Source organism: Streptomyces eurythermus, from assembly GCF_014649115.1.
GTDB classification, from domain to species: Bacteria; Actinomycetota; Actinomycetes; order Streptomycetales; family Streptomycetaceae; genus Streptomyces; species Streptomyces eurythermus.
Genome location: NZ_BMSK01000032.1, coordinates 1 through 55,155, shown reverse-complemented (window position 1 = coordinate 55,155; position 55,155 = coordinate 1). Strand labels below are relative to the sequence as shown.

The 55,155-nt window shown below is 71.7% G+C and carries 56 protein-coding genes (1 of these 56 only partly in view); 23 read left to right on the top strand and 33 right to left on the bottom strand.

The features are described from left to right. On the bottom strand, positions 1–697 hold the 5' portion of the coding sequence (map, locus tag IE251_RS38235; RefSeq protein WP_189757549.1) for a type I methionyl aminopeptidase. It extends 161 nt beyond the left edge of the window; 697 of the gene's 858 nt are visible here — the first part of the coding sequence; the start codon lies at positions 695–697; its stop codon lies off the left edge, out of view. A 58-nt stretch (positions 698–755) separates the two neighbouring features. On the opposite strand from map, the gene IE251_RS38230 reads away from it, so the two are divergent. Continuing rightward, a complete protein-coding gene (locus IE251_RS38230) occupies positions 756–989 on the top strand; it encodes a hypothetical protein (protein WP_189757548.1) in 234 nt (77 codons plus the stop codon). A 10-nt stretch (positions 990–999) separates the two neighbouring features. On the opposite strand, the gene IE251_RS38225 is transcribed toward IE251_RS38230, so the two are convergent. Together IE251_RS38225 and IE251_RS38220 are read right to left on the bottom strand one after the other, a co-directional pair. Next, positions 1,000–2,265, bottom strand: coding sequence for an MFS transporter (locus IE251_RS38225; protein WP_189757547.1), 1,266 nt, complete (start codon positions 2,263–2,265; stop codon positions 1,000–1,002). 58 nt (positions 2,266–2,323) lie between these two features. Continuing rightward, positions 2,324–2,923, bottom strand: a complete 600-nt coding sequence (locus IE251_RS38220; RefSeq protein WP_189757546.1) for a hypothetical protein — start codon at positions 2,921–2,923, stop codon at positions 2,324–2,326. Positions 2,924–3,226: 303 nt separating this feature from the next. On the opposite strand from IE251_RS38220, the gene IE251_RS38215 reads away from it, so the two are divergent. From IE251_RS38215 to IE251_RS38205, 3 genes are read left to right on the top strand one after another with little or no spacing between them, the layout of a single operon-like run. Then, complete coding sequence (locus tag IE251_RS38215; RefSeq protein WP_229897123.1) at positions 3,227–4,294, top strand: sialidase family protein; 1,068 nt, start codon at positions 3,227–3,229, stop codon at positions 4,292–4,294. Positions 4,295–4,331: 37 nt separating this feature from the next. Continuing rightward, positions 4,332–5,036, top strand: coding sequence for an NADPH-dependent F420 reductase (npdG, locus tag IE251_RS38210; protein ID WP_189757545.1), 705 nt, complete (start codon positions 4,332–4,334; stop codon positions 5,034–5,036). A 13-nt stretch (positions 5,037–5,049) separates the two neighbouring features. Beyond that, on the top strand, positions 5,050–5,301 hold the full coding sequence (locus IE251_RS38205) for a hypothetical protein (RefSeq protein WP_189757544.1): 252 nt from the start codon (positions 5,050–5,052) through the stop codon (positions 5,299–5,301). A 9-nt stretch (positions 5,302–5,310) separates the two neighbouring features. On the opposite strand, the gene IE251_RS38200 is transcribed toward IE251_RS38205, so the two are convergent. Further along, on the bottom strand, positions 5,311–6,111 hold the full coding sequence (locus tag IE251_RS38200) for a site-2 protease family protein (RefSeq protein ID WP_189757543.1): 801 nt from the start codon (positions 6,109–6,111) through the stop codon (positions 5,311–5,313). Positions 6,112–6,219: 108 nt separating this feature from the next. Here IE251_RS38200 and IE251_RS38195 point away from each other — a divergent pair, with 108 nt between their 5' ends. Then, on the top strand, positions 6,220–6,666 hold the full coding sequence (locus IE251_RS38195; protein ID WP_189757542.1) for a DUF6578 domain-containing protein: 447 nt from the start codon (positions 6,220–6,222) through the stop codon (positions 6,664–6,666). A 557-nt stretch (positions 6,667–7,223) separates the two neighbouring features. After that, entirely contained in the window at positions 7,224–10,478 is a 3,255-nt protein-coding gene (locus IE251_RS38190) for an AfsR/SARP family transcriptional regulator (RefSeq protein ID WP_189757541.1), read from the top strand. Between the two features lie 13 nt (positions 10,479–10,491). Here IE251_RS38190 and IE251_RS38185 read toward each other — a convergent pair whose 3' ends face one another. The 6 genes from IE251_RS38185 to panB form a co-directional block, all read right to left on the bottom strand. Continuing rightward, positions 10,492–11,313, bottom strand: coding sequence for an ABC transporter permease (locus IE251_RS38185; RefSeq protein ID WP_030791306.1), 822 nt, complete (start codon positions 11,311–11,313; stop codon positions 10,492–10,494). Then, the gene (locus IE251_RS38180) at positions 11,310–12,329 is read right to left on the bottom strand and encodes an ATP-binding cassette domain-containing protein (protein WP_189757540.1); all 1,020 of its coding nucleotides are present in this window, start codon (positions 12,327–12,329) and stop codon (positions 11,310–11,312) included. The genes IE251_RS38185 and IE251_RS38180 overlap by 4 nt, the downstream gene beginning before the upstream one ends. A gap of 105 nt (positions 12,330–12,434) precedes the next feature. Continuing rightward, complete coding sequence (locus tag IE251_RS38175) at positions 12,435–13,118, bottom strand: zinc ribbon domain-containing protein (protein ID WP_189757539.1); 684 nt, start codon at positions 13,116–13,118, stop codon at positions 12,435–12,437. Between the two features lie 69 nt (positions 13,119–13,187). After that, positions 13,188–13,568, bottom strand: coding sequence for a hypothetical protein (locus IE251_RS38170; protein ID WP_189757538.1), 381 nt, complete (start codon positions 13,566–13,568; stop codon positions 13,188–13,190). 37 nt (positions 13,569–13,605) lie between these two features. After that, complete coding sequence (locus tag IE251_RS38165; protein ID WP_189757537.1) at positions 13,606–15,141, bottom strand: AbeC-like domain-containing protein; 1,536 nt, start codon at positions 15,139–15,141, stop codon at positions 13,606–13,608. Positions 15,142–15,371: 230 nt separating this feature from the next. Then, a complete protein-coding gene (gene panB, locus IE251_RS38160; protein WP_030791320.1) occupies positions 15,372–16,238 on the bottom strand; it encodes a 3-methyl-2-oxobutanoate hydroxymethyltransferase in 867 nt (288 codons plus the stop codon). A gap of 191 nt (positions 16,239–16,429) precedes the next feature. Here panB and IE251_RS38155 point away from each other — a divergent pair, with 191 nt between their 5' ends. From IE251_RS38155 to IE251_RS38140, 4 genes are all read left to right on the top strand, one after another. Continuing rightward, positions 16,430–18,016: an MFS transporter gene (locus IE251_RS38155; RefSeq protein ID WP_189757536.1), complete on the top strand. Its 1,587-nt coding sequence runs from the start codon at positions 16,430–16,432 to the stop codon at positions 18,014–18,016. 243 nt (positions 18,017–18,259) lie between these two features. Then, positions 18,260–18,889 (top strand): TetR/AcrR family transcriptional regulator, encoded by a 630-nt coding sequence (locus tag IE251_RS38150; RefSeq protein ID WP_030791326.1) that lies wholly within the window; start codon positions 18,260–18,262, stop codon positions 18,887–18,889. A gap of 186 nt (positions 18,890–19,075) precedes the next feature. After that, positions 19,076–20,125 carry an endonuclease/exonuclease/phosphatase family protein gene (locus IE251_RS38145; RefSeq protein ID WP_189757535.1) on the top strand — a complete coding sequence of 350 codons (1,050 nt, stop codon included), beginning with the start codon at positions 19,076–19,078 and terminating at the stop codon, positions 20,123–20,125. A 93-nt stretch (positions 20,126–20,218) separates the two neighbouring features. After that, on the top strand, positions 20,219–21,436 hold the full coding sequence (locus IE251_RS38140) for an MFS transporter (RefSeq protein ID WP_189757534.1): 1,218 nt from the start codon (positions 20,219–20,221) through the stop codon (positions 21,434–21,436). On the opposite strand, the gene IE251_RS38135 is transcribed toward IE251_RS38140, so the two are convergent. After that, entirely contained in the window at positions 21,423–21,728 is a 306-nt protein-coding gene (locus IE251_RS38135; RefSeq protein ID WP_189757533.1) for a hypothetical protein, read from the bottom strand. The two genes, IE251_RS38140 and IE251_RS38135, sit on opposite strands and share 14 nt — an antisense overlap. A gap of 588 nt (positions 21,729–22,316) precedes the next feature. On the opposite strand from IE251_RS38135, the gene IE251_RS38130 reads away from it, so the two are divergent. Next, positions 22,317–22,967 carry a nucleotidyltransferase domain-containing protein gene (locus IE251_RS38130; protein WP_189757532.1) on the top strand — a complete coding sequence of 217 codons (651 nt, stop codon included), beginning with the start codon at positions 22,317–22,319 and terminating at the stop codon, positions 22,965–22,967. A gap of 220 nt (positions 22,968–23,187) precedes the next feature. Here IE251_RS38130 and IE251_RS38125 read toward each other — a convergent pair whose 3' ends face one another. From IE251_RS38125 to IE251_RS38115, 3 genes are all read right to left on the bottom strand, one after another. Then, positions 23,188–23,727: an NUDIX domain-containing protein gene (locus IE251_RS38125; protein WP_189757531.1), complete on the bottom strand. Its 540-nt coding sequence runs from the start codon at positions 23,725–23,727 to the stop codon at positions 23,188–23,190. A gap of 454 nt (positions 23,728–24,181) precedes the next feature. Beyond that, positions 24,182–24,544: an ATP-binding protein gene (locus IE251_RS38120; protein ID WP_189757530.1), complete on the bottom strand. Its 363-nt coding sequence runs from the start codon at positions 24,542–24,544 to the stop codon at positions 24,182–24,184. Continuing rightward, a complete protein-coding gene (locus IE251_RS38115; RefSeq protein WP_189757529.1) occupies positions 24,541–24,756 on the bottom strand; it encodes a hypothetical protein in 216 nt (71 codons plus the stop codon). The genes IE251_RS38120 and IE251_RS38115 overlap by 4 nt, the downstream gene beginning before the upstream one ends. A gap of 121 nt (positions 24,757–24,877) precedes the next feature. On the opposite strand from IE251_RS38115, the gene IE251_RS38110 reads away from it, so the two are divergent. From IE251_RS38110 to IE251_RS38100, 3 genes are all read left to right on the top strand, one after another. After that, positions 24,878–25,729, top strand: a complete 852-nt coding sequence (locus tag IE251_RS38110; RefSeq protein WP_189757528.1) for a helix-turn-helix domain-containing protein — start codon at positions 24,878–24,880, stop codon at positions 25,727–25,729. After that, positions 25,701–25,982: a DUF397 domain-containing protein gene (locus tag IE251_RS38105; RefSeq protein WP_189757527.1), complete on the top strand. Its 282-nt coding sequence runs from the start codon at positions 25,701–25,703 to the stop codon at positions 25,980–25,982. Before IE251_RS38110 ends, IE251_RS38105 begins: the two co-directional genes overlap by 29 nt. Positions 25,983–26,280: 298 nt before the next feature. After that, complete coding sequence (locus IE251_RS38100; protein WP_189757526.1) at positions 26,281–26,832, top strand: hypothetical protein; 552 nt, start codon at positions 26,281–26,283, stop codon at positions 26,830–26,832. Positions 26,833–26,881: 49 nt separating this feature from the next. Here IE251_RS38100 and IE251_RS38095 read toward each other — a convergent pair whose 3' ends face one another. The 4 genes from IE251_RS38095 to IE251_RS38080 form a co-directional block, all read right to left on the bottom strand. Next, positions 26,882–27,064, bottom strand: coding sequence for a hypothetical protein (locus IE251_RS38095; protein WP_189757525.1), 183 nt, complete (start codon positions 27,062–27,064; stop codon positions 26,882–26,884). A gap of 231 nt (positions 27,065–27,295) precedes the next feature. Further along, a complete protein-coding gene (locus IE251_RS38090; RefSeq protein ID WP_189757524.1) occupies positions 27,296–29,239 on the bottom strand; it encodes a S53 family peptidase in 1,944 nt (647 codons plus the stop codon). Positions 29,240–29,376: 137 nt separating this feature from the next. Then, complete coding sequence (locus IE251_RS38085) at positions 29,377–30,009, bottom strand: DUF305 domain-containing protein (RefSeq protein WP_189757523.1); 633 nt, start codon at positions 30,007–30,009, stop codon at positions 29,377–29,379. Next, positions 30,006–30,683 carry a thioredoxin-like domain-containing protein gene (locus IE251_RS38080; protein WP_189757522.1) on the bottom strand — a complete coding sequence of 226 codons (678 nt, stop codon included), beginning with the start codon at positions 30,681–30,683 and terminating at the stop codon, positions 30,006–30,008. The genes IE251_RS38085 and IE251_RS38080 overlap by 4 nt, the downstream gene beginning before the upstream one ends. A gap of 139 nt (positions 30,684–30,822) precedes the next feature. Here IE251_RS38080 and IE251_RS38075 point away from each other — a divergent pair, with 139 nt between their 5' ends. Continuing rightward, positions 30,823–31,281 (top strand): RrF2 family transcriptional regulator, encoded by a 459-nt coding sequence (locus IE251_RS38075; RefSeq protein WP_189757521.1) that lies wholly within the window; start codon positions 30,823–30,825, stop codon positions 31,279–31,281. Here the strand turns inward: IE251_RS38075 and IE251_RS38070 are convergent. From IE251_RS38070 to IE251_RS38025, 10 genes are all read right to left on the bottom strand, one after another. After that, a complete protein-coding gene (locus IE251_RS38070) occupies positions 31,275–31,913 on the bottom strand; it encodes a hypothetical protein (protein ID WP_189757520.1) in 639 nt (212 codons plus the stop codon). The genes IE251_RS38075 and IE251_RS38070 overlap by 7 nt on opposite strands. Positions 31,914–32,050: 137 nt before the next feature. After that, positions 32,051–33,235, bottom strand: coding sequence for a globin domain-containing protein (locus IE251_RS38065; protein WP_189757519.1), 1,185 nt, complete (start codon positions 33,233–33,235; stop codon positions 32,051–32,053). Between the two features lie 112 nt (positions 33,236–33,347). Beyond that, entirely contained in the window at positions 33,348–33,626 is a 279-nt protein-coding gene (locus IE251_RS38060; protein WP_189757518.1) for a DUF6253 family protein, read from the bottom strand. After that, positions 33,623–34,432, bottom strand: a complete 810-nt coding sequence (locus IE251_RS38055; RefSeq protein WP_189757517.1) for a maleate cis-trans isomerase family protein — start codon at positions 34,430–34,432, stop codon at positions 33,623–33,625. The genes IE251_RS38060 and IE251_RS38055 overlap by 4 nt, the downstream gene beginning before the upstream one ends. Positions 34,433–34,460: 28 nt before the next feature. Beyond that, positions 34,461–35,147 carry a transglutaminase-like domain-containing protein gene (locus tag IE251_RS38050; protein ID WP_189757516.1) on the bottom strand — a complete coding sequence of 229 codons (687 nt, stop codon included), beginning with the start codon at positions 35,145–35,147 and terminating at the stop codon, positions 34,461–34,463. A gap of 25 nt (positions 35,148–35,172) precedes the next feature. Beyond that, positions 35,173–36,345, bottom strand: coding sequence for an acyl-CoA dehydrogenase family protein (locus tag IE251_RS38045; RefSeq protein ID WP_189757515.1), 1,173 nt, complete (start codon positions 36,343–36,345; stop codon positions 35,173–35,175). A gap of 86 nt (positions 36,346–36,431) precedes the next feature. After that, entirely contained in the window at positions 36,432–36,806 is a 375-nt protein-coding gene (locus tag IE251_RS38040; protein WP_189757514.1) for an ectoine synthase, read from the bottom strand. A 96-nt stretch (positions 36,807–36,902) separates the two neighbouring features. Continuing rightward, on the bottom strand, positions 36,903–37,160 hold the full coding sequence (locus IE251_RS38035) for an acyl carrier protein (RefSeq protein ID WP_030791393.1): 258 nt from the start codon (positions 37,158–37,160) through the stop codon (positions 36,903–36,905). Continuing rightward, complete coding sequence (locus IE251_RS38030; protein WP_189757513.1) at positions 37,157–38,635, bottom strand: AMP-binding protein; 1,479 nt, start codon at positions 38,633–38,635, stop codon at positions 37,157–37,159. The genes IE251_RS38035 and IE251_RS38030 overlap by 4 nt, the downstream gene beginning before the upstream one ends. A gap of 457 nt (positions 38,636–39,092) precedes the next feature. Next, positions 39,093–39,539: a MarR family winged helix-turn-helix transcriptional regulator gene (locus tag IE251_RS38025; RefSeq protein ID WP_189757512.1), complete on the bottom strand. Its 447-nt coding sequence runs from the start codon at positions 39,537–39,539 to the stop codon at positions 39,093–39,095. A 265-nt stretch (positions 39,540–39,804) separates the two neighbouring features. On the opposite strand from IE251_RS38025, the gene IE251_RS38020 reads away from it, so the two are divergent. The 4 genes from IE251_RS38020 to IE251_RS38005 all read left to right on the top strand — a co-directional run bounded on the left by IE251_RS38020 (position 39,805) and on the right by IE251_RS38005 (position 42,034). Then, positions 39,805–40,293, top strand: coding sequence for a nucleoside deaminase (locus tag IE251_RS38020; protein WP_189757511.1), 489 nt, complete (start codon positions 39,805–39,807; stop codon positions 40,291–40,293). A 59-nt stretch (positions 40,294–40,352) separates the two neighbouring features. Then, the gene (locus IE251_RS38015; protein ID WP_229897122.1) at positions 40,353–41,009 is read left to right on the top strand and encodes a DsbA family oxidoreductase; all 657 of its coding nucleotides are present in this window, start codon (positions 40,353–40,355) and stop codon (positions 41,007–41,009) included. Between the two features lie 226 nt (positions 41,010–41,235). Then, entirely contained in the window at positions 41,236–41,556 is a 321-nt protein-coding gene (locus IE251_RS38010) for a DMT family transporter (protein WP_030791407.1), read from the top strand. 46 nt (positions 41,557–41,602) lie between these two features. Continuing rightward, positions 41,603–42,034, top strand: a complete 432-nt coding sequence (locus IE251_RS38005; protein ID WP_189757510.1) for a DMT family transporter — start codon at positions 41,603–41,605, stop codon at positions 42,032–42,034. 279 nt (positions 42,035–42,313) lie between these two features. Here the strand turns inward: IE251_RS38005 and IE251_RS38000 are convergent, their stop codons facing one another. After that, entirely contained in the window at positions 42,314–42,748 is a 435-nt protein-coding gene (locus IE251_RS38000) for a hypothetical protein (protein WP_189757509.1), read from the bottom strand. Between the two features lie 558 nt (positions 42,749–43,306). Between IE251_RS38000 and IE251_RS37995 the strand changes: the two genes are divergently transcribed. The 3 genes from IE251_RS37995 (at position 43,307) to IE251_RS37985 (ending at position 48,161) form a co-directional block, all read left to right on the top strand. After that, positions 43,307–43,666 carry a MerR family transcriptional regulator gene (locus tag IE251_RS37995; RefSeq protein WP_189757508.1) on the top strand — a complete coding sequence of 120 codons (360 nt, stop codon included), beginning with the start codon at positions 43,307–43,309 and terminating at the stop codon, positions 43,664–43,666. 220 nt (positions 43,667–43,886) lie between these two features. After that, positions 43,887–45,248 carry a gamma-glutamylpolyamine synthetase GlnA2 gene (gene glnA2, locus IE251_RS37990; protein WP_030791417.1) on the top strand — a complete coding sequence of 454 codons (1,362 nt, stop codon included), beginning with the start codon at positions 43,887–43,889 and terminating at the stop codon, positions 45,246–45,248. Positions 45,249–45,398: 150 nt separating this feature from the next. Next, on the top strand, positions 45,399–48,161 hold the full coding sequence (locus IE251_RS37985; protein ID WP_189757507.1) for a P-loop NTPase fold protein: 2,763 nt from the start codon (positions 45,399–45,401) through the stop codon (positions 48,159–48,161). Positions 48,162–48,229: 68 nt separating this feature from the next. Here IE251_RS37985 and IE251_RS37980 read toward each other — a convergent pair whose 3' ends face one another. The 4 genes from IE251_RS37980 to IE251_RS37965 all read right to left on the bottom strand — a co-directional run bounded on the left by IE251_RS37980 (position 48,230) and on the right by IE251_RS37965 (position 53,887). Beyond that, positions 48,230–50,587, bottom strand: coding sequence for an Orn/Lys/Arg family decarboxylase (locus tag IE251_RS37980; RefSeq protein ID WP_189757506.1), 2,358 nt, complete (start codon positions 50,585–50,587; stop codon positions 48,230–48,232). Positions 50,588–50,728: 141 nt separating this feature from the next. After that, positions 50,729–51,748, bottom strand: coding sequence for a TolB family protein (locus tag IE251_RS37975; RefSeq protein ID WP_189757505.1), 1,020 nt, complete (start codon positions 51,746–51,748; stop codon positions 50,729–50,731). Continuing rightward, positions 51,745–52,998: an MFS transporter gene (locus IE251_RS37970; protein WP_189757504.1), complete on the bottom strand. Its 1,254-nt coding sequence runs from the start codon at positions 52,996–52,998 to the stop codon at positions 51,745–51,747. Before IE251_RS37970 ends, IE251_RS37975 begins: the two co-directional genes overlap by 4 nt. 1 nt (position 52,999) lies before the next feature. Then, positions 53,000–53,887 carry an alkaline phosphatase family protein gene (locus tag IE251_RS37965; RefSeq protein ID WP_189757503.1) on the bottom strand — a complete coding sequence of 296 codons (888 nt, stop codon included), beginning with the start codon at positions 53,885–53,887 and terminating at the stop codon, positions 53,000–53,002. A 128-nt stretch (positions 53,888–54,015) separates the two neighbouring features. Here IE251_RS37965 and IE251_RS37960 point away from each other — a divergent pair, with 128 nt between their 5' ends. Continuing rightward, on the top strand, positions 54,016–54,894 hold the full coding sequence (locus IE251_RS37960) for a DUF72 domain-containing protein (protein WP_189757502.1): 879 nt from the start codon (positions 54,016–54,018) through the stop codon (positions 54,892–54,894). Positions 54,895–55,155 lie beyond the last annotated feature (261 nt).

Below are 55,155 nucleotides of genomic sequence, written 5' to 3'. Positions count from 1 at the left end.
TCCCCGGCCGCATCACCGTCGTCGCGTGCGGGCTGTCGTAGTGCGGGATGATCAGCCCCGAGTGGAACGACGAGTTGATGCCGTGCCCGGTGAAGTCCCGCACGACGCCGTAGCCGAAGCGCTTGGCGTACGACTCGATGACCCGGCCGATGACATTGATCTGCCGGCCCGGCCGCACCGCCTTGATCGCCCGGTTGAGCGCCTCCCGGGTGCGCTCCACCAGCAGCCGCGACTCCTCGTCCACGTCGCCCACCAGATACGTGGCGTTGTTGTCGCCGTGCACCCCGCCGATGTACGCCGTCACGTCCAGGTTGACGATGTCGCCGTCCCTGAGGACCGTCGAGTCGGGGATCCCGTGGCAGATGACCTCGTTGACGGACGTGCACAGCGACTTCGGGAAACCGCGGTAGCCGAGCGTGGACGGGTAGGCCCCGTGGTCGCACATGTACTCGTGGGCGACCTTGTCCAGCTGGTCCGTGGTCACCCCCGGCGCGATGATCCTGGCGGCCTCCTCCATCGCCCGCGCGGCGATACGGCCGGCGATCCGCATCGCCTCGATGGTCTCGGGGGTCTGCACCTCCGGCCCGGTGTACGGCGCCGGCGCGGGCTTGCCGACGTACTCGGGGCGGCGGATGTTTCCGGGAACCGAACGGGTGGGAGACAGCTCCCCTGGTACGAGCAGCGACTGGCCAGACATGCCAGCGAGTCTAACCAGCGGACATGGGGGAACATGTCGGTGGCGAGAGGAGCTGTCCATGGCCCTGTTCAAGAAGCGCACGGCCGGCAAACCGGGCGAGTGGTACTACTGCCTGGAGCACGGGAAGGTCGAGGAGGGCCCCGACTGCCCGGGCAAGGACCGTTTCGGACCGTACGCCACCCCCGAGGCGGCCCGGCACGCGATGCAGACCGCCGCCGAGCGCAACCTGAAGTGGGAGAACGACCCGCGCTGGCACGACACGCCGTCCGGCGAGCGACCCGACGAGGACTGAGCGGGCCGGATCAGGCGACGGCGGCGCGCCGCTCCCGCATCCGTACCGCGTGCTCGTTCGTCCGCGCGTCGTACGTCATCAGCGCCGGCAGGCACAGCGCCAGCAGACCCACCGCGCCCGCGCACGCCAGACCGCCGGACCAGACCGAGGCCCGCACCCCCGCCCAGGCGGCCGTGCCACCGGCCCGGACCTGCCCGAGCTGCGGGCCGACCGAGTACGACAGCAGCTCGATCCCGGCGAGCCGGCCGCGCAGCTCGTCCGGGATCGTCTGGTTCCACATGGCCGACCGGAACACCCCGCTGACCATGTCGAAGCCGCCTCCGACGGTCAGGAACAGCAGCACCAGCCACACGTTCCCGCAGACCCCGGCCGCCGCGACCGCCAGGCCCCAGCCGGCCGCGGACAGCACCACCATCAGCCCGTGCCGGTGCACCCGCGAGGCCCAGCCGCTGGTCAGGCTCACCAGCAGCGCCCCCGCCGGCACCGCGGCGTACATCAGACCGAGCGCCCACTCGGCGTCCAGGTCGTCGGCGAGGAACGGCAGCACCGCCAGCGGCATGGCCAGGAACATCGCGGCGAGGTCGACGGCGTAGGTGCCGAGCAGCTCCTTGCGGCTCCACGCGTACCGGGCGCCCTGCGCGACGGCCCGCAGGTCCGGCTTCGCGGCCTCCTCGGCGGCGGGGGAGGGGGCGATGCGCAGGACGTACAGCAGCGAGACGGCGAAGGTCAGCAGGTCGGCGGCGTAGGCCCAGCCGAGGCCCGCGTAGGCGACGACCACGCCCGCGACCGCCGGGCCGGCGACCCCGCCGACGGTCCAGCGCAGCGAGTTCAGCGAGGCCGCGGCCGGCATGTCGTCGTGGGCGACGATCCGGGGCCACAGGGAGTCGAGGGCCGGGCGCTGTACGGAGACCAGGGCGGAGGAGAGGGCGGCGACGGCGTACAGCGGCCAGATCGCCGGGTGCGGGAGCAGGGCGTTCAGCAGCAGGGCGGCGCTGAGCAGGCCCTGGCCGGCCTCCGTCCACACGATCAGCCCGCGCTTGTCCAGGGCGTCGGCGAGAGCACCGCCGTAAAGGCCGCACACGATGAGCGGCAGCAGCTCCACGGCACCGATCGCGCCCACGGCCGCGGTGGACTCCGTCAGGTCCTTCAGCTGTACGGGCAGCGCCACGAACGTCAGAAAGCTGCCGAAGTTGCTGATCAGCCCGGACTTCCAGAGCCGCCGGAAGTCGGCGGAGGCTTTCCAGGGCGCGAGGTCGGGGAGGAGGGCGCGGGTCACCCAGGCATGCTGAGCCGCGGGCCGACGCGCGGCAACCGCTTTTGCGGGGGCGGGCGAGTCACCAGGGGGCCGGTGGTGGGGCGGTCAGGGCTTCCGTCAGGCGGGACAGGCGGTCGCGGAAGCCCCGCCGGGATCGCGGCGGTCCCGCGTTCTCGCCGGCCGCCGCGCTCACCAGGTGCTGCACGCTGTCCAGGTCCAGCTCCGCCCCCTCCGGCACGGCCAGCGTGTCGTGCGCCATCGCGGCCAGCTCGCCCCCGCCCGCGCCGCCCAGCGCCAGCACCGTCACCCCGGCCCGCCGGGCATCGTGCACCCGCTCCAGCAGCGACGCCGGTTCCTCCGGCGCCACCACCAGCAGGGTCTCCCCGCGCCGCGCCGCCGAGATCCGGCCCGGCCCGACCGCCAGATGCGCGGGGTCGGACGGGCGCGCGTGCTGCCGGACCAGCGTCGGCGCCAGCTCGGGCGTGCCCGACCAGGCCGCCTCGTCCACCAGGTGCGCGGCCAGGTGCCAGGGCTCGTACTCCGGCGTGCCCACCAGCAGCAGCCCGCCCCCGTGCGCCACCACCGACCCGCGCAGCACCCCCGCGAACCTCCGGGTGGCCCCCAGCCACTCCGTCCCGGTGAGCACTTCCCGCAGCAACGCGACCCGTACGGCGTCCATGTGGCCGAATCCTGCCGCAACGGGCCACTCGTGACCCGGAGTTCACCGGGAATTCGCCCGACTCGGGGAAAAGGCGCCCCGTACGGGTCGCGCACGAGACCCGTACGAGCCCCCATGCGGCCCGTGCGCGGCCCGTCTGTGTCCCTGCGTGTCCCGTCCGTGCCCCGTCCACGACCGAGGAGCCGCCCCGTGACCGACCCGACCGTTCCCCCGACCGACGTGACCCTTCCCCCGGCCGATGCGACCGTTTCCCCGGCCGACGTGACCGTTTCCCCGGCCGATGCGACCGTTTTCCCGGCCGACGTGACCGTTCCCTTCCGTGCGGGCCGCGAGGGGTACGCGAGCTTCCGCATACCCGCCGTCGTCGCCACCCGGGCCGGCACCCTGCTCGCCTTCTGCGAGGGCCGGGTCGGCTCCGCCGCCGACCACGGGCACATCGACATCGTGCTGAAGCGGTCCACCGACGGCGGCCGGACCTGGGGCCCGCTCCAGGTCGCCGCCAGTAACGGCACCGACCTCGCCGGCAATCCCGCCCCCGTCGTCCTCGACACCGGCCGGATCCTGCTCGTCCACGTCCGCGCCGCCGGCTGGGCCACCGAGGCCGCCATCGTGCGCGGGCAGGTCCCGGACGCCGACGGCCGGCGGGTGTGGGTGCAGCACAGCGACGACGACGGTGTGACATGGTCCGCGCCCCGGGAGATCACACAGCAGGTGAAGGCGCCGGGCTGGCGCTGGTACGCCACCACCCCCGGCCACGCCCTTCAATTGACCTCCGGCCGGATCCTGGTCCCGGCCAACCACACCGTGCCGCCCACCGGCACCGACACCGGTGCCGAGGCCAAGTACAACGGCGGGCACTGCCTGCTCAGCGACGACCGAGGCGAGAACTGGTACCTCGGCTACCTGGACGACAACACCGACGGCTACGTCAACGTCAACGAGACCACCGCCGCCGAACTCCCCGACGGCCGCGTCTACCTCAACGCCCGCAACGACTCGCCCTCCCCCGGCAACCGCGCCGACGCCCACTCCCCGGACGGCGGCAGGACGCTCCTCAAGCCCTTCCGCCCGCAGGCGGGCCTCACCGCACCCGTCTGCCAGGCCGCCGTCCTCCAGCTTCGCGGCCCCGGCCTGCTGCTGTTCTCCGCCCCCGCCGACCCGGGGAACACCCGCGCCCTGATGACGATCCGCGTCTCCCGCGACGGCGGCACCACCTGGCGCCCGGCGTACACCGCCGACGGACTGCCCGCCGCCTACTCCGACCTGGTCCGCGCCGACCCGCACACGGTGGGGCTGCTGTACGAGACGGGCGACTTCGGCCCCTACGAGACGATCACCTTCCGCCGGGTGCCGGTACGGCGGCTGACCTGAGCCGGTGCCCCGGCGGGACCGGACGTAGAGTCGGGCCATGACCTCTACCGACAGCGCACAGAAGGCCCCCGCCAAGGACCCCTGGGACCTGCCCGACGTCTCCGGGCACACCGTCGGCGTGCTCGGCGGCACCGGGCCGCAGGGCAAGGGCCTCGCCTACCGGCTGGCCCGGGCCGGCCAGAAGGTGATCATCGGTTCCCGCGCCGCCGACCGCGCCCAGGCAGCCGCCGCCGAACTCGGCCACGGCATCGAGGGCGCCGACAACGCCGAGGCCGCGCGCCGCAGCGACATCGTGATCGTCGCCGTACCGTGGGACGGCCACGGCGACACCCTGAAGGCGCTGCGCGCGGAACTGGCCGGCAAGCTCGTCGTGGACTGCGTCAACCCGCTCGGCTTCGACAAGAAGGGCGCCTACGCCCTCAAGCCCGAGGAGGGCAGCGCCGCCGAGCAGGCCGCCGCGCTGCTGCCGGAGTCCCGGGTCACCGCCGCCTTCCACCACCTGTCGGCCGTCCTGCTCCAGGACCCGGAGATCGAGAGCATCGACACCGACGTGATGGTCCTCGGCGAGCAGCGCGCGGACGTGGAGATCGTGCAGGCCCTGGCCGGCCGCATCCCCGGCATGCGCGGCGTCTTCGCGGGCCGGCTGCGCAACGCCCACCAGGTGGAGTCGCTGGTCGCCAACCTGATCTCCGTCAACCGCCGGTACAAGGCGCACGCCGGACTGCGCGTGACCGACGTGTGAGCCGCCGGAGCCCATGGGGGACACTGGTCGGCGAAGCAGTTCCGAGCAGTGTCCCCGACAGGAGCCCCCCGTCATGCCCCGCATCGCCCTCTACACCCTCGTCGTCTGCGTCCTCGCCGTGGCCGCGGCGGTCGTCTCCTTCGTCCAGGGCAGCTGGCTGGGGATCGTCTGGGTGCTGCTGGCCGGTCTGTCGTCCAACATGACCTGGTACTACGTCAAGCGCGGCCGGATGGACGCCGCCCGCGACACGTCCGTCACGAACTGAACGGGTCGGTCACGAACCGAGCGAGCAGATCGCCGGGCTCTCCTCCCAGAAGCGGTACCGGGCGTCGCCGCAGTACTGCGAGAACATGTCCACGTTCAGCGCCCGCATCACCGCGTCGACCACGTCGAAGAACGCCTCGTTGACCGACGGCAGCCACAGCACCGCGAACACGAACAGCAGCCCGAACGGGGCGAACGGCTCCACCTGCCGCTTCACCTTGTACGACAGCCACGGCTCGATCACGCCGTAGCCGTCCAGGCCCGGCACCGGCAGGAAGTTCAGGATCGCCGCCGTCACCTGGAGCAGGGCCAGGAACGCCAGCGCGAACCGGAAGTCCGCGGGCACGCCGTCCAGCGCGTCCAGCCAGAACGGCGCCGTGCACACCGCGGCGAACAGCACGTTCGTCAGCGGGCCCGCCGCCGAGATCAGGCTGTGCCGCCACCGCCCCTGGATCCGGTTGCGCTCGATGAACACCGCGCCGCCGGGCAGACCGATACCGCCCATGATCACGAAGATCACCGGGAGCACGATGCTCAGCAGCGCGTGCGTGTACTTCAGCGGGTTCAGCGTGAGATAGCCCTTCGCGCCGACCGAGATGTCCCCGCTGTGCAGGGCGGTGCGCGCGTGCGCGTACTCGTGCAGACACAGGGAGACGATCCAGGCCGCGGTCACGAACAGGAACACCGCGACGCCCGGCTGCTCCGCGTACCCGGTCCAGGTGGCCCAGCCGGTCACCGCCGTCACGGCCAGGATGCCGACGAACACGGGACTGACCTGCCGGTCGCCGGGGCGGGTGGTGGCGGTGGTCATGCATCGGCTCCTGTGTGACGGGGACGTGGGAAGGCACTCCGGGAAGATCCGAGAGCATACGGGGAAAACGTCTCGCGGTCGCCGCCGGGTTCCTGGAAGGTTGGGGGGATGGCAGGGATGAGGGTGTTCTACGAGGACTGGCAGATGGAGTGCTGCGGGCGGCCCTTCGCGGTCGGCGACGAGGTGGCCTGGCCGCTGGTCGCCGTGGACCCGGGGGAACGCCGGGACCGGTACTACGGGGCCGAGGCGTGGGTGGAGAACCACGGCGACCGCACCCGCCGGACCGCCGGCCGGGTCCGCGCCATCGAGCTGGTGCGCCAGGAGTACGTGGTCCACACGGACCGGCGCGCGGAGAGCGGGGCAAGCGGGGGACCGGTCGCCCTCCCGTCCCCGCACCACTGGGAGGCGGTGCCCGGCGCGTACGTCCTCCAGACCGCCGACAGCTGCCCGAAGTGGTTCGAGTCGGACGAGCCCGGCCGGGACCCGGGCCCCCACCGGACACACCGCACGGTCGGCGCGCTGATCACCCTGGAACCGACGGGCGACCGTTCCTGACAGCGGTGGGCTGCCGCCCCTGGCACCGGCCCGGCTTCGGTGGGCTGCGGCCCCTGGCACCGGCCCGGCTTCGGTGGGCTGCGGCCCCTGGCACCGGCCCGGCTTCGGTGGGCTGCGGCCCCTGGCACCGGCCCGGCTGCGGTGGGCTGCGGCCTCTGGTCCGGCGGGGCTGTGGTGGGTTGCCGCCCCTGGCACTGGCACGGCTGCCGTCGGCGATCCCCTCCGACACCGGTCCCGCCGGTGCCGCCCCGGCAGCCGCTCGGGTCGTGCCTGGCGGGTGCTGTTCCCGTTGAGCGGGCGGTCGGGTTCGGCGGCCTTGCCGGTCGTGTCCGGCGGTGCCGCTCCCCGTCAAGCCTGCGGCTGCTCCTGGTGGCCTCGCCGGTCGTGTTCGGCGGTGCCGCCCCCTGCCGAGCCTGCGGCGGCTCTCGGTGGCCTCGCCGGTAGTGTCCGGTGGGCGTCCCTCCCGGCAAGCCGGCGGCCGCCCCGTGCCCTCCCGCCCCCTTCCCGACACCGTCCGCCCCCACCACCGATCACCGTCCGCGCCCCCTCCGGAGACAATGGACCCCGTGTATTACCGGCTGCTCGGCACCACCCAGGCGATCCGCCCCGACGGCACGGCCGTCCCGGTCGGCGGGGCGCGGCTGCGTGCCCTGCTCAGTGTGCTCGCGCTGCGGGCCGGCCGGACCGTACCCGCGTCCGTGCTCGTGGACGAGGTGTGGGGCGCCGACCCGCCCGCCGACGCCACCGGCGCCCTCCAGGCGCTCGTCGGCCGGCTCCGCCGTGCCCTCGGCGCCGGGGCCGTCGCCTCCGCCGACGGCGGCTACCGGCTCGCCGCCGTCCCCGACGACGTCGACCTCACCCGCTTCGACCGGCTCACCGGCGACGGCCTGACCGCCCTCGCCGACGGCGACCCTGCCAAGGCCGCCGCCGTCCTCGACGAGGCCCTCGCCCTGTGGCACGGGCCCGCCCTGCCGGACCTGCCCGACCGCACCGCCGAGGCGGCCCGCTGGGAGACCCGCCGGCTCGACGCCCGGCGCGCCCGGCACGCCGCCGCCCTCGCCCTCGGCCGGGCCGAGGACGCGCTGCCCGAGCTGACCGCGCTGTGCGACGACCACCCGCTGGACGAGCCGCTCCAGGCGCTGCGGCTGCGCGCCCTGCGCGACACCGGCCGCCCCGCCCAGGCCCTGGCCGCCTACGAGGACGTACGCCGACTGCTCGCCGACCGGCTCGGCTCCGATCCCGGGCCGGAGCTGCGCGCCCTGCACGCCGAACTGCTGCGCGCGGAACCGGCGCCCGCCGCGCCCGCCGCCGGTCCGGGCAACCTGCCCGCCCGGCTCACCTCCTTCGTCGGCCGCGAAGCCGACCTGGAGGCCATCGCCGCCGACCTCGCCGGGGCCCGCCTGGTCACCCTGCTCGGGCCCGGCGGCGCCGGGAAGACCCGGCTGTCCCAGGAGGCCGCCGAGGCGGTACGGCACACCGTCCGGGACGGGGTGTGGCTCGCCGAACTGGCTCCCGTGGACGACCCGGACGCCGTACCGCAGGCCGTGCTCACCGCCATCGGCGCCCGGGACACCGTGCTGCACGGCGCCGGGGTGGACGGCATGCGCGCGGTCGCCGAGCGGCACGACGACCCCGTCGCACGGCTCGTGGAGCACTGCGCCCGGCGCCGGATGCTGCTGATCCTCGACAACTGCGAGCACGTGGTGGACGCCGCCGCCCGGCTCACCGAGTCCCTGCTGGCCCGCTGCCCGGAGCTGACCGTCCTCGCCACCAGCCGGGAACCCCTCGGCGTGCCGGGGGAGCTGGTGCGGCCCGTGGAACCGCTGCCGGAGCCGGTCGCGCTGCGGCTGCTCGCCGAGCGCGGCGCGGCGGCCCGCCCCGGCTTCCGGGTGGCCGACGACCCCGAGGCGTGCGCCGAGATCTGCCGTCGCCTGGACGGACTCCCGCTCGCCATCGAGCTGGCCGCCGCCCGGCTGCGCATGCTGACGCCCCGGCAGATAGCCGACCGGCTGGACGACCGGTTCCGGCTGCTCACCTCCGGCAGCCGCACCGTGCTGCCCCGCCAGCAGACCCTCAGGGCCGTCGTGGACTGGTCCTGGGACCTGCTGGACGCCGCCGAACGGGACGTGCTGGCCCGGCTGTCGGTCTTCGCCGGCGGCTGTGACCTGGCCGCCGCCGAGGCCGTGTGCGGGCCGGCCGCGCTGGACGCCCTTGGCTCCCTGGTCGACAAGTCCCTGGTGGTGGCCGCGTCCGCGGGCGGCGGCATGCGCTACCGGCTGCTGGAGACCGTCGCCGAGTACGCCGCCGAACGGCTCGCCGAGACCGGGCGGCGCACCGGGACCGAGCGCGCCCACCTGACGTACTACCGCGAACTCGCCCGCACCACCGAGCCGTTGCTGCGCGGCCCCGAGCAGCTGGCCGCCATCGGCCGGTTCCAGCTGGAGTACGAGAACCTGCGCACCGCCTTCCGGCACGCCCTCGCCCTCGGCGACGAGCAGGAGGGGCTGTGCCTGATCCACTCCCTGCTGTGGTTCTGGCAGATGCGCGACCAGCGCGTGGAGGCCCGTAACTGGTGCCGGGAGGTCATGGCGCTCGGACCCGACCCGTTCGCCGAACCGGCGAGCCCGGCCGCCCCCGTGTGGCAGCGCTGCACCGACACCCCGCCCCCGTACACCGGCGAGACCCTCGTGGAGGCCCGGCGCGGCATCCATCTGGCCCATCTGGCCTGCATGGACACCGAGATGGACGCCTGGCAGACGCCCGCGGCGCAGGCCAAGCTGCGCACCGTCTCCCGGGTCTACGAACCCGGGCTGCCGCAGACCTGCCGGGTGCCCGGCCTGCTGTGGTTCTTCGCGGTGCTGCTGACCGGCGGCGTCGACCGGCTGCTCACCATCGTGGACGCCTGCGTGCACACCTGCCGGGAGACGCCGGGCTTCGAGTGGGAGCTGGCCGACGTGCTGCACCTGCGTGCCAACTTCCTGTCCAACCGGGCCGCGTGGACGGGCGACGCCACCCGGGACGCCGACGAGTCGCTGGCGATCTTCCGCCGCCTCGGCGACGTCTGGGGCGCCACCGAGGCCCTGGCCGCCCGCGGCGAGGCCAATGAACGCGGGGCCGCCTACGACAGGGCGGCGGCCGACTACCGGGCCGCCATCGAGCACGCCGAACGCCTCGGCGCCCGCGCCCAGACGGCCGTGCTGCGCGCCCGGCTCGGCGGCGTCCTGCTGGAGTCGGGCGAGAGCGAGCGCGGCGAGCGGATGCTCAGGGACGTCATCGCCGGCCAGGACGGCGCGCAGAACGAGGCGACGACGATGGCCCGGCTGCACCTGGCCTCCTGGCTCGGCACGACCGACCGCACCGCCGAGGCCCGCGAGCAGATCAGGGTGCTGCGCGCGGAGCTGCCCGTCGCGCGGTTCGTCATCTTCGACTCCCTGCTGACCTGCCAGGAGGCCATGCTGGACGCCGTGGACCGGCGGACCGGGCCGGCCCTCGTCCTGGCCCGCAAGGCGCTGCGGCTCAGCTCCGAACCGCTGTCCCAGGCCCTCACCCCGCATCTGCACTCCGTCTGCCTCACCACCGCCGCGATGGCCCTCGCCGACGCCGACGGCGGCGAGCGGGCCGCCGACGCCGCCCGCTGCCTGGGCGCCGCCCGGGCGCTGATGCCCGCCGGTCATGTGATCGCCGGTGTGGAGCGGCGGATCCTCGAGCTGACCGAGGCCCGGATCCGGGCCCGGCTGGACGAGCGGTCGTACGAGGCCGCGTACGCCGAGGGCGGTGGCCTCTCCCTCGCGGAGGCCACCGCCCTGATCTGACCGGTGCGTCGCGTCAGCTCTTGGTACGGAACTTGTGGATCGCGACCGGGGCCATCACCACGGTCAGCCCGACCGACCAGATGACCGTCACCCACAGGGCGTGCGCCACCGGGCCGCCCTCCATCAGCCCGCGCGCGCAGTCGGCCAGCGCGGAGAGCGGGTTGTAGTCGGTGAACGCCTGGAGCCAGCCCGGCATCGACTGGGTCGGCGCGAAGATCGAGGAGCCGAACTGGAGCGGCATCAGCACCAGGAACCCCATCGCCTGCACCGACTGCGCGTTCTTCATCACCACGCCGAGGGTCAGGAACACCCACATCAGCGCCGACCCGAACAGCGCGGACAGCGCCACGGAGCCCAGCAGACCGCTCCAGCTGCCCACCTCGTAGCCCACGAGCAGGGCGACCACCAGCAGCACCGCCGTCGCGAACAGCATCCGCATCAGCTCCACCGCGATCTTCGCGAAGAGCACCGAGCCGCGCCCGATGGGCAGCGAGCGGAAGCGGTCCATGACACCGGAGTTGAAGTCCTGGTTGAAGCCGGTGCCCACGCCCTGGGCCATGTTCATGCCCATCATGGCGAGCAGTCCGGGCACCACGTACTGCACGTACTGCTCCTGGCCGCCGCCCAGCGACTTGCCGATGGAGCCGCCGAAGACGTACACGAACAGCAGGGTGAAGACGACCGGGAACAGGATGGCGTCGAACATCGACTCCGGGTCCTGGCGGATCCACAGCAGATTGCGGCGGATCAGCGCGCCGGTGTGCCGCAGATGGGCCCGCAGCGGGATCGGCGTATCGGCCTTCGCGGCGGCGGGGGAGAGGGTGGCGGTGCTCATACGGCGACCTCCTGGCGGGCGGGCTCGGCGTCCTGCGGGGCACTGGCGCGGTGGCCGGTGAGGGACAGGAACACCTCGTCCAGGCTGGGCAGTTCGGTGGTGATGGAGGACAGGGTGATGCCGCGCGCGGTGACCGCGCCGACCACGGCGGTCAGCTGCTCGTCGCTGAGGACCGGCACCAGCAGGGCCCCGGTCTCGGCGTCCACGGTGGTGGACGCCAGCCCGGTGATGCCCAGCTCGTCCAGCATGTCGGCGAGCGGGCGCAGCTGGAGCGGGTCGACCGGCCGCACCCGCAGGGTGCGCCCGCCGACGCGGGCCTTCAGCTCCTCGATGCCGCCCTTGGCGATGACCCGGCCGCGGTCCACCACGGTCAGTTCGGAGGCGAGCTGCTCGGCCTCCTCCATGTACTGGGTGGTGAGCAGCACGGTGACGCCGTCGCCGACCATCGCCTTGACCTCGTCCCACACCTCGTTGCGGGTGCGCGGGTCGAGGCCGGTGGTCGGCTCGTCCAGGTACAGCACGGCCGGCCGGCCGATCATCGAGGCGGCCAGGTCCAGCCGGCGCCGCATGCCGCCGGAGTAGGTGCCGGCCGGGCGCCGGGCGGCCTCGGTCAGCGAGAACCGCTCCAGCAGCTCGTCGGCGCGGGCCCGGGCCTCCTTGCGGGACAGGTCCAGCAGCCGGCCGATCAGGTACAGGTTCTCCCAGCCCGGGAGCTTCTCGTCCACCGACGCGTACTGGCCGGTGAGCCCGATGACCCGGCGCAGCTGCCGGGGCTGGCGTACGACGTCGTAGCCGGCCACGGTGGCCTGCCCGGAGTCCGGGGTGATCAGGGTGGACAGGATGCGTACGAGGGTGGTCTTGCCGGCGCCGTTCGGCCCGAGCACACCCATCACGGTGCCCTCGCGCACGTCCAGGTCGACGCCGTCCAGCGCCTTGGTCTCGCCGTAGTGCTTGACCAGCCCCCGTACGGTCACGGCGGAGCGTCCGCCGGCGGGGTTGTCGTCGATGCGTGTCATGGGGAAGACAGTGCCAGGGCCCGCCGACAAACCGCCGACAGGCCGCCGACACCGGGTGCGGGCGCGGTGTCGCCGGCCTGTCGGTACGGGACCGCGGGCGGTGCGCTACGACACCTGCCGGATGTCGGCGCCGACGAGCTGCCCGCCGGCCACGGTGTAGGTGCCCCGGAACACCCGCACCGTGCCGTCGGTCTGCAACGCCCGGATCTCCGCGGCGACCTCCCCGCCGCCGTTGTCGGAGACGGTGACGCCGATGCGCGAGGTGGAGGAGAAGCCCGCCACCCAGTCCTCGTAGGAGCCGCCGAAGAGCCGGCCGCCGCCCATGGACCAGGCGGCCTGGAAGTTCCCGGCGTTGAGGTAGTCGTAGTAGGTGGTGACGACCGCGCTCGCGTCCTGGTCCTGAGCCGAGGGCTCGGGAGTCGGGGTGTCGTCGTCGTATCCGCCGCTGTCGTCGTAGTCGGGCGTGACCGCCGGAGTGGTGTACCCGCCGTCGGTGGGCGACGGAAGGGAAGTCCAGCCGTCGTAGGTCCCGCTGGGCGACACGGTGGCGGACCATCCGCCCGCCGACGGGGTGTCGGGGCCGTCCGCGACGGCCACCCCGAGCGTCACCCCGCCGGCCACCAGCACCGCCAGCAGCGCCCAGGGCAGCCAGACCGGCAGCCGGGTCGCGCCGACGCGTACGTACCCGCCCTCGGGCGGCTCCGGCGCGGCGAGCGGCGCCCCGCAGTCCGGGCAGTCCGGCCGCGCGGCGTCCTCGACGCGCGCGCCGCAGTGAACACAGAAGTGCATGGCCCCCCGCTTTCCTTCTTTGGGCCGCTTCCCGTCTGGGCCGCTTTCCTTCTCCGGGCCGCTTCCCGGCTACAGGCCGCGGACGGCTTCCTCGATGGTCACCGCCAGCGAGGCCAGCGCGGCGAACCCGGGCACGGCCTCCACCAGCGCCTTCGCGACCCGGCGCAGCTTGCCCGTACGGGGCTCGGGCGCGGCCAGCTCCTCGCGCGCGTCCTCGGCGAACTCCGCCAGGTCCTCCCGCTCCGGGTGGTCCGAGCGGTGCAGCTCCTCGACGAACCGGGCCAGCAGGTCGCTGATCTCCTGCGGGGTCGGCGGGCGGCCCCCGGTGCGCTCCGTCTCCTCCTCCGTGACCCGGAAGTCGACGCGGGCATTGCTGCCGCTCGCCACCACCGTGTTCCTGACCTGGGCGTTACCCGTCGCGATGACGCCGTCGTTGCTGCGCTGGTGCATGCCGGTCCCCGTTCGTCCGTTGCGTATGCGGTGACTGTCAGTCGGTGTTGGGCAGCGGGATCTTCTTCAGGATGGCCGAGATGCGGGACTTGTCGCCCGAGGCGACCGCGCTCGACTCGACCTTGGCCCCCGCGGTGGCGATGATGCCGTTGTTGATGATGGTTTCCTGACGCTTGATCAGATCGCCCGCGTCGATGTCGTGTTCCAGGGCGAACTCCACCAGGGCGTCCAGGATCCGCCGTTCGACGGTCTTGAGGACCATGCCGGAGTCGACCTTCTGGAAGTAGCGGTGGTGGTCCGTGGCGGAGGCGAGCTGCCGCACGCTCTTGCGCGCCCCGTAGTCGAACACCCCGAGCCGGGTGATCTGCCGGTGCTGCTTCTTCAGCCGCTTGCGCATCCCGAAGTCAGGGAAGAAGCCGGTGACCGCGCGCCTCGGCGAGGCGATCATCACGAACGGGGTGCTGGCGAGGGTCTGCAGCGCCATCGAGAGGAACTCGCGCGGTGTGGGGGCCGGCATCAGGGAGTCGATGGTCCGGTAGCGGTCCAGCAGCGGGCACAGCACGGTGGGCAGGGCCTCCACGAACAGGTTGGAGTCCGAGCGCACCAGCCGCAGGAACAGCGAGGTCACCAGCTCCCCGCCCCAGCCCGAGGAGTGCGTGACCAGGTAGGCGCGGGCGGTCTCCTCCGGGTTCCGTTTCAGCGCGTTCAGCCGGTCGGCGCCGATCTGTGCCACCGGGCGGCCGAGCGGGTCCGGCAGGAAACGGGTGTCGCCCAGCAGTGCCGAGCCCTCCACGAACACCCGCTCCTCCAGCTCCAGGCAGGGCAGCGACAGCTCGCCGATCCGCCGGGCGATGTGGGCGTACAGGTCCGCGACGTCGAAGTCCCGCGGCCGCACGCCCTCCCGCCCGGAGTCGGTCACGTCGAAGACCAGCGACCAGGAGTCGAGTTCCTGGCCGTATCCGGTGAACGGCGAGAAGCCGCTGTAGACGGTGAGGTTGCCGCGCGCGTACTCGTCGATCTGGCGCAGCCGCCGGGCGGCGGACTCGTTGGGCGGAGGCGGTGCCTGCGCCGGGTCGAACCGGTCGGGCCGCAGCCGCTGGAGGCGCTCGCCGTACTGGGTGGAGAGGGCGAAGACCAGCGTGGTCAGCCAGCCGAACAGGAGCATGAGGAACACGGCGAGGCCGCTGCGGATCACCAGCAGGCCGAGGACCAGCACCAGGAGCTCGACGGCCAGCAGCAGGTCCCTGGCGTGCCGGCGCGCGTTGGCCTCGTAGGCGTAGCGCAGGACCACGGGCACGTCGCACCCCGGGGCCGGTGCCACGCCGAGGTGCGGTTCGGCGGCGACGTCCCTGATCAGGGAGTCGGCGTACTGCCGGTCCAGGAAGACGGCCGCGCACATGTACCGGGTCAGGTCCCGGCCGCCGGTCCAGCGGGGCACGGCGAGGCGGGGCGCCGGGTGGTCCGGGTCCGTGTTCCCGGCGACGGCCAGTGTGGCCCCGCACCCGCCGCAGAAGGCCGCCCCGGGCACGGTGGTGGTGGAACAGTCGGCGCAGACGGCCGGTGGCTGGCTCATTGTCTCTCCCCCGAGTGTGAGACGGCCCACACTGTCAAGTGCACCACCGGGCCAGGTACGGGGAAGCCCCCGCGCGGAATTCGACGCCACTCTGTTACAACTGCCGCGCCGGACAGGGAAGTTGAGGCCAAAGCTTGGCGCGTCGAAGCCGCCGGAAGCCTCTTGGCCGGAAAAGGGACAGCCCGCCGACGGGGGAAGATCGACGGGCCGTCCGGTGGTGCCGCGGTGGACTAGTGGACGGAGTGCTCCTCCGCCGGGAACGCGCCGCCGACCACGTCCTCGGCGAACGCCTTGGCCGCGCCGGTCATCACCTCGCGCAGATCCGCGTACTGCTTGACGAACTTCGGCACCCGGCCGGAGGTCAGGCCGAGCATGTCGGTCCACACCAGCACCTGCGCGTCCGTCTCCGGACCGGCGCCGATGCCGACCGTCGGGATGTGCAGCACCCGCGTGACCTCGGCCGCCAGCTCGGCCGGCACCAGCTCCAGGACCACCGCGAACGCGCCCGCGTCCTGCACGGACTTCGCGTCGCGCAGCAGCTGCTGGGCCGCCTCCTCGCCGCGGCCCTGCACGCGGTAGCCCATCGCGTTCACGGACTGCGGGGTCAGCCCGATGTGCGCCATGACCGGGATGCCGGACTCCACCAGCAGCCGGATCTGCTCGTGCGAGCGCTCGCCGCCCTCCAGCTTGACCGCGCCGACCCCGGCCTCCTTCACCAGCCGGGTCGCCGAGCGCAGCGCCTGCACCGGGCCCTCCTGGTACGAGCCGAAGGGGAGGTCGCCGACGATGAGGGAGCGCCGGGTGCCGCGTACCACGGCGGCCGACAGCATGGTCATCTCGTCGAGGGTGACGGGCACGGTGGTGTCGTACCCGAGGTGGCAGTTGCCCGCCGAGTCGCCGACCAGGATCACCGGGATCCCGGCCTCGTCGAAGACGGACGCGGTCATCGCGTCGTAGGCGGTGAGCATGGGCCACTTCTCGCCCCGCTCCTTGGCGAGGGCGATGTCGCGGACGGTGATGCGGCGGGTGCCCTTCCCCCCGTACAGCGCCTTGCTGCCGTCGGAGGGCTTCGTCTGGGCAGCCGAAAGCTGCGTCATTGCAACGGCTCCTTACGTCATCTCGAGGCGCCCTGACGGCGTCCCCGGACCGTCTCCATGGTGGCACCTCGTGCCAGTGGGGGCCAGAGGGGGGCCCGCCGATCCCCGGAACCCCGCTCACACGTAAGACCTTGGTAAAGAAAATTAGATACGAGACCGTTCCGTATCGAAAAGATCATAGGCTCGGACCCATGACAAGTCCCGTCCCTGCCTCCCGAATACCGGAAGCCGTACACCGGCGCCGCTGGGCCATCCTCGGCGTGCTGATGCTCGCCCTGCTGATCGTCGTCCTCGACAACTCGATCCTGAACGTCGCCATCAAGACGATCGCGACCCCGGCGCCCACCGGTCTCGGCGCCACCCAGAGCGAGATCGAGTGGGCGATCAACTCCTACACCCTCGTCTTCGCCGGCCTGCTGTTCACCGCCGGACTCGTCGGCGACCGGGTCGGCCGCAAGAAGGTGCTGCTCGCCGGCACCCTGGTCTTCGGCATCGGCTCCGCGCTCGCCGCCGAGTCCGGCACCCCGAACCAGCTGATCGCCTACCGCGCGGTGATGGCCCTCGGCGCCGCCTTCGTGATGCCCGCCACCCTGGCCGTCCTGATGAACGTCTTCGAGCGGCACGAGCAGCCCAAGGCCATCGGCATCTGGGCCGGCGGCGTCGGCCTCGCCATCGCCATCGGCCCGATCACCGGCGGCGCGCTGCTCGACCACTTCTGGTGGGGCTCGGTCTTCCTGATCAACGTGCCCATCGTGATCATCGCGCTGGTCCTGATGGCCTGGCTGGTGCCCGACTCCCGCGACCCCAGGCCCGGCCGCCTCGACCCCATCGGCGTCGTCCTGTCCGTCGTCGGCCTCGTCCTGCTGGTCTACGGCATCATCAAGGGCGGCGAGCTGGCCGACTTCACCGACCCGAAGGTGCTCGCGACGATCATCGCCGGCGTCGTCGTCCTGGCCGTGTTCGTCGTCTTCGAGAAGCGCACCGCGCACCCCTCGCTGGACGTCAGCTACTTCAGGAACAAGGTCTTCTCGGCCGCCATGAGCGCCATCGCGCTGGTCTTCTTCGCGCTGATGGGCGTCACGTTCTTCGGCGTCTTCTACACCCAGAGCGTGCGCGGCTACTCGCCGCTGGAGTCCGGTCTGCTGATGCTGCCGCTCGCCGTCGCCCAGCTGCTCTTCGCGCCGCGCGCCCGGCTGATCGTCGACCGCTTCGGCAACCGGGCCACCACCACCGGCGGCCTGCTGGTGATCGCCGCGACGCTGGCCGCGTTCGCCACCTTCGAGGCCGACACCCCGATCTGGCTGCTCGAGGTCGTCTTCTTCCTGATGGGCACCGGCATGGCGCACATCATGACCCCGACCTCGGTCGTGATCATGCAGGCGCTGCCCCGCGAGAAGGCCGGCTCCGCCTCCGCGCTGAGCAACACCTTCCGCCAGGTCGGCGGCGCCCTCGGCATCGCCGTCCTCGGCTCGGTCCTCGCCACCTCCTACCGCAACGGCATCGAGGACAAGCTCGGCGCGCTGCCGCCGAACCTGCGCGACACCGCCGCGGAGTCCATCGAGGCCACCCTCGGCATCGCCGAGAAGCTCGGCCCCCGGGGCGAGGCCCTGGTCACCCCCGCCAACGACGCGTTCCTGCACGCCATGCACGTCACCGCGCTGTGCGGCACGGGCGTGGCGCTGATCGGCGCCGTGGTGACGGCCCTGTTCCTGCCGGGCCGCACGCCCGCCGCGCCGCAGGGCGAGAAGGAGCAGGAGATGGTCGCCGCGATGGACTGAGGTCCGGACACGGCACCACGGGAGCGCGACGGACACTGGATCCGAAGGCACCAAGGGAAACACCGAGGGAAGTACGAACCATCCGCGCGCGGCCCACGGGGGAGACCGGGGGCCGGGCGCGGCACGACGGGGGAACCGGACCGGGCACGGCACCACGGCGGGCGCCGGGGCCGGGCGCGGTCCGACGGGGGGAGGAGGCCGCTGCGGGACAATCACCGCAGCACACCGAGAGGACGGAACGACGTGAGCCTTGCCGGCAGCCGGCCGCGACCGGACGCACCCGTGCGGGGCCGCCCGCGCAGCGAAGCCGCGGAGCGCGCCATCCTGGACGGGGTGATGAAGCTCCTGGAGGAGGGCGTGCCCCTCGCGGAGCTGTCCATCGAGCGGATCGCCCGCACCGCCGGGGTCGGCAAGGCCACCATCTACCGCCGCTGGAGCGGCAAGGAGGAACTGTTCATCGAGGTGGTCCGCGCGGCCGAGCCACCCGAGCCGGAACTCCCCGGCACCTCCATGCGCGACGACCTCCTCGTCCTGCTGGAGAACCTGCGCCAGCGCGGACTGGCCAGCCGCTCCTCACTCCTGCTGCACAACGTGCACGTCCAGATGAAGACCAACCCGAGGATCTGGGCCGCGTACCACGAGAACGTCATAGAGCCCCGGCGCCGGCTCGTCCTGGACGTGCTGCGCCGCGGTCAGCTCAACGGCGAACTGCGCGCGGACGTCGACGTGGACCTGGCGAACGACCTGTTCGTCGGACCGATCCTCGTCCGCTCCGTCATGCGCCCCGAGGCCGACCTGTGCGAGGACCTCGCGGAACAGGTCGTCGACTCGGTCCTGGCCGGCCTACGCCCCGTCAGCTCCACAGCCTCGTAGCGCTCGTGTGCGCGTTTCGTCACAGACCCCGCCCGTCCGGGGCCCGACCGGAACTCCCGCCACCGCATCGCACGTCCTCGTCTTCCGTACGGCCGTCACGGGACGGCGGAACGGAGCCGATCATCCCCTAGGGTCGGGGACTACGGGGGATGAACGGTGTGCACGGCAGGCAGTGAGGCAGACGGTATGGCGCAGCAGGCGTACATGACGGAGACGGCGGACGGCGGCTCGGGGCCCGAGCGACCGGGGTCCCGGCTCCGACGCCTGGCCCACCGGCTGTTCACCGGCTGGCGGGGCGATCCGCGCATCTGGCGCCGCGGCGTCGTCCTCACCGCGCTGGCCCTGCTGCTCGCCCTGGTGATGCTGGTGCACGCCCACATCCCCAACGCGGTGGGCAACCTCGGCAGCCTCACCGAGACCTTCCTGCCCTGGCTGGGCCTGGCCATCCCGGTGCTGCTGGTGCTCGGCGTGGTGCGCAAGTCGGCGATCGCGCTCATCGCCGTACTGCTGCCGGCGATCGTCTGGCTGAACCTCTTCGGCGGGCTGCTGACCGACAAGGCGGGCAGCGGCGGCGATCTCACGGTGGCCACCCACAACGTCAACGCCGACAACCCCGACCCGGCCGCCACCGCCACCGACGTGGCCGCCTCCGGCGCCGATCTGCTGGCCCTGGAGGAGCTGCCCGCCTCCGCCGTCCCCGTCTACGAGAAGGCGCTGACGTCCACGTACCGGCACCACGCGGTGGTGGGCACGGTCGGGCTGTGGAGCAAGTACCCGATGACCGACGTACGCGCCGTCGACATCAAGCTCGGCTGGAAGCGGGCGATGCGCGCCACCGTGGCGACCCCCGAGGGCCCGGTCGCGGTCTACGTCGCCCACCTGCCGTCCGTCCGGGTGAAGATCGAGGCCGGGTTCACCGCGCGACAGCGGGACAAGAGCGCCGACGCGCTCGGCGAGGCCATCGCCGACGAGCCCCTGCGCCGGGTGGTGCTGCTGGGCGACCTCAACGGCACCATGAACGACCGTTCGCTGAACGCCGTCACCTCCCAGCTGCGCTCCACGCAGGGCGCGGCGGGCAGCGGCTTCGGCTTCAGCTGGCCGGCGTCGTTCCCGATGGCCCGCATCGACCAGATCATGGTCCGGGGCGCGGAACCGGAGAGCAGCTGGACGCTGCCGCGCACCGACAGCGACCACTTGCCGGTGGCGGCCCGTGTGAAGCTGGACACAGGCTCGTAACCTGCTGGAATACCGACCCTGAGAGCGTTTGTTCGGCACGGGAACATACTGCGAAACTTTCCGTCCCCCCTTCTCCGCTCTGAAAGGTCCCTCATGCCCCTGGCCCTGCTCGCCCTAGCCGTGGGCGCCTTCGGCATCGGTACGACCGAGTTCGTGATGATGGGCCTGCTGCCCGATGTCGCGGACGACCTGCACATCTCGATCCCCTCCGCCGGACACCTGGTCTCGGCGTACGCGCTGGGCGTGGTCATCGGCGCCCCGCTGCTGGCCGCGCTCACGGCCCGCATGTCCCGCCGTACGGTGCTGATCGCGCTGATGGCCCTGTTCGTGGCGGGCAACGCGCTGTCCGCGTTCGCCCCCGGCAACGCCTCGCTGCTCGCGGCCCGCTTCCTCAGCGGACTGCCGCACGGCGCCTTCTTCGGCGTGGGCGCGGTGGTCGCCACGGCGATGGTCCCGCCGGAGCGCAAGGCCCGCTCGGTGTCCCTGATGTTCCTCGGCCTGACCGTCGCCAACATCGCGGGCGTCCCCGCCGCGACGCTCATGGGCCAGCACCTGGGCTGGCGGGCGACGTTCCTCGCGGTGAGCGCGATCGGCGTGGCCGCGATAGCGTCCCTGGCGCTGCTGATCCCGCGTGATCACGCCCCCGCCCCCGCGGCGGGCCTGCGCGGCGAACTGGCGGCCCTGCGTTCCCTGCCGGTCTGGCTGGCCCTCAGTACGACGGTCGCGGGCTTCGGCGCGCTGTTCGCGGCGTACAGCTACGTCACCCCGATGCTGACGGACACGGCGGGCTACGCGGAGACGAGCGTGACCCTGCTGCTGGCCCTGTTCGGCGTGGGCGCGACGGCGGGGAACCTGCTGGGCGGACGCCTGGCGGACCACTCCCTGCGGGCCACCCTGTTCGGCGGCCTCGCTTCCCTGACGCTGGTCCTGTTCCTGTTCCCCCTGCTGATGCGGGCGGAGTGGAGCGCGGCACTGGCGGTCACCCTGCTGGGCATGGCGGCGTTCGTCACCGGCTCCCCGCTGCAGCTGATGGTGATGGAGAAGGCGTCGGCGGCCCCGTCCCTCGCCTCCTCGGCCAACCAGGCGGCGTTCAACCTGGCCAACGCGGGTGGCGCGTGGCTCGGCGGCCTGGCCCTTTCGGCGGGCTTCGGTACGACGTCCCCCGCGCCGGCCGGTGCGCTGCTGGCGGTGCTGGGGCTGGGCGTGGCCGGGGTGGCGTACGGGGTGGACCGGCGGCGTGCGGTGGCGCATGGCGGGCGAGTGGTGGCCGCGCATGTGCCGTCGGCCGTGGAGACTCCTAGTCACCGATGAACCACAGGCACCCGCCGGGTGTCGTGGCGCATGCCTCCAGCATCTCGGCGAGATCGAGGAGCGCGGCCTCTTGGAAGGGGCTGGTGCACTTGTCCACCAGGGCGGCGATCTCGGGGAGGGCGGCCTGCGCGTCGCTCTCGGTGAACCGGGTGTCGCGGTAGGGGTCGATCTGCGAGAGCCGGCCCTGGCCCGGCGGGACGAGTGTGTCCAGTGCGAGCGCGAGGGTTTCTCCGTGCTCGTACGACCGCCGTACGACGGTGTTCCGCTGGCGCAGCTCCAGTTCGATGCCCATGTGTTCCTTCGGGTGCGTTTCTTTGTAGATACGTTTCTTGTGAAGTGGCCGTTGGGCCGCTCGCTTCTTGGTCAGTGTCGGGCTTCCGCGAGGTGAGTCAAGGGCGCTGCGCGTCGCCTTCGGCGATGGGCCTGCGGCCCACCCTTGACACACCTCGCTCCAGCCCGGGGTAGAAGCGAGCGAGCGGCCCGAAGGAACAGTGGCCCAGCCCGGTACCGGACCCATGGGCGACCTACGAGGCCCTGTCGGCAGGGGTGCGCGCCCGCGCCTCGCCAGCACGCCGGGCGGGCTAAGCGGCTTCCGGCCTGGTGGCGGGTGCGCGTCCTCGCCTCGCCAGCACGCCGGGCTGGCTAAGCGGCTTCCGGCCTGGTGGCGGGTGCGCGTTCGCGTCTCGCCCGCACGCCGGGTCGGCTTGGCGGCATACGGCCGGTGGGTGGGGGTGGGGAAGGGGGCTGCGGTGGTGGCGGTGATGGTGGCGCCGGTGGCGGAGATGGTGGCGGCGGTGAGGGGGGTTGTTTGTGGACAAGTATTCCAAAATGGCCCACCGGTCATAGCCCCGGCCTTGGGCTCCGCTGGTAGGTTGCCGCGGTGAGCGAGCAGCTGCCCAGCGGTGGCATCGAGGTGTCACCCGACGAGATCGACGCCCTCCAAGCCAGGTGGTCGTCCTGCTGGACCCCGAGTGAGGTCGCGCGGCGGCTGGCCGGGATCGGTACGCCTTGGTGCGTGGCCGCTGGGTGGGCGCTGGACCTGTTCCGGGGCGAGCAGACGCGCGCTCATGGAGACATCGAGATCGCGATCCCGGCCGCGACTTTTCCGGAGGTCCGCCGCCGCTTTCCCGGCTACGTCTTCGACGCGGTGGGCAGCGGCCGGATCTGGGAGGGTGCCCCGGCGGAGGCCCTGGCCGCCGTGCATCAGACATGGCTTCGCGATCCGGCCACGGGAAACTACCTGCTCGACGTGTTCCGCGAACCGCACGACGGTGACACCTGGGTCTGCCGGCGTGACGAGAGGATCCGGTTTCCCTATGGCGAGATCATCCACCGCACCCGGGACGGCATCCCGTACCTCGCACCCGAACTGGTCCTGCTGTTCAAGGCCAAGCATGCCCGGCGAAAGGATCAGGCGGACTTCGAGGCGACCGTCCCGCACATGACCGCCGCGCAGCGCGAGACCCTGGGCGAGCTGATCGCCCGTGTACACCCGGGACACCCCTGGGTGTCCGCCGCATCACTCGCCTGACCCGCCTGACTCTGACGAGCCACGGGAAACCGTGCCGCTTCCAGCAGAAAACCCGCCCCCGAGGATTCTGGGGGCGGGTTTTCGTGTCGAGCGCCGGGCAGGCCTTGCACCTGCATCTCCCCACAGGAAGTGGGGCGTCTTTCCTTGGACCACCAACGCACCGCCAGCGAGGCTTCGTTCACCCGCTTGCTTGTGATGATCATACCCCATCCATCGGCTGTCAGAGCCAGGTGTAGTTCTCGTCGGTGACGGCGGGCAGGGCGGCGTCGGTGACGGTGGCACGGGGATCGGGCAGGGCGGCGAGGGCGGGCCCGATGGGCGGGAAGACCGGCAGTTCGGCGGTCTTGCGGTAGTCGACCCATTCGATGACGCCGGTCTCGAGGCTCCCGTCGGGGAGTTCGTCGAGTTCGGTCTCGGCGAGGGTGGCGCGGAGTGCGGGGGTGATGTGGAGGCGGTAGACCAGGTGGAGCTTGCGCGGGGGCGGGGTGGGGCCGGGGCGGGTGACGCGCTGGTCGATGACCCACAGCAGGTCGCCGCCTTCGGCCTGGCCGATGTCGAGGTCGAGTTCCTCGGCGAGTTCCCGGGCGAGGGCCCGGCGGAGGTCTTCGCCGTGCTCGACGTTGCCGCCGGGCGGGGTGTAGTGGGTCGAGTCGGTGCGGTCGCGCCGGATGAGGGCCACGTCGTCACCGCAGAACACCAGGGCCCCGACCCGAATCTTGATCCGGGAGAACGGAACCGGTGTGGAGGCATTACCTGTCATGGCGGCCAGTATCGGCCCGCGCGGGGGGCGGGAGGGAGGCGGGAGCGCGGCAGACGTGACCACCCGGGTGATTTTGGAAAGGTATTCCCAAAACGAGACATGGGGCGTCAGGTCGTAAGACGACGTCCAAGCCGCCAATCCCACCCGGCGTGCTGGCGAGACGCGACCGCGCACACCCCACCGACCCGCAGGCCGCTTGGCCGACCCGGCGTGCAGGCGAGGCGCGGACGCGCATCCCCCGACCCACGATGCGTACGCAGCCGACGGTAGGGCCCGACCTGGTTCAGCCGGCCACTTTCCCCGGGCTGCCCGCTCGCTTCTAACCCGTGCTGGAGCGAGGTGTGTCAAGGGTGGGCCGCAGGCCCATCGGCGCAGCCGACGCGGAACGCGCCCTTGACTCACCTCGCGGAGGCACGACACTGACCAAGAAGCGGGCGGCCCCACGGCAACTTCTTCAGTGCCTCAGCTCACACCACACCGTCTTGCAGTCGGCCCCCTGCACCACCCCCCAGCACTCGGCCAACGCATCCACAAGCGCCAGACCCCGCCCCGACTCCTCCGACGCCGTCGCGGAGAGCAGAACGGGCAACGCGCGCGGATCAGGATCGGTCACCTCGATACGGGTACGGCCGCGATGGGGTGCCGTACCGATGACGCGCACGGTCACCGGCGTACCGTCGCCCAAGTGGTCGATGACATTCGTCAGCAACTCGGTAGCGCACAGCCGCACGTCGTACCCGTGGTCACGGAGCTGGTGACGGAGGACCGGCGCAGCCTTCGGCGTCGCCAGCAGCTGGAACTCCAGGGACGTGATCATTGGTCCACCGCCTTCCGCAGCGCGGCGGCGAGGGCCCGCGCCGTGGTCGTGTTGCAGTTCCCGAGCGAGACGAGCCCGGAGCTGTGCGAATCGGCGAAGCTCGGCAGGTCGACCTGGAGCGACGGAAGCGTGATGCCGTGCAGGGCGAGGGCGGCGCGTAGTTCCTCTACGCAGAGGGTGACGACGTAGGGCGCGGGGGAGTGGTCGGACATGTGGGGGCTGCAACCTTCTCTTCTGTGCAGTGTGTGACGAACGCCTCACAGAATGTCGCCGAGCTCGCTACCGTGAAAGGGGTTTCGCGTTCGCGATCACGGCAGCGGAAGAGGGTGAACGATGGCTCTCGGCAAGGACATCGACGGCTCGATCAGTGTCCCGGCCTTCTACGGCAAGGAGTTGCGGTGGAAGAGGGAGGCGGCAGGCCTGTCACTGGAAGCTTTCCTCCAGGGCAGCTTCTACGGCAAGAGCGACATCGAGCGAGGAGAGCGACGCATGCCCCTCGATTTGGCCCGGCACGCGGATCGGGTCCTGGGGACAGATGGTTTCTTCGAGCGACGTTGCGAGGACGTGCGGAAGGCGAGGAAGAGTAGTCACGCCGAGTACTTCGCAGATGTGCTTGAGTTGGAGAAGCACGCGCTGGAGTTCGAGGAGTGGGATCCGATGTTGATCCCCGGACCGCTTCAGTTGGAGCCGTACATCAGGGCCGTGGTCTTGTCTGCGTACCCCGCAGAGCCTGAGGAGAGGCTGGCGGTCAAGGTTGCTGATCGCCGCAGCCGCGCGTGGCTCTACGAGGACGAGGATTCACCCGAAAGCTGGATCATTCTGCATGAGGCGGTCCTGTTGCAGCCGATCCTTCCGCCAAACGAAATGGCCGAACAACTGGCCCACATCGCGCAAGTGCTTCGCCGGCGCAGGGCCTTTGCGCAACTTGTACCGCGGAAGTTGGGCGCACACCCGTTCATGATGGGTATGGCGAGGTTCATGACCTTTGCTGATGCGCCACCGGTCATGTACACCGAGGGCATGTACAGCGGTCAGTTGATCGACGACCCGGTGCTCGTGAAGCAGTACTCGAAGGCATACGGTCGTCTCAGGGCCGCTGCGCTGGATCCTGAGGCGTCCCTGAACCTCATTGAGCAAGCAGCTGAGGACTACCGAAATGGCAAGCAACCCCATGCACTTGAGTGACGCTCGCTGGTTCAAGAGCAGCCACAGCAACGAAAGCGGCGGCAACTGTGTCGAAGTGGCCGGCGACTTCCCCGGCGCCGCCCTCTGGCGCAAGTCGAGCTACAGCAACGGCGACGGCGGCCACTGCGTAGAGGTCGCCGACAACATCCCCGGCCTCGTCCCCGTCCGAGACTCCAAGCGCCCCGACGGCCCCACCCTCATCCTCCCCGCCACCGCCTGGACCCCCTTCATCACCGCACTCAAGTCGCAGTAGCGAGCGACACGGCGGCCCACGTGTCGCACACCGTCGTTTCCACGTCGCGGTCGGTAGTGTCCTGCCGTGATTTCCAAGGGACGGCACCAAGACGGCGATGTCGCGGCGGCTCTGGACAGGGCGAGGAGAGCGGGTTGCCAGGTGGTCCCGGACAAGAAGGGGCACCGATGGGGGTGGGTGGTGTGCTGCTCTTGCGGAGCGCGCCACATCGTCTCGGGCACCCCGAAGAATCCTGGCAACGAGGCAAAGCGCATTGACCGGTTCGTCCAGGGCCACCAGCACTGAAAGGGCCGTCGCCGTGTCCGAGTGGAGCTTCACCCTCCTGGTCAACCAGCCCCTCACCCGCGAGCAGGCCGATGCCTTCGACCACTGCGACGCCTTCGCGGATGGCTCGGTGTCCTACACGCTGGGCCCCGAGAACCCCGAGGACTACCCGCACCACCCGGACCCGGACAGGCTGCGGGAGCTGTCGTGTGACATCGAGGCCCCGACACTCCTGGACGCCGTCGCACAGGTGGCGCGCGACATCCGACTCATCCCGGGCCTGCGGGCGGTCGGTGTGCGTCACGACGACACTGTGACGTTGGAGGAGGCGGCCCAGCGCTGTGGACAGGAGCTGTTCAACCTGGCCCGGCGCCCCGGATTCCCGGAGCCGGAAGCCTCCTCCGGCGGAACGGAGTTCTACTCCTGGCGCGAGATCGCCGCATGGCTGACCCGCGCCGGCCACGACGTACCCGAAGAACCCCGTGACCTACTCATCGCCAACCGTGCCCTGCGGCTCGCCGACGCGCTGGAAGGTGCTGATGTACCGCCGGGCACCCTGCGCTCCCTCGGGCTGGTGAATGAGTGAGGCTAGTGAGGTTGTCCGGCTGAACGGCCGCCGCCTGAGCGGGGCAGAGTTACAGCGGCTCCCCGCAGCTGTGGCAGGTGGACTCGCCGTCCTCATAGATCATGCCGCAGCAGTACTTGGCGTCGCCGCCGGTCTCGTCGTCGCCCCACTCGCAGCCGAGCTCCTGATGGATGGACAGGCCCTGCGGGTAACCGAAGTCGATGTCACAGCTGGGGCAGACGTACGAGGTCACGAACTGAACCTTCCGAGAGGCGATCGAACCGTAGTAGCGCGGCTGCTCGGGGTCGCGAGGCCTGACAGCCACCCGGGGACGCCTTCGTCGAAGTAGTCGGGCAGCCCCAGCGGTCGCTCGCGCGGCCCACCATATTCCCGGCGGAAGCGGGTTGTCAGTCCTTCGTTCAGAGCGCCAGCGACGCGAAGGGGGCGTGAGGCAGAACCCCACGCCCCCAGCAGGTCTACACGCTTACCGCTTGCGGAACGACTGCACGTACCCGTTCGCCGGGGAACCGACGCCCGTCACGTCGTCGTAGCCCTTGACCGCCGACAGGGAGCTGTCGTGGCCGAGGACGCGGGCCGAGTACAGCAGACCCCCCGTCGCGTCGAGGCCGTTGGCGAAGTCGACGCGGGCCACCGCGAGACCGGAGCCCGTGGGGTTGTCCGTGACGTCGTGGTAGACGCCCCGCTTGCCGTACTTGGCGTAGATCGCGGGGTTGGCGAAGCCGAGGGGTGCGCCGCCGCGCGCCTCCTGGGCCAGGGCCTGGACCGCCGCGATGACCGGCGCCGCCAGCGACGTGCCGCCGATGCGGTACTCGTCGTACCGCTCCGTGCCGTCGGGGAAGGTCTGCGTCTGGCCGACCAGGAACCCGGTGTTCGGGTCGGCGATGGCCGCGATGTCGGGGACCACCCGGTTGCCGGCGGCGTTGTTCGCCTTGGCCAGGGAGTCGGGGACCACGCCCTTCTGGTAGTACGGCTGCGGAACCGTCTTGCTCGTGCCGCCGCCCGCACCGGAGGTGAACGCGCCGGGGAAGTTCTCCCACGTCTTGCCGTCGGCCGACAGCGAGGACTTCTCGGTGCCCCAGCCGGTCTCCCACAGGTACGTGTCGCCCTTGCCGACCGCCAGCGACGTACCGCCGACCGCCGTCACCCACGCCGAGTTGGCCGGGGTGTCGACCTGCTTCGTGCCGGTGTTGGCGACCTCGTCGCCGTTGTCGCCGGAGGAGAAGTAGAAGCCGATGCCCTGCACCGCGCCCAGCTGGAAGACCTGGTCGTACGCGGCGGCGAGGTCCGGCGTCTGGTTGGCCTCGATGTCGCCCCAGGAGTTGGAGACGATGTCGGCCAGGTGGTCGTCGACGATCTTGCCGAGGGAGTCCAGCAGGTCGTCGTCGTAGCAGGAGGCCGCGCCGACATACGTCACCTCGGCGTTCGGCGCCACCGCGTGGGCCGCCTCGACGTCGAGGGTCTCCTCGCCGTACCAGCCGGCCGCGCCGCACTCCTCGGTCTTGGTGTAGTTCTTCGGGAGGACCTGGTGGAGCTGCCCGGTCTTCCAGGGCGCGTCGCCGTTCTTCACGGCGTACCGCGCGGCGTCGTAGGCGATCGTCGGCGAGGCGTACGCGTCCGTGATCGCGATGCGCACCCCGCGGCCGGTGTACGTGCCCGCGCCGTACGCGGCGCGCAGCTGCCTGCCGGTGTAGCCCTTGACCGCGTACGGGATCTTCCCGCCGTAGGCGTCCGGGAGCGTCGTCGCGACGTTCGAGCCGTAGTACGAGGAGAACGGGCCGGAGTTCTTGAACACCGCGTCCGGGGGCGGCAGCTGGTCGGCGTGGCGCGCCTTGTGCGGGGCGTTGTCCAGGCCGGTGACCGTGAGGACGGCGCCCTTGAGGGAGGCGGGCGCGGAGGCCGTCGCGGCCGGGGCGCGGTAGGTCTTCGCGCCCTTGGCGAAATCGTGCAGCTGGGTGCCGAAGGCCCTCTCGGCGGCGGCTACGTCACCGGAGACGGCGACGTAGCGCGGGGTGACCTCGGTGACGGTCAGCCCGGCCGACGTCAGCCAGGACTTCACGGCGGCCACCTGGGCCTTGGTGGCGCCGAAGCGGGCCTGGGCCTGCTTGGCGCTCAGGTACTTGCCGTAGAGCGGGGAGGCGGGGTCGGACACCGCCTCGGCGTAGGCGGCGAGGCCGGCCGCGTCCCGGCCGGCCAGGTAGACGCGGGCCTTGACCGGGGCGCCGTCCGGGGTCGCGCCCTTGTCCGCCTTGGCCGTGGCCCACAGCGGCTTGGTGCCCTTCAGTACGGCACGTGCGGGGCTGTCGGCGGCGTGGGCCGCGGGTATGCCCAGCGCCAGCGCGCCGGCGATCAGCGGCAGTGTCGCCGCCATGCTCACACCGGCGCGCATGGTGGCGCGGTCGGATCTCATAGAACCCCCTGCGATGCGGTTCACCTGCATGTAGTGGCTGGTGGGGCCACTCTTGCGATGAACCGTTCATGCCAGGGGAACGGGGGAGTCAAGAGACGATCAAGCGGCGTTCAGGCGGGGCGATTTCGCCCTTTGTGTCATGAACGCGGGCGTGCGCCCCGCTCCTTGAGCATCCCCGCCATCAGCTCGATCTCCGACTGCTGCGCGTCCACCATGCCCTGCGCGAGCCGCTTCTCCACCCCGACCGTGCACTTCTCCACACAGCCCTCGGCCATGTGGATGCCGCCCTTGTGATGCTCCGTCATCAGCTGGAGGTACAAGACCTCCGCCTGCTTGCCGTCGAGCGACTGGAGCTTCTTCAGCTCGGTGTTGGTGGCCATCCCCGGCATCAGCGCGCCGTCCTTGCCGGGAGGCATGTCGCCCATGCCCATCCACGTCATCGGCGGGTCGGCCGACACCTTCGGCAGCCCCCACAGATCCAGCCAGCCCAGCATCATCCCGCGCTGGTTGGCCTGCGTCTGCGCGATGTCGTACGCGAGCCGGCGCACCTCCTCGTCCTTCGTGCGGTCCCGCACGATGTACGACATCTCGACGGCCTGCTGGTGGTGGACGGCCATGTCCCGTGCGAAGCCCGCGTCGGCCGACCGCGCGTCCGGCGTCCGCGTCGTGGAGTCGCCGCCGTCCTGGGCGACCGCGTAGGTGATCGCGCCGGCCGCGACGAGCACCGCCGCCGCGGTCCCGGCGACCCAGCCGATGGAACGCCCGCTCACTTCATGACCCCGCCGGTGCACGAGGCGCCCGGCTCGGGCGTCTGGTCACCCTGCACGTACGTCTGGAAGAACTTGTCCACTTCCGGGTCCTTCGCGCTCTTGACCGCCACCTGGTGGCCCCACGCCGACAGCAGCAGTGGGGCGTCCTGGTTCTCGTACGGGCTGATCAGCGAGTACGGAGTGCTCTTCACCTTCGCCGCGAGCGCGTCGACGTCCGCCTTGGGCGCCTTGTCGGTGTACGTCACCCAGACCGCGCCGTGCTCCAGCGAGTGCACGGCGTTCTCCTCCGGCACCGGCTCGGTGTACACGTCACCGTTGCAGTTCAGCCAGACCGGGTTGTGGTTGCCGCCGACCGGCGGGTGCATCGGGTACGACACCTTGGTCGTCACATGGGTACGGGCCAGCTTGCCCGACCAGGTCCGCACCCCGTCCTTGCCGGTGGTGAAGTGCCCGGAGTCGCCGGAGCCCTTGGCGTCACCGCTCGCGGTGGAGTCCTTGTCGTCCGACTGCGAGTTCACGAGCACCACGCCGCCGACGACGAGACCGGCGACGACCACCACGCTCGCGGCGATGGCGAGGATCCGGTTACGGCGGTCCCGGGCACGCTCGGCGCGCCGCATCTCGTCTATGCGCGCCTTGCGCGCGGCGGTGCTGCTGTTCTTGCCGGAGCCCATGAGACGTGTCCTTCGCGAGAGGAGTGGGTGGGGACGGTGGGGCTCGCTGATCGTAATGCGGGAAGGGGCGACTTCCGTAGGGATCTCACGGCGGCGGGGATGATTTGGCGCCAGGGTGCGCATTACCTACGCTCGCCGTATGCGGCTGCTGCGCTCCACCGATCTGGCCCTGCGCGTCCTGATGCGACTCGCGGTCGCGGCCGACGCCACCCCCACGACCCGCCAGGTCGCCGCCGACATGGACGTGCCGTACACGCATGCCACGAAGGTGGTCGCCGAGCTCCAGCACCTGGGCCTGGTCGACGCCCGCCGGGGCCGGGGCGGCGGGCTGGCGCTGACGGACAAGGGCCGCACGGCGTCCGTGGGCGCGGTGGTGCGCACCTTCGAGGGCGAGGGCGACGTGGTGGACTGCGAGGGCACGCCGGGCTGCCCGCTGCGCTCCGGCTGCCTGCTGCGGGGAGCGCTGCGACGGGCCCAGGAAGCGTTCTTCGCCACCCTGGACCCGGTCACCGTCGCCGACATCGTCACCGACCCGACCGGCCCCCTGCTGCTCGGTATCTCACGGGGGCCGGCGGACGGGGACAAGCGGGTTCAGTAGCGCTGCGCCTTGGCGAGGACCGGCGTCAGACGCGGTTCCGGCGGCTGATGGCTGAAGACGATCGGCTGTTCGTTCTTGCCCGGCCGAAGACGCTCGGCGCCGGTGTACCGGGTCTCGACGACTTTGCCGTCCGCGTTCTTGAAGTCGACCTGGACGGCATACGACGCCTCGCTGTCCGTCTTGTTGGTGATGGTGATCCGAACCGCGAGCACGCCCCCGGTCTCCGCCGTGGGGATGCCCGTCATCCCCACCTCGGCGAGCGCGTTGCCGCGGCCGTGGACCTTCTTCAGTTCCTTCTCCGCCGCCGCGTTCCTGCGGTGGGTCTCGGCCTCCACCGACGCCTCGAACTCCGAGGCGCGCGCCGAGGCGGACGAGGCCGCCGCGGAGGCCGAGACGCTCGCCGAGCTGACGGCCGCGGACGCCGAGGACGCCAGGGCCGACGGCAGTTCTCCGCTGAAGGATGAGGCGTTCGGTGTACGGGGAGTGCCGGTACGGGGCGAGGAACCGGTGTCCTGACCGCCGCCGTCGCCGCAGCCGGTGAGCGCGCCGACGAGCAGGACGCCGCCGAGGGCGCTCGCCGCGGTGATCCGTCGCGTACTCCCGGCGGGGCCGGTGAGTCGTCCTGTGGGCATGGTGCCGTCCCTGGGATGAGGGTTTCGTTGCCTCATCGTGGGCGACGGACACACCGCGTGCTACTCGGCTGGGCCGATGGGCCGAACGCCGGCGGCCGGGACCCGGTCGGCCCCCGGCGGGCGCGTCAGGCCGTCCGTCAGCCCTGCGCCAGCCACAGGTCGGGGCCGAACACCTCGTAGTGGATGTCGGCCGGGGCCACGCCCTTGTCGATCAGCTGGGCGCGGACGGCGCGCATGAACGGCAGCGGACCGCACAGGTACGCGCGCGTGCCGGGCCGTACGGCGATGTCCGCCAGGTCGACCAGACCGGTGCGGGTGCCCGGCCCGGCGTCCCGCTCGTAGAAGAAGTGCGTCTCGGCGTCGGACAGCTTGCCGGCGTAGGAGGTGTGGTCGGCGCGCAGGGCGTGGTCGGCGGGGGAGCGGTCGCCGTGGACCACGGTGACCGGGCCGCGGTGGCCGCCGGCGGCGAGGCCGGCCAGCATCGCGATCATCGGGGTCACGCCGATGCCCGCCGAGGCGAGCAGCACCGGGGTGTCGTCGCCGGCGTCCAGGACGAGGTCGCCGTAGGGCTCGGACAGCTCCAGGACGTCACCGGGCCGGACGTGTGCGTGCAGGTGGGTGGAGACCTCGCCGTCGGGCGTGGCGCCGCCGTGCACCCGCTTGACGCTGAACTGGCGCACCGACTCGGCCGGCGCCCCGGTCAGGCTGTACTGCCGTATCTGCCGGGCGCCGTCGGGCAGGGTGACGCCGACGGAGACGTACTGACCGGCGCGGAAGGCCGTGACCGGGCCGCCGTCCGCCGGGCGCAGCCGGAAGGTGACGACGTCCGCGGTCTCCTCGACCCGCTCGACCACCTCCCAGCGGCGCATACCCGGGCCGCCGCTCTCCTCGTAGAGCCGCTTCTCGATCGCGATGAGCGCGTTGGCCATCAGCCAGTAGACCTCGTCCCAGGCGGCGGCCACCTCGGGGGTGACGGCCTCGCCGAGGATCTCGGCGATCGCGGCGAAGAGGTGCTCGTGGACGACGCTGTACTGCTCCGGTGCCACGCCCAGGGAGGCGTGCTTGTGGGCGATGCGGGCGAGCATCGCGTCCGGCCGCCGGTCGGGGTGGTCCAGCAGGTGCGTGGCGAAGGCGGCGATGGAGCCGGCGAGGGCCTGCCGCTGGGTGCCGGCGGCCTGGTTGCCGCGGTTGAACAGGTCCCGCAGCAGTTCGGGGTGGGCGGCGAAGAGACGGTCGTAGAACCGCTCGGTGATCTCGCCGATGGCCGCGCCGACGGCGGGCAGGGTGGCGCGGACGGTGGCTGCGGACTGCTCGGTCAGCATCACGACTCCTCATGAGATGTCGGGTCACCGTCACGCTATGAAAAGTTGCATATAAGATGCAAATTAAACGGGCGTGGAGTCGCTCACCCCCTCCACGCCCGTCAGCCCGCCGTCAGGGGTGGAAGGAGACGTTTCCGCGCCGCACGAGGGTGTCGCTCTCCAGGGGATAGCGGGAGGCGTACCCGTGGGGCGCCGGGGTGTCGTGCTCCAGGGGACCGGCATAACGGCGGAAGCCCGGGACCTGCTCGGCCTGGCGCAGCGCCCCCCGGTACAGGACCATGCCGTGCACGGCGGTGCCGTTGTCGCGCCAGCACACCAGGGGGAGCTGGCGGGCGTCGCCCTCGTCGGTGACGAACAGGGCCACGTGTCCGTCGGCCGCCAGCAGGCTCATGCCGCGCCTCCCGCCGGCCGGGTGCCGAACAGCCTGCCGTACCCCGTGAGCCCCTCGGCCGTCTCGTGCGCCCCGGCCAGGTGCAGGGCGTGCCAGAACAGCACCTGGTTGGCGGTCAGCACCGGGAAGTCCAGCTCCCGCTCCAGGGCGTCGATGACACCCACCGCCCGGATGCCGTTGCCGGCCACCAGGACCGCGTCGGGCCGGTGCCGGGCGACCGTGGAGCGGATCCACTCCGACAGCGCCTCCGGGGTGATCAGCTTCTGGTTGCTGGGCAGCCCGCACGGGCCGTGGTGGACGACCTCGAAGCCCTGCTCGGTGAAGTAGTCCGCGCCGAGCCCGGAGAGCCGGTCGTCGAACCACGGCGGGTTGACCAGCGCGATCCGCCGGGCGCCGAGCGCGGTGAAGCCGGCCACGGCCGCCGTGGTGGTGCCGGTGAGCGGCAGGCCCCGCGTGCGCTGTTCGAGCCGGGCGAACAGCTCCTTCTCGCCGCTCGCCTTGAGGACGTAGGCGGAGCTGGTGAAGCCGAGCGCGATCACGTCGAGCGGGGAGGCGGCCAGCAGCTCCACCGCGTCGTCGATGTGCGGGGGCTCCACGAAGGCCCGCACCGGGTCGTGCGGGATCTTCGGGTCCATCTCGCCGCCGGCCCGCATCGCGCCGAAGTGGACGCGCGAACCGTGCACGAACACGTCCTCGGGCGCCATCGCCTGGAACTCCGACTCCGGACCGACGTCCGCGTGCGGGACGACCACACCGACGCGCGCCCGCGCCTCCCAGCCGTCCTTCTGCGCTCGGATGGTGCTCATCTCGGTGTCTCCTTGTCGTCGGGCCGGGTCAGACGGACGCCTCGGCGGCCAGCGAGCCGCCGCGGACCGTGCCGGTGCCGGAGTCGTCCAGGAAGCCGGGGTGCTTGCGGCGCATGTTCGCCATCACGAACGCGTAGGGCACGTCGTCGAAGCCGCCGTGGTCGGTCAGGAACTCCATGCTCTGGCGGCCCTGGTCGTCGAAGGGGTGGTGGAGGCTGTCGGCGGTGCCGTCGAACTCCAGCGGCTTCATCCCGTACAGCCGGCACAGGAGCTTGTTGAAGACCGGGGTGGCCTTGACCCACTTGCCGTCCAGATACACGGAGTTGAGGCCGTGGAAGAAGACGTCCCCGCCGATGTGGGCGCGCAGCCGGTCCGAGGCGAGGTGGTTGCGCACATCGCCGTAGTGGACCCGGGCGGGGATGCCCACGGCCCGGCAGGCCGCCGCGTACAGCGCCGACTTGTGCAGGCAGAAGCCCTTGCGGGTGGCCGCGGTGTGGCTGGCCCGCAGCCCCCGCTCGGACAGGTCGGCCCCGTACACCTCGTAGAAGACCTCGTCGCGGACGGCGTAGTAGAGCTCCACGGCCAGCCGGCGCTTGTCCGCGCCGCGGTCGGTGACCGCCTCGTCGACGAAGGACTGGACGGAGTCGCTCTCGTAGTCGAGGAAGTCGGTGGGCGCGGTGAGTCGTCGCAGGTCGTCCGCGGTGAGCGCGGTCATGCTGATCCTTTCGTCAGGGCCCGGATCACAGGCCCAGGAGGGAGGCGATGCGGTTGCGCTGGATCTCGCTGGTGCCGGAGTAGATGGTTCCGCCGACCGCGTTGCGGACGTCCCGCTCGATGCCGGTGGCGGTGAGGTAGCCCTGGCCGCCGAAGATCTGCACGGCGTCGAGCGCGGTGCGCTTGTTGGCCTCGCTGACCACGGTCTTGGTCGCGGCGACGTCGATCGACGCGTCCCGGCCGGCCGCCACCTTGGCACCGGTGTCGGTGAGCCACTTGCGGGCGGTCTCGACCGCGATCTTCATGTCCGCGATCCGGTGCGAGACCCCCTGGAAGGAGCCGATCGGTTCGCCGAACTGGCGGCGCGACTTGGCGTACTGGACCACGCGCTCCAGACGGTGCTCCATCTCGCCCAGCGTGAGGGAGAAGGAGAAGAGGACCTCCCGCTTCATCACGTGGTCGAGGATCAGGAAGCCGGCGCCCTCCTGGCCGATGCGTCGGGCGGCGGGCACGCGCAGCCCCTCGAAGGTCACCTCGGCCAGCGGCGAGGTCCGCAGCCCCATCTTGCCCAGCGGCTCACCGACCCTCAGGCCGGGGGCGTCCCGCTCGACCAGGAAGACGCTCAGACCGAACGGGCCGGGCGCGCCGGTGCGCACGTACAGCAGGAAGAGGTCGGCGATCGGCGCGTTCGTGATGAACATCTTGCCGCCGTCGATGACGTAGTCGTCGCCGTCCCGGACCGCGGTGGTGGAGATGTTCAGGGCGTCCGAGCCGTTGTCCCGCTCGGTGATGGCGTGCGCGGTGATCAGGTCGCCCGCGACGATCCCGGGCAGGAAACGGGACTTGAGCTCCTCGGAGCCGAACGCCTGAAGCGGGACGCCGACGCTGACGATCTGCGTGGAGGCGGAGAAGCCGAGGCCGGCGTCGCGGCAGGTGCGCCCGAAGCCCTCCAGGGCGCGCATCGTGTCGGTCAGGCCGGCGCCACGGCCGCCGTAGCGCGGCTCGAAGGGGACGGTGAGCAGTCCGGAGCGCTGGACCGCCTTCCACTTGTCCCAGGGGAACTCGGCGCGGGCGTCCCACTCGTCGAGGTCGCGGTTGAGCTCGTCCGCCCAGGGGGCGGCCAGGGTGTACAGGTCCGTTCCGGTGTCCGTGCCGGTGCCGGTGTCCGAGGTCCGCGGTGCGGACGGTGCGGGTGTCATGCGGGTGCTGCCTTCCGGTACGTCGCTGATCGGGGCCGGGGCCGGGGCCCGCTCCGCCGTCGGAGCGGGCCCCGCGCCGCGGGAACTCAGTACTGGGAGAAGCCGTCGGGAGACAGCGTGTGCTTCTCGTCGCCGCGCAGCGCCGGGCTGAAGACGGAGACCAGTCTCAGGTCCTCGTAGTCGGAGGCTATGAGGTAGTGCGGGTCGTGCTCGTCGAGGGCGTAGATGGTGCCCTCCGTGATCTTGAAGCGTTCACCGGACGCCGTGACGACCTCGCCGGAACCGCCCGTGCAGTAGCAGGCCTCGAGGTGACGGCGGTACTGCAGGGCGCTCTGGGTGCCCTTGCGGACGAGGGTCTCGCACACGGTGAACCCCATGCCGTCGGCCTCGGTGAGCAGACGGTGGCTGGTGCCGTTGCCCCACTCGACGGGGGCCAGCTCGCTGATGCTGCGGACGATCATGTCAGTCTCCTTGGGTGTGAGGGGTCTTCCCGGAACAGTTCCGAGGAGCGCTCCGGGAGCACCTTCGGGTGTATGGGGTGGAAGGCGGACGCCGGCTCAGACGGCGGCCTTGGTCGCGTCCTCGACGAACGCCGACATCGCGCCGATGCTGCGGAAGTTGTCCGGGACCAGGGGGATGTCGTCGACCGGGATCGAGTAGGTCCGGGAGAGGTGCGAGACGATCCGGACCACGCCCAGGCTGTCGACGACACCGTTGGTGATGAGGTCGAAGTCGGCGGTCAGGTCCGCCGTGTCCTCGCCGTCGAGGAACTCGGCGACGACATAGCCACGGATCTCTTCTGCCAGGGAGGTCATGAGTGGTTTTCCTTCTGTCGTGCTGCCTTGATGAGGTTGCGGTCGGGCTTTCCGGTGGACGTGCGGGGCAGCGGGACGTCGCCCACGAGCACGGAGGACGGAATGGCGTGGCGCGGCAGCCGCTCGGCGCTGTGCGTGCGCAGCCGCAGCGAGGTGAGCGACGTACCGGGCCGCCGGGTCACCTGGGCGTGCAGCCGGTAGCCGGCCTCGGGGTCGGGGATCGCCACGACGGCGGCCTCGGCGACGTCGGGATGAGCCGCCAGGACGTTCTCGACCTCCTGCACGTTCGTCCGCACACCGCGGACCTTGACCTGGAAGTCGGTGCGTCCGCGCAGCCGGTACAGGCCGTCGGCGTCCCGGGTGACGAGGTCGCCGGTGCGGTAGAAGACCTCGTCGCCGCCGTCGGGGGCGGGCACGAACACGCCCTCGTTGCGGGAGCGTTCGAGGTAGCCGCGGGTCTGGAACGGAGTGGTCACCAGGAGTTCACCGGTGCCGGGACCGTCGAGGATCCGTCCCTCGTCGTCGAGCAGCAGCGCCCGCACTCCGGGCAGCGGCCGGCCGATGGGGGTCTCCTCGCCGGCCCGCGCCGGATCGATGTCGTGGATGAAGCTGTCGTTGGTCTCGGTGCACCCGAAGACGTTGTGGAAGCCGGCGGCGGGAAAGGCCGTGCCGAGCTGCTCCAGCAGCGTCCGCGGCAGTGCGTCCCCGGTGGAGATCACCGTGCGGACGGTCGGATGGACGGCACCGTCCTGGGTGAGCAGCCGGTGCAGCATGGGCACGCCCTGGACGAAGGTGACCTCGTGCCGGGTGACCAGTTCCTGCAGGTGGCGGGCGTCCGCGCTGGACTCCTGCGCCACGAGGACGCAGCGCGCGCCCAGCCACAGGGCGGTCCAGACGTCGAGCAGGGAGAGGTCGAAGTTCAGGGGCGCGTAACTCAGCAGGGTGTCCCGCTCGGTGAGGCCGAACCGGCCGGCCGCCCAGTCGGCGAACCGCTCGAAGGCGTCACTGGGGATGGGCACGATCTTCGGCGTGCCGGTGGAGCCGGAGGTGGTGAGCAGCAGGGGCGCGGTGGCGGGGTCCACGGGGTCGAAGCCCCGGGCGGCCCGCTCGTCCGGGACGACCGGGGAGGTGTCGAGCACCCCTTCGTCGTCGACGGTCACCACCAGGGAGCACCGGGCTTGCGCGGCGAGCGCCGCACGGGCGGCGGAGCCCAGTTCGGGCGAGGGCGCGAGAACCGCGTAACCGGCCCGGAAGGCGCCGATGAGCAGGGCGATCGTCGCGGGCGTCTTGTGCGCGGGCACGCACAGCGGCTGCCGCCGGTCGAGCCCGAGGCCGTCCAGGGCGCCGGCTAAGTCCTCGGCGAGACCGGCCAGTTCCCGGTACGTCACCTGCTGCTCGCCCCGGATCAGGGCGACCTGATCGGGCCGGCGCCGGGCGTGCCCGGCGAGCACGTCTAAAAGGCGTAACAAAGACATGGTTCCCCCATTCGTGCACCTGCCAAGTCGTGCACCTGTACAAGCGAAAGTGATCAGAACCGGAGGGAGGCGGCGCATGAGTCGCGCCAGAGAAACCGCGGAGCCCGATGGTTACCGTACGAAAGGCTCTGCGTCACTCCCCGTGATCGAGGCGGGATCAACCGTACCGGAGCTGTATGCAGAATCAAGCATGTTATTGAGCTGCATACAGTGATGCAGCTCACACCGCTGTCGTGGACGGTTGCGCTCCGTATTTGCTTGGGTAACCAAGTGTTTCGGCTGCAACGCCTGTCGTCTCGGTGCCGGGACGCCGGGAAGGGCCGTGGGCGCGCGGGGCCGGGCGCCCGTCAGGGGCGGGGTCGAAGGGGGGCTGCAAACGCCGAAAGCCGCCCGTGGGCGGCTTTCGGTGAATTTTCGGTGCCGGGGCCTGGGTCGGAGGCGGTGGGCGGCGGCGCGCTCAATGGGCGCTGCGCAGCGCCTGGACCGTCCCGGCCAGCTCAGGGGTGGCGCCGGCGGTGTTCAGCGCCGCGCTCAGGACCTCGGAGTAGGTGCCGCGGGCGTCGGCGTAGCGCTCCTTGCCCTCGTCGGTGATGACGGCGTAGACGCCGCGTTTGTCCCCCGGACACAGGTCGCGGAAGGCGAAACCGGCCGAGAAGAGCCTGCCGACCAGGCGGGTCACCGAGCTCTGCCCCAGCCCGACCTTGTCCGCGAGTTCCTGCATGCGCAGCTCGCCGGCCTTCGCGTGGACCAGGCACTCCAGGGCGCGGAACTCCGAGAGCCCGATGCCGTGCTTGCGTTGCAGGGCCTGGGTGAGCCGGCGCTCGACTTGCGCGTGCAGGGCGAGGACCTTCCCCCACATGGCCTGGTCGGAGGCGGCAGCCGGCGTATAGGAGGTCGTGGTCATGGTGCAGCTCCTTCTCAGCGGCGCATTGACAACAAGATACATGTTCATGCAAGCTTCGTGCTGCTCCCAGACCCCTATCGCCGGGCGCCATGGGTCGCCGTAATATGCACGTACAAGCAAATATGGAGGTTCCCGTGTTGGATCCCATGACATCCGCGAGCACGCCGGAGGGGGAGTGCGCGTCCTTACGGACGGTCCCCTCCGTCCCGCTCCCCGGCGGCGGCCTTCCGCGCCGCCCGGCCACGGTCTGAGGCGGGGAGCACCTATGTCCACTTTCGAACTCTCAGAGAGCGAGCTGACCGAGTACGCCCGCGAGGCGGTACGGATCAGCCGCGAACACGTCGCCAAGGGCGGCATCCCGTTCTCCGGTGTGGTGGTCAACGGCGGCCGCATCCTCGGCACCGGCGTCAACCGGGTCCGCGAGGACGACGACCCCACCGCGCACGCCGAGGTGGTCGCCCTGCGCGAGGCCGCCGCCACGTACGGGCTGCACGCCACCGCCGGGGCCACACTGATCGCCTCCGGCGAGCCCTGCGCCCTGTGCTACATGGCTTCGCTGCACTTCAACGTCGGCCACATCGTCCACGTCGCCGACCGCGAGACGGCCGCACGCTACGGCTTCGACTACTCGGGGTCGTACTCGATCTTCGCCAAGGACCCGTCGGACTGGCAGATCGAGGTCACCTCGCTGCCGCTGCCGGAAGCGACGAAGCCGTTCGAAGAATTCCTCGCCCTCAACCGGAGGCGGATGTGACCGGGACGGAGACCGGTGTGACCGGGACGGAGACTGGTGTGGCCGGGACGGAGACCGGTGTGACCGGGACGGAGACCGGCAAGGTCGGCATCAAGGTCTGGTCGGACTACGTCTGTCCGTTCTGCATGCTCGCCGAGGGCCCGCTGCACGAGGCCACCCACGACCTGGACGTCGAGATCGAGTGGATGCCGTTCGAGCTGCGGCCCTACCCGACCCCGACGCTGCGGCCCGAGGACGAGTACCTGCCGGCGATCTGGGCCCGCTCGGTGTATCCGATGGCCCGCCGGATGGGCGTGGACATCACCCTGCCCACCGTCTCGCCGCAGCCCTACACCCGGCTGGCGTTCGAGGGTTACCAGTACGCGGCCGAGCACGGCAAGGCCGCGGAGTACACCCCGCGGATGCTGCGGGCCTTCTTCCAGGAGAACCGGGACATCGGCCGGCTGGACGTCCTCACCGACATCGCGGCCGAACTGGGCCTGGACAGGGCCGGATTCGCCGAGGCGCTGACCGCCGGCACCTATACCGAGACCCATCAGGAGGCGCTGCGGACCGCCGCCGCGTACCGCGTCTCCGTCGCCCCCACGATCATCATCGCCGAACGCCACCGCCTGGAAGGCGTCCCCACCGTCGCCCAGGTCCGCAAGGCCGTGCTCGACGCCCAGGCCGAACAGGCCGTCGCCCGAGGTGCCGCCTGCGGGATCGACGGCTGCTGACCCGAAACGAAACGCCCGGACACCCCGGCGCCCCGCCGCCCCCGGCGGGCGCGGCACGCGTCCCGACCGTCCCGGCCGGCCCGGGCTTCGCGGCGCTGTGTGACCTCCCGCCGGCGCCCCGACGGACCACCCCTCCACCGTCGCCACCACCGTTCGCCCGATACGGCGTCCCTCCACGGCCGGCTGCCCCCGTAAGCCCGGCCTCCACCGAACACAAGGACTTCTCATGCAGTGGCTCTACCTCGCTATCGCGGACATCTTCGAGATCGCCGTCGCCATCGCGGCCGGCAAGGCCGAGGGCTTCAAGAACCGCAAGTGGACCATCGCGACCCTGGTCAGCGGTGCCCTCGGGACCTTCTTCCTCAGCAAGGCGCTGCTGACCTTCAATGTCGGCGTCGGCTACGCCATCTGGACGTCCGTCGCCGGCGTCGGCATCACCCTGCTCGGCGCGCTGGTCTTCGGCCAGCGCCTGAACTGGCGCAAGGCGCTCGGCATCCTCGCCATCATCGTCGGCGTCGTCGGCCTCCAGCTCAGCGGCGCCGCCTGAGCGGCCCACCCGCAATCCATCCCCCTTCACGAGAGGACCTACCCACATGTCCGACACCGGCCGCTCCTCCGCCAACTCCTGGCTCACGCTCCTGCTCGCCGGAGTCTTCGAAATCGGCTACGCGCTCTCCGTCGGCGGCAGCCACGGCTTCACCCGGCTGACCTGGTCGCTGGTCGCCGTCGTGTTCTTCCTGCTCACCCTGTGGGCACTGAGCGTCGCGCTGCGCACCATCGACGTCAGCATCGGCTACGCCGTCTGGGCGGGGATCGGGGCGGCCGGCGCGGCGCTGCTGGGCCCCGTCTTCTTCGACGAGTCCCTCACCGCGGTCCAGGCCGTGTGGCTCGGCGTGATCATCGTCGGTGTGGTCTGGCTCAAGCTCGCCGACCGGCCGGCGAAGACCCAGGAACCCGTCGAGAGCCCGCGGGCCGCCCAGGGCGTCGCCGCCGGGGCGAAGGAAGCCCAGGTCGTGGAGCACTGACAAGGCGCCGTTCCCCCCGTCGGCCGGTCGCTGTTCCCCCCCGTCAGCCGGATCGCTGTCCATGACAACGGTCCGGCTCGGGCCGTTGCCGTGGCGGCGGCGCGGCGCCGGAAGGCGGGGCCGTCGGGGCTCACCCGCGCCATGTGGCGGCGCGTGGGACCCCGTCGGGGCTCACCCGTGCCATGTTCCGGCACCCAGGACCCCGTCGGCCCTCTTCGAACGGCCTGAACACCCGGCGGCTCGAACGCCCTGAAGACCGGGCGGCGATCCCGCCCCTCCTCAGTCCTGACCCCAGTCCGGTTCCTGTCTCCAGTCCGGTTCCGGTCTCCAGTCCTGCTCGCCGACGGCCCATTCCTCCATCACGTCCGGCACCTCCCGCAACAGCGCCCTGCGGCGGGACTGGGCCGTCGCACGGCTCGTGAGGTGCATCGCCCTGGCCAGGGCGCCGTGCGTGCCCTTCTGCGCGGCGAACTCGCGTACCTCGGCCCGCCGGATCCCGTTCAGCCGTTCCATCAGCTCGGTGGTCCGTTCGATGGCTTCCGTGAGGTCCTCCACGGACGCGCGCCCCGCGCGCAACAGCGCGATGCCGTGCAGCGCCTGGCTCAACAGCGAGGCGAGTAACTCCGCGTCCTCGCCCAGCACTTGGGCGTCGTCGGCGGTCAGCGGGATCGTGAGGCCGGGTCCGTGGACGGTGTGTTCGGGCTCGGTGTTCACCAGGCTTTCTCCTTGTGGTGCGGATCGTGCAGAGGTTCAGGCGGCGCCCGGCGCCCGACGGCGTCCTGGCGGACGCCGGGCGCGGGAGGTGTCACCCGGGGAGGAATCCGGCGGGCGAGGACGCCTCGGCGGCGGACCTTCTCCGTACCGCGGAGCCGGCGTGGCGCCTACCGGCCCCCACCGCGTGATCGGCGGTGGCGGCGGCGGTACGGACCGGGGCGACCGGACGCGCGGCCTCGCGCGCCCCGGCCGCCGCCCGGGAGGGTCCGGCATCCGGGCGCCGGCCGTGGAAACCGATCGTCCCGCCGCTGCCGGCCGTCCTGCCGCGGGCGGTCGTCTCGCGACTGCCGGCCGCCCCGCCGCCGGTGATCCCACCGCCGGTCGTCCACGCCCCGCGCGGCCCGCTACCGGCCGGCCGCGGCCCGGAGGGACGTGCGGAGCCGGCGCCGTACCGCCGTGTGGCGGCCGGTGAGGTAGGAGGTGGTCCCATACATCATGGGAACACCGTAAAAGTTGACGCCAGTGTCAGATTCAAGCCGGAAAGTTGTGATCTGCATCATGCGCATCGGGGAACTGGCCCGCTGTACCGGAGTGAGCGAGCGCTCACTGCGTTACTACGAGCAGGAGGGCCTGCTGTCGGCCCGGCGGACCCCGGGCGGCCACCGCGAGTACACCGAGGCCGCGGTGGACCGGGTGCGGCGCATCCAGGAGCTGTACGCGGCGGGGCTGTGCAGCTCGAAGATCGCCAAACTGCTGCCGTGCATGCGCGACAGCGACGGCAGGCCCACCGTGCCCGCCGACGAGTGCCTGGTCAGCGAACTGACGGTGGAACGCGCCCGCATCGATCGCATGATCCGGGACCTCCAGCGCTCCCGGGCCCTGCTGGACACGGTGATCGAGGCCGCCTCCGGCCGGTAGAGGACGTTCCGGCCGCCCATTACGGATGGCGGTGCGAACAGGCAAGATGGGCGAGAGCGCAGTACACGTGCCGTACAGCAGGCCTTCGGCGCGAGGACGCCCGGGCGATCACGCTCCGCAACGCGCGTGAAACGCTGTTGTGGTGGGATGCTCAGGTGCCCGACCGCCTCCCGCAGTACGGGGACAGGCGGCCTGACCAGCAAGGATGGGGAAGCGGAAGATGGACAAGCAGCAGGAGTTCGTGCTCCGGACCTTGGAGGAGCGCGACATCCGGTTCGTACGCCTGTGGTTCACGGACGTGCTGGGCTTCCTCAAGTCCGTCGCCGTGGCCCCCGCCGAACTGGAACAGGCCTTCGACGAGGGCATCGGCTTCGACGGCTCCGCGATCGAGGGCTTCGCCCGGGTCTACGAGTCCGACATGATCGCCAAGCCGGACCCGGCCACCTTCCAGGTCCTGCCGTGGCGCGCGGAGACCCCCGGCACGGCCCGCATGTTCTGCGACATCCTCATGCCGGACGGCTCCCCGTCCTTCGCCGACCCGCGCTACGTCCTCAAGCGGGCCCTCGCCCGCACCTCCGACCTGGGCTTCACCTTCTACACCCACCCCGAGATCGAGTTCTTCCTGCTGAAGGACCGCCCGCTGGACGGCTCCCGCCCCACCCCGGCCGACAACTCGGGCTACTTCGACCACACCCCGACCAACGTCGGCATGGACTTCCGCCGCCAGGCGATCACCATGCTGGAGTCGATGGGCATCTCGGTGGAGTTCTCCCACCACGAGGGCGCGCCCGGCCAGCAGGAGATCGACCTGCGCTACGCCGACGCGCTGTCCACCGCCGACAACATCATGACCTTCCGCCTGGTCATGAAGCAGGTGGCGCTGGAGCAGGGGGTCCACGCCACGTTCATGCCGAAGCCGTTCTCCGAGCACCCCGGCTCCGGCATGCACACCCACCTGTCGCTGTTCGAGGGCGACCGCAACGCGTTCTACGAGTCCGGCGCCGAGTACCAGCTCTCCAAGGTCGGCCGCTCCTTCATCGCGGGCCTGCTCCGGCACGCCGCGGAGATCTCCGCGGTCACCAACCAGTGGGTGAACTCCTACAAGCGCATCTGGGGCGGCTCCGAGCGCACGGCGGGCGCCGGCGGCGAGGCCCCGTCGTACATCTGCTGGGGCCACAACAACCGCAGCGCCCTGGTCCGCGTCCCGATGTACAAGCCCGGCAAGACGGGCTCGGCGCGCGTGGAGGTCCGTTCCCTGGACTCCGGCGCGAACCCCTACCTGGCCTACGCCGTCCTCCTCGCCGCCGGCCTGAAGGGCATCGAGGAGGGCTACGAGCTCCCGCCGGGCGCCGAGGACGACGTCTGGGCCCTGTCCAACGCCGAGCGCCGCGCGATGGGCATCGAGCCCCTCCCGCAGAACCTCGGCGAGGCCCTGACCCTCATGGAGGGCAGCGACCTGGTCGCCGAGACCCTCGGCGAGCACGTCTTCGACTTCTTCCTGCGCAACAAGCGCCAGGAGTGGGAGGAGTACCGCAGCGAGGTCACCGCCTTCGAGCTGCGGAAGAACCTGCCGGTGCTGTAGGCGCCGCTTCCCGTTCGGGAGAGGGGCCGGCGGTCACGGGACCGCCGGCCCCTCTCCCGTCCCGGTCGTACGCGAAACCGTACGCGCATCGAAAGATGTCTTCCCCGGGCGGGCGTCATTATGATCCACGCCCATCGCGGAGGGGGATCTATGGACGACCGGTACCGCTCGCTTCATGAGCGGCTGCTCGGCGTGGTGTGGGAAGACCGCGCGGAAGCGGAGATCTATGGCAAGGCCGTGGAACTCTGTCTCGAGGAGCCGGACATCACCAGGCGCCTCGGCGCACGCCCGGGCGCCACTGCCGAGGCCATTCGCTCCGCCATGGCCGCCGAGCTCAACGTCATGCGCGCCCTGGCGCCCGTCCGGCCGGCTCTGGACACCTTCCGCGCGCAGCTGTCCGCTTCCCGGAAGACCGACACCGACCAAGCGGATCGCCTCCAGGCGATGACCTGGAGCTGGCGGACCGGCAGCCCCCCGGCCCTCTGCCTCCTCACCCTGTCGCTGTGGTTACAGGACAGGCCGGGCTTCATCGTCTACGTGGCCGCCACCCTGGCCGCGGTCGCGACCCTGGCCGCACTGCTGCGGCCTGACGACCGGCGCACCCTGGGCCTGACGTCGGCCGTCATCTGCCTGGCCCCCGTGCAGGCTTTCCGTTCGCTGCGGGCCGGCCGGGCGGGGAACATCTGGGCGGAAGACCTCCGGGTTTACGGAGTGAAACCGCTGATGAAACGGGTGCTGGACGCCCTTCTCGGTGACGACCCGGACGAATTGCTGTTCCCGGACAACTATGAGGGATTCAGGACCACTGCGGGTCACGCCTACTTCGTGCCCAGCGCGGAGGCGGAGCAGCTGACTCGCAAAATGGGGTACATGGACGGCGGGACCATCGCCATCTGCGGCCCCAGGGGTTCCGGAAAGACGACCCTCCTCGAACACTGTGTCGCCGGGAACGACTTCTCGGTGATCACCTCCGCGCCGGCGACCTTCGCCCCGCAGGACTTCCTCGTCTCCCTGTTCTCCGCCGTGTGCGAGCGCTATATCAAAAGTGAGGGATACCAGGTCCCCGATTTCACGCGGATCACCACGACGGGGCGAGCCGTGCGGCGGGCGATGCCCTGGGTGAGGCGCACCACCGGATGGCTGTCCTACGCCCTTCCGGCGGCCCTCCTGATCGGCCTCGGCACCTTCGCCGCGCTGCGCTCCCTGGAACAGCGGCACGGACGGCTCCTCACCCAGGGGACGCGTCACTTCCTGGACGAGGTGACGAGCCTCGTGGCCGATGTCTGGCGCGGCGAGAACATCGGAGCGGGGCTGGCACTCGCCCTGCTGGGAGTCATGGTCTGGAGATCGAGGAAGAACCGGGTCGTTCTGCGGACACTCAAAGACTTCTGGGTATGGGGCACCGCCGCTCTCGGCCTGACACTGGTCGCCGTGCCGGTCGTCTCCCTGTTCCGCGACCCGGAGCTGAAACACGACTGGGACCGGTTCCTGGCGGACGACTTCGCGTCCGTGTCCCTCATGATCTGCGCGCTGCCGTACCTGTTCTCCGACTCCCATGGCAATGTCGGGCACATGTCCATCGGCCGGTGGGACATTCCCCGTCGGCGGATTCGCGCGGCCTGGCGTCTGCTGAGCGTGGCGGGCATCGCCTGCGTCTATGTCCGTCACGAGGCCCTGCGCGACCTGGTCACCGACGACGACAATCCGGTACGCGTCCTGTCCGTGCTGACCGGTATCGCGCTCATCAAGATCGGCAAGTGGAGTCCCGAGCCGGGCGAGTCCGACCTGGTGAGGCGGTGCCGCAACCAGCTGTACCGACTGCGGACCGTCCAGAGCACCACCTCCACCCTCACGCTCGGCGCCTCCCCGATCGTTTCCGTGGGCAGCTCGCACGCGACCGCCGTCACGACCGTCCCGCCGAACCTTCCCGCACTCGTCGCGGACTTCCGGGAACTGCTGGCGGACATCGCCCGGACCAGGTCCCTGCAAGGCAAGCGGACCGTCATCGCCATCGACGAGCTGGACCGGCTGGGCAGCGACGCGAAGGCGCTCGCCTTCCTCGGCGAGGTGAAGGCCGTCTTCGGCGTCCCCCATGTCCACTACCTGGTCTCGGTGGCCGAGGACGTCGGGGCCGCTTTCGTCCGCAGAGGTCTGCCCTACCGGGACGCCACCGACAGCTCCCTGGACGACGTCGTCCACGTGCAGCCGGGCACCCTCGCGCAGTCCGGGATGATTCTGCAGAAGCGGGCCCCCGGCATATCGGCCCCGTACGTGGCCCTGGTGCACGCCCTGTCCGGGGGCATCCCGAGAGACCTGGTGCGCTACGGCCGCCGCGTCATGGAGACGGAGACGAAGGCCGGTACGGTCGAGTTGTCGGACATCTCCCGGATGCTGGTCCTCGACGAGCTGTACGAGACCCTGTCGGGCTTCCGTGTCCTGCTCAGCCGGCAGGAATGGACCGAGGCGGCGAGTCCGGTGCTGGAGTCCTTCCGGAGGCTCATGGCGCGCCTGAAGTCGGGCGCCGGCGACATGCGCGCCCTGCGCCGGGATCTCACCGATTTCGCGGAGGGCCGGCGCCAGTTCGACTTCTCCGGCGACTTTCCGCACCTCGAGGCCGAGACCTCGAGGCTGCTGGTCGAAGCGTCTTCCTACGCCTATTTCTCGCTCACCCTGCTGGACATCTTCGGAACGGAGGGCTTCACCAGACGCAGCGAGAGGGCGTACGCGTCTCCCGAAGGGGATCCGCAGCTGCTTGCCGAAGCCAGGCAGGAGCTGGCCGTGTCGCCGTACACGGCCAGGTCGCTGCTGCGGTCGATCCGCCGGGCCTGGGGTCTGCCCGTGCGGGGCCGGGTGCACGCGCCGCGCGGGGCCGGCCGCCGATCCCGGCCCGTCCCCGGCCAGCGGACCCCGTGAGCCGCCCCCCGTGCCGGGTCGGAGTGGTCCGCGAGGAGCCGTGACGGCACCCGGCAGGGGGCACGACGTCAGTCTTGCCTGAGGCACTCGATCTCGTAGTCCCCGGTGTCCTCGTCGATCGTCACGCCGTGGGTCTCGCTGCGGAAGCCGGGGAAGCGGCGGTCGAAGGTCTCCAGTGCGGTGAGGTAGCGCAGGAGGGGGCCGTCGGGGGTGCCGGTGGACTCGCCGGGCATGAGGACCGGGATGCCGGGCGGGGTCACCGTGACCATCGCCGCCGCCACCCGGTGCGCCGCGTCGGCGATGCGGACGCGTTCCGTGCCGCCGCGCACCAGCCGCTGGTAGCAGTACTGCGGCGGGTGGACCGGCTCCGGGAGTTCCTGGAACGCGGTGTCCAGCAGCTCCACCAGACGGGCCGAGCGCAGCTGGTCGTGCATCTCCTGGCACAGCTGCCGCAGGGTCATGCCCGCGTACCGGCGGGGGTGCGCGGCGACCGCCTCGGGCAGGACGCGGTCCAGCGGGGCGTCGCTGTCGTAGAGGGCCTTGAAGTCCATCAGGGCGTCCAGCAGCGTGCCCCACTTGCCCTTCGTGATGCCCATCGAGAACAGGATCAGCGTGGTGTAGCTGTCGGTCTTCTCGACCACGATGCTCCGGGTCGCCAGGTACGCCGTCAGCACCCGCGCCGGGATGCCCTCCTCGGCCATCTCGCCGGTCGCCGTGATCCCCGGGCAGGTGAGCGTGACCTTGACCGGGTCCAGCATGCAGTGGCCCTCGGTCAGCCCGGGGAAGCCGTGCCAGGCCGCGCCCGGCTCCAGCAGCCAGCAGGACTGCTCCCGGCCCAGCAGCTCCGGCGGGGCCTCGTCGAAGGCCAGCCGCTTGCCCGTCGCCGGGTCGGTGACCTCCTCCGGCTGCCAGACGCCGAAGAACCACGGCGGCCGGTCCCCGGCGCTCGCCACCCGCCGCCCCAGCCGCACCATCTCCTGCCGGAACCGGACGGCCTCGGTGACCGCCTCGTCCACCAGCCACTCGCCCTGCGGCCCGTCCATCATCGCCGTCGCCACGTCCAGCGAGGCGATCATCGGGTACAGCGGGGAGGTGGTGCCGTGCATCATCAGGGCCTCGTTGAACCGGTCGTGCTCCACCGGGGCCCGGGGCGCCGGCCGTACGTGCACCATCGCCGACTGCGACAGCGCGGCCAGCAGCTTGTGCGTGGACTGGGTGGCGAACACCGTCGGCCGCTGAGGACCGGGGAAGGCCGCCTCGTCCACGGACATGCCGTACCGGCCCGCGTACAGCGGGTGGAAGCGGGCGTAGGCGAACCACGCCTCGTCGAAGTGCACCCGGGGAGTGCTGGCCGCGAGCGCCTTCGCGGCCGGTACGGCGTCGTAACTCAGGCCGTCGTACGTGGAGTTGGTGAACACCGCGTACTGGGGGTCGCGGGAGGCGGCGCCCTCGGCGAGGGGGTGCGCGGCGATCCGGGCCGCGATCGACTCCGCCGCCAGCTCGGCCGGGGGCAGCGGGCCGGCCAGTCCGTAGCCGTTGCGGGTCGGGATGAGGTAGACCGGCCGGGCGCCGGAGACCACCAGGCCGTGCAGCACCGACTTGTGGCAGTTGCGGTCCACCAGCGCCAGCTCGTCCCGGGTGACGCTGAAGTGGCCCACCAGGCGGTTGCAGGTGGAGTCGCCGTGCAGCACGAAGTAGGTCAGGTCGGAGCCGAAGACCCGGGCCGCGTTGCGCTCGGCCTCGCCGATGGGCCCGGTGTGCTCGAACAGCGAGCCCAGCTCCTCCACCGAGATCGACAGGTCGGAGCGCAGCAGCCGCTCGCCGAAGTAGTCGTGGAAGGCGCGCCCGGCGGGCGACTTCAGGAAGGCGACGCCGCCGGAGTGGGCCGGGGTGTGCCAGGAGTACTCGTGCGCGTCGTGGAAGTGCCGCAGCGCCCGGAAGAACGGCGGCAGCACGTCCTCCCGGTAGTGGCGGGCGGCGCTGGTGATGCGGCCCGCGATGAAGCCGGGGGTGTCCTCCAGCGGCCAGACGTACCCGACGACCGTCTCCGACACCCACAGCGGCAGTTCCCGCACGCCCTCCTCGGCCATGACCAGGAACACCGGCAGATCCCGGTAGCGCCGCCCGATCCGGCGCAGTACGGCGGCCCCGCCCGGGCTCTCCTCGAGGGTGCCGGCCGGCCCGGCGAGCGCCGCCCCGGGACCGTCGCCGGCCCGCGCGCCCCCGGGCAGGTCCCATGCCACGAGGGCCGCCGCCAGGCCCGCCTCGGTGCGCAGCACCGCGTCGGCGTCCTCGGCGGTGACCGCCCAGCGCACCCCGAAGCCGTCCGCCTCCACCGCCTCCCGGATCTTGCGCAACTGCTCGGCGCCGGCACCCTCCGCACGCGGGTGCTCCGGCACCGCCACCAGGATCCTGCTCTCGCTCATCTGGTGCCCTGCCCTCTCCCGGCGGCCGCCCGGCCGCCGCCGCGGAAAGTGTCCGGCGCGGTCCGCCGGGCGGCCGGGCGGCGGGACGGCAGGTCACCCGGACAGCGCTGGCCCCACCACCGCGTTGCCGCAAGCGGGCGGCTAACCGAGGTACGCCGGCGACACCGCGGCCGGGCTGATCTCCCGCGCCCGGCCCGACCCGTCCGCCGGGACCTGGTACAGGTCGGCGCCGTAGTCCCCGGGGAGCGTGTACACGAGCGTGCGCGCGTCCCGCCACACCGCCTGGTCGTCCACGCTGCGCGGCTCGGCGAGCGCGGTCTCCCGCATCGTCCGCAGGTCGAGGACGTACAGCCGCCAGGGCGCGTCCTTCGGCAGCCCCGCGACCCGCTTCTTGTACGCGACCCGGGTACCGTCCGGGGACAGCGACGGGCACTCCACGTTGGCGTGCAGGGTGGTGACCGTACGCGCGCGCAGGTCGCCCCGGACCAGGTACGTGCGGCCCTTCGTGGCCAGCGTGGCGTAGAACGTACGGTCGTCGTCCGCGAACGTCACGCCCCAGAAGTTGACGTCCGCCGCCCGGTAGGGATGCCCGTCCTTGACGATCCGGAACGCCTCCAGCGACGGGATCAGCTTCCCGCTGCGGGTGTCCACGACCGCCGTCCGTGTGGAGAAGTCCGTCCCCGCGTACGAGTCGCCGCCCACGAACGCCGTCCAGGCGGCGAAGTGCCCGGTGGGGGAGACCCGGGCGCGGGAGGGGATGCCCGGCACGTCGTAGCGGTCCCGGATGCGCAGGGAGGCGTCCAGGACCAGCGCGCGGTAGGTGTCCGACACCGGCCCGTGCACGGCCTGCAGACACACTCCGGTGCCCGCGGCGGCGTAGAACCTGAGGCACTTCAGCCCGGCGGCGGTGCGCGGCCCGTCCGGGTCGTCCGCCGGGACGCTCGTCAGCTCGTCCCGGTGCGGCCCCCACGCGAGGTTCCGGAACACCAGCCGCCCGGTCTCGCGCAGCGACACCGGGCCGGACGTGACGCGCGGCCCGCCCGCCTGCGGGTGGTCACGGCGCTCCGCCCGCGCGGAGGCGTGCAGGACGGCGGCCAGCCCGACCGCCGCGAGCACGGCGAGGGCCGAGACGAGGACCAGCACCCGATTGCGTACGCTCACGCGCCCACCACCCCCTTCGGACGCAGCGTCAGCGCGAACGCCACGCACCCCACGAGCGCCACCGCCGCCCCGGCCAGCGCCGCGCGGTCGCCCCACACCGTCCAGGCCGCGCCGAACAGCAGCGAGCAGGCGAACCGGGTCAGCGCCTGCCCGGTCTGTACGACGGCCAGCCCGGAGGAGCGCAGGCCCTCCGGCACGATGTCGGAGGCGGCGGCCATCAGCACCCCGTCGGTGGCCGCGTAGAAGCAGCCGTGCAGGGCGAGCACCAGCCAGGGCAGCGCCGTGCCGTGCCAGGAGCCGAGCAGCAGCCCGTACCCGGCGAGCAGGGCGCCGTGACCGGCGAGGAAGACCGTCCAGCGGCCCGCCCGGTCCGCGAGCCGGCCGAGCGGCACCGCCAGCAGCAGGAACGCGGCGGCCGTGCCGAGCGGCAGCAGCGCGAACCAGCGGTCGGGCACCCCGAGCCGCCGCTGGAGCAGCAGGTACACGAAGGAGTCGCTGACCGTGGCCAGGCCCAGCAGCAGCGCGCACACGGTGATCCGGCGCAGATCGCGGCGGCGCAGCAGGGCGAACGCGGCCCGCAGCGTCGGCCGGGGCCCCGCCGCCGGCGCGCTTTGCCCGCCCGGCACGAACAGCACCAGCACCAGCACGCCGGCCGCGGCGACACAGAAGCTGACGGTGAACACCGCGTCGTAGCCGTCCACGGTGGCGCGCAGGATCCAGAACGCCACCAGCGGCCCGAGCAGCGCCCCGGCGGTGTCCATCGCCCGGTGCACGCCGAAGGCCCGGCCACGCGTCCCGGGCGTACTGGACAGCGAGATCAGCGCGTCCCTGGGCGCCGTCCGCAGCCCCTTGCCGGTCCGGTCGGCGGCGAGCACGACCCCGATCGGCGTCAGCGAGTGCGCCACCAGCAGCAGCGGCTTGCACACGGCCGAGATGCCGTAGCCCAGCCCGGCGATCCACTTGTGCCGCCCGCCGCCCCGGTCGGCGAAGTGCCCGCCGACCAGCCGGACGAGCGCGGAGAACCCGTTGTAGACGCCGTCCAGGAGCCCGAACCCCAACGGCGACAGACCCAGACCGCTCACCAGGTACAACGGCAGCACCGCCGTCACCATCTCCGAGGAGATGTCGGTGACCAGGCTCACCGTCCCCAGCGCGAGCACGGTCGGCGCGACCGCCGCACGGCGCCGCCCGGCCGGGGGCCGGACGGCGTCATGAGCGGACGTACTGGCACGACTGTCCGCTACGTACACGTCAGGACGCCCAGATCCCGGTGATGTCCTGGGCGGAGGCCGCGTTGCCCGCGTGCGTGGTCAGGCCCTGGGTGTCCTCCAGGGTGCGGAGCAGGTCGTAGTGGTTGTAAGTGGTGCTCGAAGAGGACCCGGCGGCGACGGGCTGCCCGTAGAACACCGTCGGAATCCGGTTCCCGCTCAGCCGGTTGTCCTCGTCGAAGGTGACGACGAGCAGGCTGTTGTGGGTCTTGGCCCAGGTGGCGTAGGCGCCCAGCTTGTTCTTCAGCCAGGTGTCACCGGTGGACACCGAGCAGTCGTGCATGTCGCTGCACAGGTTCGGCACCACGAACGACAGCTGGGGCAGGGTCGAGTAGTCGGTCGGGAACTGCGCGAACGTCTTGGCGCTGGACGTCGGCACATTGCTGAACCCGAACCACGGGTTGTGCTTGCGCGCGTAGTCACCGCTGCTGCACGTCGTGGACCCCTGGCTCGGCAGGGTCTCGTTGTAGCTGGCCCAGCTGCGCCCGGCGGCGATCATCTCGGACGCCAGGTTGGGCGCCGAGGAGAAGCCCGGGGTGTAACAGCTGTCGTCGGTGATGCCCTGCGTGGAGCCGGAGAACATCGCGAAGTAGTTGGGCTGGCTCGGATGGGTCTCGGCGTACGACTGGGTGAGGTTGGCACCTCCCGCCTTCAGCGAGTTGATGTACGGCGCGCTGGACGACCCGATGACCTGGCTGTACGCGTGGTTCTCGAAGACCACGACCACGACGTGGTCCGGGCGGGGCACGGAGCCCGCGGCGTGCGCGGACCCCTGGCCGAGCCCGGTCCACAGCCCGACCGCGGCCGCGGCGAGGGCCGCCGTACCGGCCACGAGGGCCCGGGCACGGCGGTACACGGAACTGCCGGACACATCAACCTCCGGAAAATGGATGGACGGCTGGCGGTGCGGACAGAGCATGCACACGCCAACATTCCCGCGCCCCACGCGCGCCAACCCCACGGGTGAAGACCGGATGAACGCCGGGTACCCCCGCCCCCATGGCGGACATCCTCATCGGCACCTGCGGCTGGACCGACCCGAACCTTCTCAGGAGCGACTGGTACCCACCGGGCACCGGCACCCCGGAGAAACGCCTGCGCCACTACGCCACCCGCTTCCCCCTGGTGGAGGCGGACTCCCCGTACTACGCCCTGCCGTCCCCCCGCACCACCACCCAGTGGGCGGAGCGCACACCCCCCGGCTTCCGCTTCGACGTCAAGGCGTTCTCCCTCCTCACCGGCCACCCCACCCGCCCCGCGGCGCTCCCCCCGGACCTGCGCACCCACCCCCGCAACGAGACCCTGCGCACGGAAGTCTGGACCCGCTACGCCGAAGCCCTGACCCCCCTCCTCGACTCCGGCCGCCTCGGCACCCTCCTCTTCCAGTACCCGGCCTCCCTGCACCCCGGCCCCGAGGCCGAGACCTTCATCCGCACCGCCCGCGAACGCGCCCAAGGCTGGCCGTTCGCCGTGGAGTTCCGCGACCCCGCCTGGTGGCACCCGGCGAACGCCCCCCGTACGACCGCCTTCCTCAAAGACCTGAACGCCACGGCGGTGGCCACGGACACCCCCGAGCCCCGGCACCCCGTTCCCCTCACCACCGACCTCACCATCGTCCGCTTCCACGGCCGCAGCCCCCACTGGCGCACCGGCACCAAGGAAGACCGCTTCCGCCACACCTACACCGAGCGGGAACTCGAGGAGTGGCTCCCCCACATCCACACCGCGGCGACGACCGCCACCGAGATCCACCTCCTCTTCAACAACTGCTGCGGCGACGCGGCCCCGAGGGCGGCCGAATCGATGCGAGACCTACTGACCAGGAGCGGAATCCCGCACCAGAGGACAGCACCGGAGGAAACACCGACGGGCCCGTAGAGGAAGCACCGCGAACCCGCACCCGCGCACGGCGGGCCGGGGACGGGGGAGCGAGGCGAACCCGAGCCCGCGCACAGCGGGCCGGGCATGGAGAGGCGCCATGGCCCCGCACCTGCGTACGGCGGGCCGGGGGCAGGGAGGGGACGCGAACCCGAGGCCAAGCACGGCGGACGGGGGATGGGGAGGCGCCGTGGCCCCGCGCCCGCGTGCGGCGGGCCGGGGGCAGGGAGGGGACGCGAAGCCGGGGCCGAGCGCGGCGGG

Bases quoted from the DNA above. Each gene is read 5' to 3' on its own strand.
- IE251_RS37985 (WP_189757507.1), top strand. From the start codon at position 45,399: ATGGACGACCGGTACCGCTCGCTTCATGAGCGGCTGCTCGGCGTGGTG.
- IE251_RS38105 (WP_189757527.1), top strand. From the start codon at position 25,701: ATGGCAAGCAACCCCATGCACTTGAGTGACGCTCGCTGGTTCAAGAGC.
- IE251_RS38195 (WP_189757542.1), top strand. From the start codon at position 6,220: ATGGCAGGGATGAGGGTGTTCTACGAGGACTGGCAGATGGAGTGCTGC.
- IE251_RS38060 (WP_189757518.1), bottom strand. From the start codon at position 33,626: ATGAGCCTGCTGGCGGCCGACGGACACGTGGCCCTGTTCGTCACCGAC.
- IE251_RS38080 (WP_189757522.1), bottom strand. From the start codon at position 30,683: ATGGGCTCCGGCAAGAACAGCAGCACCGCCGCGCGCAAGGCGCGCATA.
- IE251_RS38025 (WP_189757512.1), bottom strand. From the start codon at position 39,539: ATGACCACGACCTCCTATACGCCGGCTGCCGCCTCCGACCAGGCCATG.
- IE251_RS38220 (WP_189757546.1), bottom strand. From the start codon at position 2,923: ATGGACGCCGTACGGGTCGCGTTGCTGCGGGAAGTGCTCACCGGGACG.
- IE251_RS38205 (WP_189757544.1), top strand. From the start codon at position 5,050: ATGGGGGACACTGGTCGGCGAAGCAGTTCCGAGCAGTGTCCCCGACAG.
- IE251_RS38055 (WP_189757517.1), bottom strand. From the start codon at position 34,432: ATGAGCACCATCCGAGCGCAGAAGGACGGCTGGGAGGCGCGGGCGCGC.
- IE251_RS38010 (WP_030791407.1), top strand. From the start codon at position 41,236: ATGCAGTGGCTCTACCTCGCTATCGCGGACATCTTCGAGATCGCCGTC.
- IE251_RS38075 (WP_189757521.1), top strand. From the start codon at position 30,823: ATGCGGCTGCTGCGCTCCACCGATCTGGCCCTGCGCGTCCTGATGCGA.
- glnA2 (WP_030791417.1), top strand. From the start codon at position 43,887: ATGGACAAGCAGCAGGAGTTCGTGCTCCGGACCTTGGAGGAGCGCGAC.
- IE251_RS37995 (WP_189757508.1), top strand. From the start codon at position 43,307: ATGCGCATCGGGGAACTGGCCCGCTGTACCGGAGTGAGCGAGCGCTCA.
- IE251_RS38185 (WP_030791306.1), bottom strand. From the start codon at position 11,313: ATGAGCACCGCCACCCTCTCCCCCGCCGCCGCGAAGGCCGATACGCCG.
- IE251_RS38200 (WP_189757543.1), bottom strand. From the start codon at position 6,111: ATGACCACCGCCACCACCCGCCCCGGCGACCGGCAGGTCAGTCCCGTG.
- IE251_RS38190 (WP_189757541.1), top strand. From the start codon at position 7,224: ATGGACCCCGTGTATTACCGGCTGCTCGGCACCACCCAGGCGATCCGC.
- npdG (WP_189757545.1), top strand. From the start codon at position 4,332: ATGACCTCTACCGACAGCGCACAGAAGGCCCCCGCCAAGGACCCCTGG.
- IE251_RS38035 (WP_030791393.1), bottom strand. From the start codon at position 37,160: ATGACCTCCCTGGCAGAAGAGATCCGTGGCTATGTCGTCGCCGAGTTC.
- IE251_RS37960 (WP_189757502.1), top strand. From the start codon at position 54,016: ATGGCGGACATCCTCATCGGCACCTGCGGCTGGACCGACCCGAACCTT.
- IE251_RS38020 (WP_189757511.1), top strand. From the start codon at position 39,805: ATGTCCACTTTCGAACTCTCAGAGAGCGAGCTGACCGAGTACGCCCGC.
- IE251_RS38155 (WP_189757536.1), top strand. From the start codon at position 16,430: ATGACAAGTCCCGTCCCTGCCTCCCGAATACCGGAAGCCGTACACCGG.
- IE251_RS37980 (WP_189757506.1), bottom strand. From the start codon at position 50,587: ATGAGCGAGAGCAGGATCCTGGTGGCGGTGCCGGAGCACCCGCGTGCG.
- IE251_RS38005 (WP_189757510.1), top strand. From the start codon at position 41,603: ATGTCCGACACCGGCCGCTCCTCCGCCAACTCCTGGCTCACGCTCCTG.
- IE251_RS38065 (WP_189757519.1), bottom strand. From the start codon at position 33,235: ATGCTGACCGAGCAGTCCGCAGCCACCGTCCGCGCCACCCTGCCCGCC.
- IE251_RS38030 (WP_189757513.1), bottom strand. From the start codon at position 38,635: ATGTCTTTGTTACGCCTTTTAGACGTGCTCGCCGGGCACGCCCGGCGC.
- IE251_RS38115 (WP_189757529.1), bottom strand. From the start codon at position 24,756: ATGTCCGACCACTCCCCCGCGCCCTACGTCGTCACCCTCTGCGTAGAG.
- IE251_RS38110 (WP_189757528.1), top strand. From the start codon at position 24,878: ATGGCTCTCGGCAAGGACATCGACGGCTCGATCAGTGTCCCGGCCTTC.
- IE251_RS38175 (WP_189757539.1), bottom strand. From the start codon at position 13,118: ATGCACTTCTGTGTTCACTGCGGCGCGCGCGTCGAGGACGCCGCGCGG.
- IE251_RS38125 (WP_189757531.1), bottom strand. From the start codon at position 23,727: ATGACAGGTAATGCCTCCACACCGGTTCCGTTCTCCCGGATCAAGATT.
- IE251_RS38040 (WP_189757514.1), bottom strand. From the start codon at position 36,806: ATGATCGTCCGCAGCATCAGCGAGCTGGCCCCCGTCGAGTGGGGCAAC.
- IE251_RS38230 (WP_189757548.1), top strand. From the start codon at position 756: ATGGCCCTGTTCAAGAAGCGCACGGCCGGCAAACCGGGCGAGTGGTAC.
- IE251_RS38120 (WP_189757530.1), bottom strand. From the start codon at position 24,544: ATGATCACGTCCCTGGAGTTCCAGCTGCTGGCGACGCCGAAGGCTGCG.
- IE251_RS38135 (WP_189757533.1), bottom strand. From the start codon at position 21,728: ATGGGCATCGAACTGGAGCTGCGCCAGCGGAACACCGTCGTACGGCGG.
- IE251_RS38050 (WP_189757516.1), bottom strand. From the start codon at position 35,147: ATGACCGCGCTCACCGCGGACGACCTGCGACGACTCACCGCGCCCACC.
- IE251_RS38070 (WP_189757520.1), bottom strand. From the start codon at position 31,913: ATGCCCACAGGACGACTCACCGGCCCCGCCGGGAGTACGCGACGGATC.
- IE251_RS38165 (WP_189757537.1), bottom strand. From the start codon at position 15,141: ATGAGCCAGCCACCGGCCGTCTGCGCCGACTGTTCCACCACCACCGTG.
- IE251_RS38180 (WP_189757540.1), bottom strand. From the start codon at position 12,329: ATGACACGCATCGACGACAACCCCGCCGGCGGACGCTCCGCCGTGACC.
- IE251_RS38090 (WP_189757524.1), bottom strand. From the start codon at position 29,239: ATGAGATCCGACCGCGCCACCATGCGCGCCGGTGTGAGCATGGCGGCG.
- panB (WP_030791320.1), bottom strand. From the start codon at position 16,238: ATGACGCAGCTTTCGGCTGCCCAGACGAAGCCCTCCGACGGCAGCAAG.
- IE251_RS38145 (WP_189757535.1), top strand. From the start codon at position 19,076: ATGGCGCAGCAGGCGTACATGACGGAGACGGCGGACGGCGGCTCGGGG.
- IE251_RS38140 (WP_189757534.1), top strand. From the start codon at position 20,219: ATGCCCCTGGCCCTGCTCGCCCTAGCCGTGGGCGCCTTCGGCATCGGT.
- IE251_RS38170 (WP_189757538.1), bottom strand. From the start codon at position 13,568: ATGCACCAGCGCAGCAACGACGGCGTCATCGCGACGGGTAACGCCCAG.
- IE251_RS38045 (WP_189757515.1), bottom strand. From the start codon at position 36,345: ATGACACCCGCACCGTCCGCACCGCGGACCTCGGACACCGGCACCGGC.